The organism is Candidatus Zymogenaceae bacterium (genome assembly GCA_016931225.1).
Classification (GTDB): Bacteria; Desulfobacterota; Zymogenia; order Zymogenales; family Zymogenaceae; genus JAFGFE01.
Genome location: JAFGFE010000005.1, coordinates 115,343 through 173,013, shown reverse-complemented (window position 1 = coordinate 173,013; position 57,671 = coordinate 115,343). Strand labels below are relative to the sequence as shown.

Here is a 57,671-nt window from a genome sequence, read left to right as displayed (position 1 = left end):
GTGCCGGGGCGAGATCGATCTTCCCGAAGATGTAAAGAAAAAGATCGCCCTGTTCTGCAACGTGGAGGTGGCCTCGGTCATCTCGGCGATGGATGTGAAGTCCATCTACGAGGTGCCGATGATGTTCAACCGCCAGGGGCTGGACGACCGGATCGTCGAAAAACTGAATATGTGGACAAAGAAGCCGGATCTTACCGTGTGGGAGGATATCGCCCGGCGGATCAAGAATCCTGAAGGCGAGGTGACCATCGCCATTGTCGGGAAGTATGTGGACCTGGTGGAATCGTACAAGAGCCTCAACGAGGCGCTCGTCCACGGCGGCATCGCCAACGGCTGCCGGGTCAATTTGGACTACGTGGACGCGGAAGAGATCGAAAAGACAGGAGCGACGAAAATTCTCAGGAACGCCGACGGCGTCCTGGTCCCCGGTGGTTTCGGGTCCAGGGGCATTGAGGGGAAAATTCTTGCCGCAGGGTACGCCCGGGAGAAACCGGTTCCCTATTTCGGTATTTGCCTGGGGATGCAGCTTGCGGTGGCCGAGTTCATGCGAAACATCGTGGGATGTGCCGATGCCAACTCCACCGAGTTCAATCCTAACACCTCCTGTCCCGTCATCGATCTCATGCCTGAACAGGTGGATATCGAGCAGCTCGGCGGGACGATGCGGTTGGGTGCGTACCGGTGCGACATCGAGGACGGAAGCATTGCCAAAAAGGCCTACGGCAAGAAGACCATCGAGGAGCGACACAGGCATCGCTACGAATTCAACAATATATACCGTGATGAGGTGACGAGCCACGGCATAGTGATATCCGGAATCAATCCCCAGCGAGACTTGGTGGAGATTATCGAGATTCCCGATCACCCCTGGTTTTTGGGCTGTCAGTTCCACCCCGAGTTCAAATCCCGCCCCATAGACCCCCATCCACTCTTTGTTTCCTTTATTGCGGCGGCGCTGAAAAAATGACCAGAACCATATCCATAGGTGATATTGTCATCGGCGGCGGAAACCCGCTGGTGCTCATCGCGGGACCCTGCGTGATCGAGGGCGAACAGATGGCCCAACAGACGGCCCATGACCTCAAGGAGATCACCGATCGGCTGGGGATACCCTTTATATATAAATCCTCCTATGATAAGGCCAATCGTACGAGTATCGACTCCCCTCGGGGGCCGGGCCTGGATGAGGGTTTAAAAATACTGGAACGGGTGAAACTGTCGATCGGTGTGCCGGTTACCTCCGACGTTCACACACCCCAGGAGGTGAGCGCCGCCGCCCAGGTGCTGGACGTGCTTCAGGTGCCGGCGTTTTTGTGCCGCCAGACGGATCTCCTGGTGGCCTGTGGAGAAACGGGGAAACCGGTCAATGTCAAGAAGGGGCAGTTTTTATCACCGCGGGATGTGTCGGCCATCGTCAAAAAAGTGGAAACCACCGGCAACAAAGACGTCATGATCACCGAGCGGGGCACGACCTTTGGGTACCAGAATCTGGTGGTGGATTTTCGCGCGTTTCCGATTATGCGTTCGCACCTTGCCGGCGATAACAACAAATCCCCCCTCCCTCCTCACGAACACCCGGCGGTGATCTTCGACGCCACCCACAGCGTACAGCTTCCCGGCGCCGGCGGCGGCATAACCGGCGGTGAGCGCCAGTTTATCCCGTACCTGACCAGGGCGGCCGTTTCCGTCGGTACGGACGGGCTCTTTATGGAGGTTCACCCCGATCCCCCCAAAGCCCTGTGCGATGCCGCAAACCAGTGGCGCCAATCGGACCTGGAATCGATCTTGAGAAAAGTTCTTGCCCTCGACGCCCTCGTCAAGGAGTGGGAGCGAGAGACAGAGCCGACCCGTTCGGGCCAGTGATGGGATACATGCACATCCCTCTCATGGAAAGGGCTTTCGGGGATATATCGTGCCCCGTTGGATATCGGCGGATCGTCAGAACGGAAAACGCTATGGAGAGACAAAGGCACGACACCTCCTCTTGACGGTCGGTCGATCGGCGCGTTTTCCCACACAGGTCTCGTGTTGCCGAAGCGAATCTATAGGGGATATGGGGGGCGATTTCGTGAAAAGCGCTCGCACCCCGGACACACGTGTGCCGTACGACGAGGTCTCAGATGTTTAAAGATATTTCCATCAAATCGGTTCCCACGTCGTTTACAACCCTCCCCGCCGGAGTGCCGGCGGACCACATTCGATTCTATGTGCTGACCAATTATTTCTATCCCGCAGCCATCCTCGTGCACCTGGCGTTTGTTCCGCTGTTCTGGTTTCTTGGGATGGAGCTTCTGTCCCTGTACAATGTCGTAAGCGTCGTGCTCTACGGGGCGTGTCTTTTTCTCAACCTGAACGGTCGCATCAAGGCGGCGACGCTGCTCTTGTTCATCGAGGCGTCCGTCTTCATCGTTCTCGCGACACTGGCGCTGGGCTGGGACAGTAATTTTCATTACTATCTCATCATGCTTGCCATGTTCATGTTTCTCACCCCCTGGCATGATTTTCTGAAAATTCTTTCCACCGCCCTGATCTTCTGTCTGTACGGCTGGCTGTATCTAAAGACCTCTCATGCACCTTTCGGGGCCGATCTGCCCCGGGGAGTTCTCACCGCGTTTTCCTATGCGAACATCATAGGGATATTCTCAGGTGTGTGTTTCGTGTCGTATTATTATCACGTGGCCGCGGCCCGAGCAGAGGAGTCGTTGAGTCGGGAGTATCAGCGCTCCGAGGACCTGCTCCACTCCATCCTGCCGGAGCCGATAGCTAGGCGCCTCAAGGAAACGCCCGGCACTATCGCCGATGGATTTCTCGAAGCCTCTATACTGTTCGCCGATATAGTGGATTTCACCCCCCTTTCCGAGAAACTTGACCCCAGTCGGCTCATAGAGCTATTGAATGATGTCTTCTCTCGGTTTGACGATCTGGCGGATCGGTACGATCTGGAGAAGATCAAGACCATCGGTGATGCATACATGGTGGTGTCCGGCATCCCCAGGACACGGGATGACCATGCCCAGGCGATCGCCCACATGGCGCTGGACATGATTGATATCATGGGAGAGTTTAACGGGTATCTGGAAAAGCCCCTGACACTCCGCATCGGCATACACTGCGGGCCGGTGGTGGCCGGGGTCATCGGGAAGAAGAAGTTCATTTACGATTTATGGGGAGACTCGGTAAATACCGCGGCGCGCATGGAGTCCCATGGGATCGGTGGTGAGATACAGGTGTCCGACCGCATGTACATGAGATTGAGAGATTCGTTCGTCCTTGAAGAGCGGGGAAACATCGATATCAAGGGGAAGGGATCGATTAAAACATACTTTCTGAAGGAAAGGAAAAGCTGACTTTTTACCCGATAGCGCCGTCGTGAAGGGAAAAACGTTATTAATATCTGTTGTTTTTCGTTGTTTTTCCTGAATAGTGCCGGAAATTGATTCTTTGTGAGTACAATATCTTGGGCTCTGAATACTGATAATACAACATGTTGAGTGTGTTTGTGTGCTCGGTAATGCGGTAATAATATTAAATTTTTTTAATCATACTCCATCTTTTCTATTGACAAAGAATTTACATTATAATAGTATTGTACTGGTTCAGTGTGGGGTTTTTTATTCTTTTTTTGAAGGCTTGAAAGAAGGGTAGCGCATCGAACAAATTTCCCGAAAGGAGGTGAAGAACCTAATGAGGAAAGTTTTGGTAGGTATTCTCGCTGCGGTATTGCTGGTATCGATGGTTGGATGTTGCTTCTTTGAGGCAAAAAGCACCATCGCCGCCGCCGACGCCGCTGTAGAGCAGGCGAAAGCGAAGGGAACCATCACCAACGCACCGTACGAAACGTGTAGTGCGGTGGCATATCTTGGTGGCGCCATGGAAGAGTATGGTAACTGTGATTGGTGTCAGGCTCTTGAATGGGCGAATAAATCCAAGAGCATGGCCGACGCAGCGCTGGCCGCTCCTCCGCGGGCGGTTTCTCCTTGTCTGTCCATGATGTTCTAATCTATGGAGGTAACAATAAAAATGAAGGCTAAAGTCCTTGTAGCTATCATGGCTGTTGCTGCAATGGGGCTTCTGGTCGGGTGTGGAGTTACCTCCGGACCTAGCTATGATGCCTTGAATGCAGCGAAAGCCGATTTCGAAAAAGCTACGGCGATGGGCATGAAGGATTGTACTCCCTGCGAGTACGCTATTGCCGAGGCGGAATTGGAATTCGCCGAGCATAATCTAAATGAGCTGAAGATCGATCGCTTCAGAGAGCATCTCGCGATTGCTAACGAGAAGATCGCCGAAGGCGTCGATAAGCTCAAACTCTGCAAAGTTATTTATTTTGATTTCGACAAATATTACATCCGTCCCGAGTTCTATCCGATCCTGTACCACATGGCGGATACGATGCTCACATATGAGGATGTAAATGTCGAAGTTCAGGGTCATACCTGCGATATCGGTACGGAAAAGTACAACTGCTGGCTCGGCCAGAAGCGTGCCGACAGCGTGAAGGACGCCCTGATGCTTTATGAGGTACCCGAAGAGAGATTGACGACCGTCAGCTGGGGCGAGTATATGCCCGCCGAGAGCAATGCTACTGAAGAAGGTCGCATCAAGAACAGAAGGGTCGAGTTCGAGATTATCTATAAATAGAATAAAGAGAATCTCGTTCTTCAGGGGAGTGAGAGTCGCATGACTCCACTCCCTTTTTTATGTGTTCCGAACATCATCTGCGGTTGGGAAGGTTTTTTCACTTTTTACCTGCATGGATATATGATAATGTGATACCGAGACGAGGGAGGCATCATACGCCGAACTACGCCGATGTATCCCTGTGACAACAATGGAGGGTTCTCTCATGTATGGGGGAGTGGATAAAGAAAAACTGAATGCGTTGAAAAAGGAGATAGAAAGACTGGCCGAAACGGAAAAGACGCCTGATGGATCATCCGTGAAGGCGATCGATATCGCAGGGCTCGATCTGGCGGCGAAATCTCAGAATGTCACACGCCGCAGGGCGGAGATCGCCGCCCTCGACCTGGGCATCTATCCAGTACGCTATATGAGAAACATCGGAACACTGGGCAGAGAAGGCCAAAAAAAGCTTTTAAATTCAAGGGTTTCGATTGTGGGTGTCGGCGGTCTTGGGGGCACTGCGGCGATTGAGCTGGCCCGGGCAGGTGTGGGAGAGCTCGTTTTGATAGATGGAGATGTTTTTAGTGAAGACAATCTGAACCGCCAGGAGTTCAGCGACGAAAACGTGATACACGCCTCCAAGGTGAAGGTCGCCCAGAAAAGAATAGAGGAAGTGAACGGCGCTGTGGATGTGACGGTGGTGGAAAAAGTGGTGGATGAACTTGATCTGCGGGTCGTACTGACCGGCAGTGACGCGGTGCTGGACGCCCTCGATAACATCTCGGGCCGGTTCGCCCTCCAGCGGGCCGCACAAACCCACGGCATTCCCCTGGTACACGGCTCCGTGGCGGGTTTCATCGGTCAGGTTTCCACCATTTTATCCCGGGATCGGGGCCTTTCGGCCATATACGGTCCGGAGGAGGAAACGCCGGACAGGGGGATCGAGCTCGAGGTCGGAACGCCCCCCGGGGTGGTGGGCGCGGTGGCGAGCATACAAGTTATCGAGGTGCTCAAGATCCTGACCGGTATCGGAGAGCCCCTCCACAAAAGACTCCTCTTTATGGATTTTGAGAAGGCGATATTTAAAGAAATGACGTTGTGAGGTGTGTCGATGAAAACATGGTGCAGGATCGTTCTGTCCGTTCTCATGCTGTCCGGTCTGCTATATGGCTGTGTGTCCGTAAATCCCCAGGTAAAGGACGCCGAGGCGGCGGTGAACTCTGCGAAAAAGCTGATGTCCGAGGGGCACACCGAGGAGGCCGTGGCCGAATTTACCCGGGCCCGGGATCTCTTTATCGAAGCCGAGTACACCTATTCGGCGTACGAGACATATTCCCTCATCGCCCAGGCGTATTACCTGACGGGAGACGTTGACGCCGCCATAGAGACATACTTTTCTGCAATCGAATTCGCCATGAACAATCCCTGGTCAGTCAGCCTGAAGGACGTGGCGGATCAGATGCGGCAGCTGTCCGCGCTGCTCAGGAGTGAGGGGCGCATGGAAGAGGCGGAGTATCTGTTGGAAGACGCCCTGCTCCTCTATCAGCAGATCGAGGATGAGGAGGGGATCGATGCCGTGCGAAAGGAGATGAAGCTCTTGGAATAGCACGCTTTTTTTCGCGTGAGGTTATCGGGCGCACCTCGCCCGATTTTTTTGGCCGTGGTTATATATCACTGTATGAAAACTTGATGACCCTTTTGGGGGTCCAGTTGTAGCGAATACCGTGCTCCTCGTAGAATATCTCCGGCACCGCCTGCCAGGCGTCGTTCATGTGAGATACCATCTCGTCTGTCGGCGTTCCGACGACGAGGTCCGCCAGGAACGACTCGAAGATGGAGAAGTGCATCTCCAGAAAGCTTCCAGCCCCCGTGGTCAGGATCATCAGCGAGGGATTGCCGCTGCGCATGGCCAGAAGCTCTTTCATGAAGTGTTTTTCGCTGGTGCACGACAGCCCGATGATCATCTGAAAACCGGGATAGGGAACGACGCGATCCAGGTCTTCGGTGTTCGGCGCCAGGAAGTAGTGAGACGAGGACTCCCCCACGATCTCTCCCTGGTAGCCGTGAAGCTGTTTCTTCGGTATGGATATCGGGTCCGATTGCATCCGGAAGGGTTCATCCAGTCCGTCCTCGTGCAAGGCCCAGCCGTTTCCGTAGCGTGAGTGGGAATAGACGAAGATGACCTCCCGTTCTCCGAAGGCGGTGATCAGCTCCTCCTTATTGTTGACAATCGCCACATCGAGGGTGATCTCTTTCTCCCGAATCAATATCGTCGTTTCGTATTCTTCCACAAACACCCGCAGAAGGTCGCCGCCGCCGGTGGAATCGTAGAAATTGTTCACCAGGTCTTCGGTGCCGATGCACAGGGCGATTGTGATGCGACCGTCTGCGGTCAGAAGCTCCCAGTACGCGTCCGGGTCCCTGCTTTCATAGTCCTCGGGGAGGGTTTCCAGGGCTTCGGTGACGATGTGATCGGTGAAGATGCCGTATCCCGGCGAGTAGGGGGGGACGTAGGTATATTCGGTGGTGCCGGTTGTGGCGCAGCCTGTTACGGCGAGCGCCGCGAAGCATGCGAGTATCGTTCTGAAAACATTTTTTTTCCGGGCGATGTTCGGGGAGTGCGAACAGAGAGTCCCGGAATCTGAGAGATGCGTCATGGAATGCGTCCTCTTGAATCTGGAAACCGGTTGTTTCCGTCACGGGAATAGCTGATAACGGTCCCGATAAAAAAACGGCTTGTTTTTCCGGGATGATTTGTTATGATTTACAAACTATTGTAAGTTTCTGTTTGTTTCGTGTCAAGCGACATCGATATCGAGAAAGTGATTCCATGAAGAAAATCCGGACGATTCCGACGGCTTTGGGTGCGGCTGTGCTCCTGGTCGCAGCATTATATCTGTGTGTGGCCTCCTGCGGCCCCTTGAATCTCGGTCTCAGGCCCGAGCCGACCGACCAGCCGGAACCGGCCCAGGAAGAGGTGCGTATCACTCTTTTGGCGGTGGGGGACATCAACCTCGGCAGGAAGGCGGGGAAAATTATCCTCGACGGCGATATCGACTACGCCTTCGCGTTCGTTTCCGACATCATCAATGGCGCCGACATCGCATTCGGAAATCTTGAGAGCACCATATCCGAACAGAACGGCGAGACAAAAAGCGGCACCTGGCGTTTTACCGCGCCCCCGGACGCGGCGCTGACGCTTTCCCATGCGGGATTCGATATCCTGTCGCTCTCCAACAACCACGTATGGGACTACTGGGAGCGGGGGCTGCACGAAACCAGGGATCACCTCGATGCCGTGGGCATCGCCCACACCGGCACCGGCTCCGACCTAACCGAGGCCTACAGCCCCGCCATACTGGAGGTGGATGGGATACGGATCGCCTTCCTCGCCGTCGCCAACATATTCAATTACGGCACCTACCCGGATCACGAAGCGTTCGACTATACCGCCTGGGCGGACATGGAGTATCTGGCGCCGGCCATCAATTCTGCCCGGGAGGCGGCGGATCTGGTTGTGGTGAGCGCCCATTGGGACTGGGAATACAAGGACTATCCTTGTGATGTGACGGTTGAGCTGGCCCATGCCATCGCCGACGCCGGCGCGGATATCATTCTGGGGCATCATCCCCACGTCCCCCAGGGGATCGAGCTGTACAACGACACCTTCATCATCTATTCTCTGGGGAATTTCGCATTTCACCAGACGACGAAATACTCCATCTGGAAAAAAAGAAGCGTCATACTGCTGTTGACACTCAGCAGGGACGGCGTCGAGGAATACGAGCTGATCCCGGTGACGTGCGGATTTCAGCCCGCCGTCGCCGAGGGTGAGCTTGCCGATGAAATACTGGCCCACATGGAGGAGATATCCTTCACACCGCTGGTGACGAAGACGGATGCCCCAGCGGAAGGGGGAGAGGAGGCTGAGTGGGTTGAGGGGGCGGGGGTAGAAGACGGCGGTGACGCCGTCTTCTCCGGTGAGATTATCGAAACCGTACCGTAAAAAATTTTTTCATATATATGTGAGGGAAACAGTGGCTTCCAGCGGATTTTATCTCGGAAAGATATTCGACGAGAAGAAGGGCGCGCTCACAGACCAGCAGGTGCTGTACGACTCCCGAGACCTGACCACCCACGGAGTGATCATCGGGATGACCGGCAGCGGGAAGACGGGGCTTTCTGTGGGGCTGATCGAGGAGGCGGCGCTGAACGGAATCCCGGTGGTGATCATCGATCCGAAGGCGGAGATGACTAATCTCCTGCTCGCCTTCCCGGAGCTGTCAGCGGAAAAATTCGAGCCCTGGGTGGATCCGGGGGAGGCCGAGCGCAAGGGGAAGACGGTTGCCGAATACGCCGCGGACACGGCGGCGCTGTGGAAGAAGGGGCTTTCCGAATGGGGTATCGGGCCGGATCGCATCAAGCAATATCGAGACGGCTCCGATTTCGTCGTCTATACCCCCGGAAGCACCGCGGCGCTTCCCATCAACGTCATCAGCTCCTTTCAGGTTCCCAGTGGTGTAGAGCCGGGGAGCGAGGACTTCCTGGAGCTGATCTCGGGGTCGGTCACAGCACTCTTGGCCCTGGTCGGCGTCGAGGCGGACCCCATAACCAGCAGGGAGCATATCCTGCTGGCGAAGATCTGGGAGGACTCCTGGATGCGGGGACAGGACCTGAACCTGGAAAAGATCATCACCTTCATCATGGACCCGCCCCTTAAACGGGTGGGGGTGTTCGAGCTGGAGAGCTTCTATCCAAGGGACGACCGCATGAAGCTGGCGGTGATGCTCAATAACATCATCGCCTCCCCGTCGTTCGCCCCCTGGCGGGAGGGGCCGCCGCTTTCGGTGGAATCACTGGTGTCGCCCAACGGAAAGAAGCCGGGGGTGTCGATATTCTATATCTCCCACCTCTCCGAGGCCGAGCGGCAGTTTTTCATCTCCATGCTGTTGTGGCGGATCGTCTCCTGGATGCGGGGGCAGGAGGGGACGTCCAAGCTCAGGATGCTCATCTATATCGACGAGGCGGTGGGGCTCCTGCCGCCCTACCCCAAGGACCCGCCGTCGAAGAAGCCGATCCTGACCCTCCTCAAGCAGGCCCGGGCCTACGGCATCGGTATGCTGATGGCGACCCAGAACCCGGTGGATCTCGACTACAAGGCCCTGACCAACGCGGGGACCTGGTTCATCGGGAGGCTTCAGACCAAGCAGGACAAGGAGCGGCTCCTGGAAGGGCTGCAGTATGTCTCCGAGGGCGGCCCCACCAAAAAAGAGCTGGGGGACGTGATATCGTCGCTGGAGTCTCGGCAGTTTATCCTCCACAACATCCACGAGGACTCCCTGGTAACCTTCACAACCAGGTGGGTGATGTCGTATCTGCGGGGCCCCATCTCGAAAAACAGCCTCGCAAACCTTCCCGTCGATACGGTAAAGGCGGCGCCCGCCCCGAAGGAGAAGTCGGCGAAAGACGAAAAGGAAGAGGCCGGCACGCTTCTTCGGACGCCCGCGGAAACCGGGGAGAAAAATCTGTATCTTTCCCTCAAGAGCGACGCCTACCCGTATCTTGCCCGGTTCGCCTCCGCAGAAGACACAAAAGGCACAGAGGGGATGACCTTTCTTCCGGGTATCGTGGCCGTTGCGGACACCTCTTTTGACATCACGAAAAAAACAACCTCCCACTCCAGGACCATGACACGTGTGCTCTTCCCCTTGACGGACGAAACCATGCGGTGGGACGATTCCGTGCCGGTGCCGGGTGAGCCGACCTTCGAGACAACATCGCCGATTCAGGAAACGCAGGCGGCGGGGTACAGGCCGATTCCCCACTGGTGCATGGAGAAGGGGGCGCTCAAGAAGCTCTCCGGCGAGTTCGTCGACTACCTGTACGCCACGTCGAAGATGATTCTCTACTCGAATGCCGCCTTCAATGTCATATCGGATTTCGGAGAAGAACGGGAGGCGTTTATCGCCAGGGTGATGTCGTTGGCCGAGGAGGCGGCGGACAAGGAGGCGGAGAAGCTGACGACGGACCTCAAGAAAAAAGTTGAGGCGCTCCAGAAAAAAATAAAACAGGAAGAGCGCCAGCGATCTTTGAATGAGATGGAGCATGAGGAGCGGCGGCGGGACGAGCTTCTCTCCGCCGGTGAGACGATCGTCGGCCTGGTATTCGGCTCAAAAAGATCCGCGGGGCTTTCCAAGGCGGCCACAAAGCGCCGGATGACGAAACGCTACAAGATGAAGGTGGAGGATTCCGATGACGTCCTGGCGGATCTTCGGGAAGAGCTGAAGACGCTGACGGAATCGGCGGAGGATGAGGTCTTCCGCATCACGGAGGAAAAGAAAGAACAGGCCCGGGTCATTGAGGAGATGGAGGTGAAGCTGGAGAAGAACGATATCTACATGAAGGATTTCGGCGTTCTTTGGGTGCCGATGTAGGCAAAAATTCGCTTCTTTACGAAAAAAACACTTGCATTCCATACAAAATATGCTAATTTAGTTAATAAGTCTTCAACATATGGACGCCCGGCGGGAAGTGAAAACAGGCATATCGGAGTAGACAGCGCCGGGCTGGAAGGCGATGATAACTTGACCCTCCAGTGGACCGGAATCATTCAATCTCCAACGCTGTTATCCAAAAATAAGTATTGTCTTGCCCTTTTTTATCCCCGTCTTTGTTTCTTTTCATATGAGGGAACCCGTAGATGGACGAAATTGATGTCCTCTTGGATGCGGCACGGGATCTGATCGATCTCAATTATTATACCGAAGCCATGGCGATGCTGGCGGACGTGATCCGGCGATTCCCGGACGAACCGGACGCCTACTACCTGCTCGGATGTTCCGCCCTCAATCTTCGTATGGGGGCGGAAGCCTTCGGCTTTTTCTCCATGGCCAATGAACTGTGCCCCGATGAGTCGGATATCCTCTCCGGCATGGCGGACGCGTGCCTGACGATGGATCGCCTCGACCTTGCCGATACGTTTATCACCCGGGCGGAACAGGCGGAGGCCGGCAATATAAATGCGGCCATATCCCGGGGGCACTACCTGGAACGGATGGATCTCTATGAAGAGGCGGTGGAACACTACCGTACGATTATGAAGTCCGATTCCGGAAACGACTATCTGAACGCCCGAATGGGATACTGCCTGATGAACATGGGCATGTTCGAGGAGGCGGCGAAGGAGATAGCGGGATACCTGGCGGAAAATCCAACCGACAGCGAGTGGCATTTCCAGCTCGGTCTCTGCTATGGCAACATGGGTATGCTCGACGAGGCGATCTCCACCTTCAACTACCTGGTTCGCACAAGCCCCGACGATCCGATGGCCCGGGCTTATTTGGCCCTGGCGATGGCCGATAAGGGCTGGATCACGGAGGCCCAGCAGGAGATCACCCGGGCCCTGCGCATGGACCCGGACAACCCGAGGGTCCAGGAGATATACGACGACATCATGGGCCGGGACGAGGGCGGGGCATCTTCCGGGAATCCGGGGGATTTGGCGGGACTTTTCGCCCTTCTGTTGATTCTCAAGACCATTTCCGACAGAAGTGAGCGGTTTCGACGGACGTAATGGAGCTGAGCCGGCGGGTTCTGCGTTACAAAGACACGGACGAAGCGATCATGAATAAGAAGCCCCCCGTATGAATCATACGGGGGGCTCTTCTCTTTTTTATTTGCTCCGGGATGTGAACTTTTGGGCGCGTCTCGGAGAAGGTTTTTAAGAGGGGAACATGTCCGAGAAAAATTGTCCAACCAATCGTGCCATCTGTCCCTCGTATCCCATATAGAAGTGATCGGCGCCGGGGACCACCTCGAGCCGTTTCTGGCCGAGCAATTCCTCGAACATATTCCTGAGAGATTCCAGGTCGCAGAAATCGTCCCGATCCCCCGATACGAAACAGACCGGCACACCCGGATCGGTCAGGTAGGAAAAATCGAACATGGAGACCGGGGGCGACACCGCGGCCCAGGCCAGGATGTCCCGATCGTCCAGGGCGTGGCGAATGCCCACCCATGCGCCGTAGGAATAGCCGGCCATGAGAAGCGGTCGGCCCTTTGTTGATTCGTGGTGCTTTAAAAATCTCGCCGCCGCCGACACGTCGCGGTAATCGTCCAGCCCACCGATGGACGCCCCGCCGCTTTTCCCGATGCCCCGGAAGTTGAACCGGAGTACGGAAAATCCCCGGGATGACAGCTCATCCCTCAGCGCCTCGACGACGTTGTTATACATGCTGCCGCCGTAGTGCGGGTGGGGGTGGCAGGCGATGACGACGGGCGCCGCGTTTCCGGTAATCGTCAGGGCCCCTTCCAGCGTTACATCTCCCGACGGGATGCTCACGAATTGTTCCATCAGTCAATTATCTCCAGTCAATATCAAATTGCTCGCCGCTTTCTTCGAGGAATCGTTCGGGATTCGGATCGTCAAGATCGGTGATGCGAAAGACGCACCGGTCGCCTTCGGAGACGGCGGTGTATGCAAGCGTTTCGCCGTCCGGCGACCAGACCGGACCGAAGAGAAAGCTCTTATGTGAAAGGATCGTCTCCGAAAAGTCGCCTGTGGGGGAAAGGAAAAGAAGGTTCGATGAAACCGGTCGTGCGTTCTCCTCGTCCATCGTCCAGGTGAAAAGGGCGATGGTATCACCATTGGGGGACGAGGCGCCCCTGCCCACGTTTGTTACCGGGTCGATGGAATCGACCAGTACAATTTCTCCGGTGACCGGGTCGGCGGTGGCGAATGTATATTCGAAAGACGTACCGGAACCCGGTTCCACATGATAGGCAAGCATGAGGCCGCCGCCGGGCAGCCAGCCGATCATCCGGGTGGTGAAGCCGGGTCGGAGGGTCTTTACCGACCCGGTCTCCAGGTCTATGACGCCCACGGAGATCGATTCATCCCCCTGCTCGTCCACAAAGCCCTGGGTGGCGTGGTAGGAGAGAAACCGCCTGTCTGGAGAGAGCGAGAGATCGGTGATGAGCCTTTTTTCGACCTCGTGGATGACCTCGCCCACTCCCCGCTTGAGATTATAGAGAAAGATCTTTGCGGGGATCTGCGAGGACGGGGGGATAGAGACGTAGGCCAGCACCGTGGGGGTGATCCAGATGTGCCCCGCGATCTCCAGGGACGAGGGGATAACGAATGCTTCGGATGAGGCGGAGCGGGGAGCGACGATGATATCGCCCCCCAGCTCGTCGGATTCTCTGATGATGAAGGCGACATAGGAACCGTCGGGCGATATCCTGGGTCGGCAGAGGACTTTTCCCGTCTCGTCGGTCGAATATACCGTGACGGGATCCGTACCGGACGTAAGGGACAACACCTCAAACAGCACCGTCTCTTCTCTTTCGTTGGTCGATTCCTCCGGCGCCTCGGATGCAACGATCCTGCGGCCGATATACACCATGCCGCCGTCGGCGGCGGCATGGGTGTCGAAATCCATCCCGGGGGCGGACTCCCGCACGATCGGCACGAGGATCGTCTCGACAAAAGACGTCACCCACATCCCCTCGTATCCCGGAACATCGGTATCCGCAACGAAGATATCTGCCGCATCCCGCTCGGTGTCTTTCCCGATGCCCACCTTGTAGGGGAGGGAGGGCGCGTCCGGCACCTCGAAGACGAACGCGTCGTAGCCCAGGGAGATCAGCTCGTCCGCCGCGATCTCCGCGTTTTCCCGGGTGGAGAACGCCCCCATCTGGACGGTGAAGTAGGTGGTGGATTCCTCCACGAGATCCGCCTCCGCTGTCGGCGGGACGTCGCCCGTGGGGCCGTCGTCTGCGATGATGTCCGCCGGCGTCAGTGTCTCTTCAAGGGGAATGATCGGCGGCGGCTTAGGCGTTGATTCCGTCTTCGAGCAGGCGAGCGGTGCCGTGAGGATGATGAACACCGCCAACATGATGATCGGTCGGAATCCCACGACTCCTCGATACTTTTTTCTCATCAATGCGCCTCACTCCAGTTTGTGCCGGTATGAATGTCCACCACGATCGGAACGGAGAGTTCCAGCGCCCCCTCCATCTCCTCCCGGACGGTCGATACGGTTTTTTCCACCCGCTCTTCCGGGACCTCCAAGACCAGCTCGTCGTGGACCTGTATGATCATGCGGGAGTCGGGGAGTTCGTTTGTGAGGCGCCGGTCGAGGGTGATCATGGCGCGCTTGATGAGGTCGGCGGCGCTCCCCTGGACGGGGGTGTTGATGGCCATCCGCTCCGCGAAGGACCTGACGTTGCGGTCGGAGCTTTTCAGCTCCGGCAGGTATCGCCTCCGGTCCATGATCGTGGTGACGTATCCATCGTGTCTTGCCTGTTCTATCACGCCGTCCATGTACTGTTTGACGTGTGAGAATTTCTCGAAGTAGGAATCGATGAACGCCGCAGCCTCGTCCCGGCCGATGCCGAGTTGCTGGGAGAGGCCGAAGGCGGAGATGCCGTAGATAATGCCGAAGTTGATGGTCTTCGCCTTCCTGCGCATATCTGAGGTGATGTCCTTCGGATCGACGCCGAATATCAGCGAGGCGGTGCTGGCGTGCACGTCCTCGCCTTTGAGGAAGGCGTCGGTGAGGCCTGAGTCCTTGGAGAAGTGGGCCAAGAGCCTGAGCTCTATCTGGGAGTAGTCTGCGCTGAGGAGGACGAAGCCCTCCTTCGGCACGAAGGCCTCCCGGATGCGACGTCCCTCTGCGGTACGGATCGGAATATTCTGGAGGTTCGGGTCCGAGGAGGAGAGCCTTCCGGTGGCGGCCACCGTCTGGTTGTAGGAGGTGTGAATGCGTCCCGTGTCGGGATTGATCAATTCAGCCAGCGCGTCCACGTAGGTGGATTTCAGCTTGGCCAGGCTTCGGTACTGGAGGATGTCTTCGGCGATTGGATGTTGGGCAGACAGTACCGTCAGGACGTCGTTATCCGTCGAATAGCCTGTTTTCGTCTTTTTCACAGGGGTGATGCCCATCTTCTCGAAGAGGATCGTCGCGAGCTGTTTCGTGGAGTTGACGTTGAACGGCTCTCCCGCCTGATCGATGATTTTCCCCTCCAGGGTTGCAATGTCTTTTGAAAATGCGACCGAGAGGGCGCCCAGGATATCCCGGTCCACCCGGACACCGGCCATCTCCATCCGGGCGAGAACCGTCAAAAGCGGCATCTCGAGGTCTCTGAAGAGCGACCGCACCGACCTCGCCTCCATGAGGTCTGTCAATATCGGCACCAGCCGGTACACGAGATAGGCGTCCTCGGCGGCGTATTCCGACGCCGTCTCGATCTCCACCTGGTCGAAGGTCAGCTGATGTTTCCCGCTGCCGGCGACGTCTTTATAGCCGATTGGACGATGCTGCAGGTATTCGAGGGAGATGGCGTCCAGGCTGTGGCCCCGTCGGGAGGGATTGATGAGGTAGGACGCAACCATGGTGTCGAAGGCGATCGGGTTGATGTGGATGCCGTAGCGGGCGAGGACGATGTAGTCGTACTTGATGTTCTGTCCCGCCTTCGGGACCCGCGGGTTTTCTAAAAGCGGCTTGAGGATCGAGAGCGCCGTATCCCGGTCGATCTGTTTGGGCACGCCGAGATAACGGTGCGCCAGGGGGATGTAATACGAAGATGCGTCGTCGAAACAGAGGGATACCCCCACAAGCTCCGCCTGCATGGGCACGGTGGAGGTGGTTTCCGTATCCACCGAGAGCAGCGGGGCTTTGGATGCCTGTTCAACAATGTCCGAGAGCCTCTTTTCATCCAGCACCGTCTCGAAGGGGATGGAAAGCCCCCCGCCCGTATCCTCCAGCTTCTTTAAAAGCGTGTGAAAATCAAGCTCCCGAAAGAGATTCGCAAGACGCTCCGTGTCCGGACTTATGCGTTTTGCAGCATCGATGTTGAACGTGATGGGCACATCCTTCTTGATGGTGAAGAGCTTCTTGGAGAGCGCCGCCTGATCCCGAAATTGCTCCAGGTTTTCGCGGCGCTTTCCTGAAAAATCGTCGATATGGGAGAAGATCTCCTCGATGCTGCCGTATTTTTTAATGAGATCCACGGCGGTCTTCTCGCCGATGCCCGGCACCCCGGGGATATTGTCGGACGTGTCCCCGGAGAGGCCGAAGACCTCCAAAAGCCCGTCGCCGGTTACGCCGTATTTTTGTTGTACGGCGTCGAGGTCTGTGGACGTGTCCTTCATGGTGTCCAGAAGCCTGATCCGATCGCTCACGAGCTGGGCCATGTCCTTGTCGCCGGTGATGATGATCGCATCGCAATCGGGGGGGAGGTCGGCGACGACGGTGCCGATGATGTCGTCGGCCTCGTATCCCTCCAATTCGAAATGGGTGATGTTGTATGCGTCCAACAGCTCCTTGATCTTCGGTATCTGGGGTTTGAGGTCATCCGGCATCTCCGGGCGGTTCGCCTTGTAGTCGTCGTAGATCTCTTTTCGAAACGTGGGGCCCTTTGCGTCGAAGGCGACGGCCACGTAGTCGGGGTTGAGGTCGTCCAGGACCTTGGTGAGCATATTGTTGAAGCCGAAAATCGCCCCGGTGGGGAATCCGCCGGAAGTCGCCAGACCCCGGATGGCGTAAAACGCCCGATAGATATAGGAGCTGCCGTCTATGAGGGCGATGGTTTTTCGTGACATGGCATAAAACACGCGAAAATGATTGTCGGGGATGGTTATAGTAATAAACTTAAGTAAAAAGATTATACTATTTTCGGGGAGAAATAAAAAGGGTTAATAGATAAATAAAAAATTTTAGTGTGTGTCAATAAATAAACTGAAACAGCAAAGGACTATCTGAATATGTAATGATTTCCGCCTTTTTGGGAGTAATCCTTTATCCAAAAACCTCCAAAAAGCATGGAGGACATCGCGCCGAAGCTACAAAAACCTGTTCAAATAACGACCAGAGGGGAAGGCCCAATGATATCGACGGGATGAATCCTTTTTAACATCCCAAGACTTGGCAGGGCGACATTCGCCCGTTAAAAAACGGTCCTGTATGACTCTCTCGCCCTCCTCAGGAATCTATCAAACGCCGTGTGGCGTGTCAATCTTTTTACATCTTGACATGGCGCATATACATGTGAGAACATCACAAAGGGAGAAGTGCACGGGACCGAGCTCCCGTGTAATTATTTAAAACTCCGCCCGTCCGGATTGTGGATGGGCGGTGACAATGTGCGATCGGGATGCGAGATGGAGGATAACAAAAACCGGGGCGGCAGCCTGGACTTCATACGGCGGTTGATCACCGCTCGGCAATCATTGATCTATGTGGTGACCTGGGAAGAGGGACGACTGCAGAAGCTTTTGGAAAAGCTGGCGGCGTCCATGTTTTCTCACCCGGTGAAGTTCTTCGTTTGGGAAAACACCGTGGGTCTGACCCTGGAGGGCCGAAGTATCGAGGAGACAAAAAACCCCCTGGCGGCCATTGACTACGCCATGACCCTCAAGGAGAACGCCTTTTTTCTCCTCAAGGACCTTCACCGGGAAATGCGGAACAACCCGGAACTGGTTCGAAAACTCAGGGACGCATACGACACCCTGAGTGCCTCGTACACGGCGCTGTTCATCGTATCTCCGGTGCTGGAGCTCCCTTTCGAGCTGACCAAGGAGATGACGGTGGTGGATCTGGAGCTTCCCACCCTCGAGGAGATGGCCGCACTCTTTGATTCAATGGCGAATTCCTATGCGAAATCGAGGGGGATGAAGGTCGCCCTCTCCGCCAATGAGCGAGACGCATTCATCCAGGGTGTCGTGGGGCTGACCCAGGATGAGGCCAGAAACGCCCTGACCAAGGCCATGCTGGGACGCCAAACCCTGGACCTCTCCGCCCTGGATATCGTCCTGGAGGAGAAGCGCCAGCTCATCCGAAAAAGCGGCATCTTGGAATTCATCACCAAGAAGCCGAATATTGAGGACATTGGGGGCCTCGAAAACCTGAAAACCTGGCTCAACGCCAGGACCAAGAGCCTCTCGCCCGATGCGAAAAAATACGGGCTGGAGCCGCCCAAGGGATTTCTTATGACCGGGATCTCCGGCTGCGGCAAGAGCCTGACCGTCCAGGCCGTCTCGTCGTTCTGGAACATCCCCCTCATCCGCCTGGACATGAACCGAATATACAGCGGCGTGATGGGATCTCCGGAGGAAACCCTCAACACCGCCCTCAGGACCGTGGAGGCCATGGCCCCCTGCGTTCTCTGGATCGACGAGATCGAGAAGGGCATCGGCTCCTACAGCGGCGAAAGCCGGGACATGATCGTCGGCCGGATATTCGCCATGTTCCTCACCTGGATGCAGGAAAAAGAGAAATTCGTATTCGTGGCGGCCACCGCAAATGAGATCGACATGCTCCCGCCGGAAATCCTCCGGAAGGGGCGGTTCGACGAGATATTTTTCGTGGACCTGCCGGGCATCTCGGAGCGCGCCCAGATATTCTCGGTGCACCTGAAGAAGAGAAACCAGGACCCCCTCAATTTCAACGTGATGGATTTCGCCAAGGCCACGGAGGGATATAACGGATCGGAAATCGAACAATGCGTCATCTCCGCGCTCTTCCAGGCGTTTGAAGAAAACCGCGCCCTTTCCGCCGACGATATCATGAGGGGCATCGGCCGGATGGTTCCCCTCTCCAAGACGATGATAGAGGACATCAAGCGGATCAAGCGGTGGGCCTTCAACCGGGCGGTGCTGGCCAGCAAGCCGGAAAAGCCTGGGGCAACAACGTCCAGCACTCCCCCCAGACGGGATCAGCAGAAGGCGCCCCAGGAAGATATTATAAAGACGTCGTTTTCCTGATGCATATTCGCACACGGAGGCTCACACACCGGGTACACCCCTGATGAACGAAGACAGTCAAAACGACCCCCTGAAACAACGGACCATATCCCTCGTCGCCGTAAGAGCCGTCCCACGGCAATTGTGTGCTTCGACCGGCCGGGTCCGATCGCATGACTTCCTTTACTCCCCCCGGTCCTATTTTCCACGATGGAATCGGTGTCGCCGGAGTGTCGATCCCAGGGATCTCTCACACCGGGTGATCGGCATGTTTTTATTTTCTTTACTCTCTGGTACGTAATCCCATGGAATCGTTTCTACTCCAGGTTATATTGATATTCTTTTTAATCCTGGCCAATGGTTTTTTCGCAGGCTCCGAGCTCGCCATAATCAGCACCCGCAAGCGGCGCGTTAAAGCGCTGGCCGAGGGGGAAGATAAACCGTCCGCAAAGGCGCTGTTGGAGCTGAAAAACGACCCCGACCGCTTTCTCTCCACCATCCAGGTGGGCATTACCGTCATCGGCTCCCTGGCCTCCGCGGTGGGGGGCGCCGCGGCGGTGAAGATCATCGAGCCGGTGATCTCGAAGCTCTCCATCCCGTATCTTGCCGATATGGCCCAACCGATCGCCATTATCCTGGTCGTGGCGATCATCTCCTACTTCACGCTGATCCTGGGGGAACTGGTCCCGAAATCGGTGGCGATCAGGTTTTCGGAAAAAATCGCCCTTGCCGTCGCGGGGCCCATCCGGTTTATATCCCGGGTGACAAGTCCGGTGGTGAAGATACTCACCGCGTCGAACCATTTTGTGCTCAAGCTCCTCAAGATCAGCACCGGCACCGATTCATCCTTTCTGACCGAGGAGGAGATTCTTTCCATCCTCAAGGAGGGAGAGGAGAAGGGACTCATCGACGAGACGGAACATGAGTTGATTCACTCCATCTTCGAATTCGCCGATAGACAGGCGAGCGACGTCATGGTGCCGCACCCGAAAATCAAGGCGGTGGACATATCGTGGTCGAAGGATCGGATCCTTACATTTATCGTCGAGACCGGCCTTACCAGGTACCCGGTGTATGAGGTGGATCTGGATAACGTCCTGGGATTTATCAAGAACAAGGATGTGCTGGAGATGCTGGTCACCACGGAATCGTTTGATATCGAAAAAATCATTCACAAGCCCTATTTCGTGCCGGAATCGAAACTTATCAGCGATCTGCTCCGGGAGATGCAGAATGAGCGGGTGCAGCTCGCAATGGTGGTGGACGAATACGGGGATATCGCGGGGCTCGTGACCATGGAGGACCTCCTGGAGGAGATTGTGGGGGAGATCGAGGACGAGCACGACGATCTTGCCAACAGGTTGGTGAAAAAATACAAGGACGGCACGATGATCATCGACGGATCCACCTCCATTCGTGATCTCATCAACCTGCACGGCATGAAGCTCTCCGAGTCGGATGATTTCGAGACCATTGCGGGGCTGATTCTCTCCCGCCTGCAATCCATACCGAAAGGGGGAGAGGTGATTCGTCACGACGGGTATAAATTCACCGTGGTGAACGTGGAGAAGAATCGAATCGACAAGGTGCGGGCCGAAAAAGAAAAGAAGTCGGAGAGAATCCTCACACACGTCACCCAGACTTCGATACCCGATGATTCCGCCTAGTGGATCACGGGAACCGTTTCCCCTTTTCCCGTTGACAAAGAGACACGCCCTCTATACTATGCTGTGGGGGGCGTTTTTTATCCTTCCGACGGGACATCCGGGTGGAAGTCATACAGGCGAGGCCCCCCACCGGTATCCATGTTCGATAGGACGGCTCTTATGGACGATATCGACCGCAGGATACTCGCCGTTATACAGGAGGATTTTCCCCTGACGCCCGATCCCTGGGAGCGGGTGGCAAAGACGGCGATGGCTGACTCTCCTGATGTTCTGACCCTCACCGGTGATGAGGTGCGCCGTCGTGTTGCGCGCATGCAAAAAGGCGGCGTCATCCGGCGCATCGGCGCGGTGCTGAACCCCCGCTCCCTCGGGATCGTTACCATGCTGGTCGCAGCCAAAGTCCCCGAAGATCGTATCGACGAATTTGCACAAACAGTGAATGAAAATCCGAGGGTGACCCATAACTATCAGCGGCCGGGGCCCTACACCGTCTGGTTCACCCTCTGGGGGAAGAGTAGGGGTGAGATCGAGGAAACGGTGGATGAGATCGGGCGCCGGACCGGCATCGACGAGATTTCCCTCTTTCCGGCGGTGAAGACGTACAAAATTCGGGCGGTGTTCGACGTCAAGAGCAAAAAAGGCGACGCATCCACGGGCGACTCTTCCTGAAGACGATTCCATTCCTTATGATGCGAGGATGCCCGAGATAATCGAAAGATCATGACCCAGAGACCTGCGCTCATATACAAGGTGGTTGAGACATCGGTGGTCACCGACGAATCGCTGGAGAGGATCATCAACGAATACGTCGCGTCGGGCTGGGTGTTCGATGGGATTCAGTTCGCCATCCGGGACGCCAGTAAGCGGCCGGCGATGGCTTTTATCATTTTTACCAGAAACGATACCGAGGAGAACGATGTCGAGCAAGGCTGACGTGCTGCACAGACTGCTGGCCAAGCTCATCGACGCCCTGTTGGTGGGGGCCGCGTGTCTGGTGCTGTATCCGGTGGGCGTAATGATCGGCGCCACCTATATCATCATCGCCGACGGCCTGTTTGAGGGACGAAGCATCGGGAAATACATCATCGGCCTGAGGGTGATCAGAGAGGAGGACGGGGAGGAGGCCACCTTCACCGACTCTTTTATCAGAAACGCCCTGTTCGGGCTGATCGTCCTGTTCGGCGTGGTGCCGTTTCTCCGCTGGCTGTTGATTCTCTCGGTGGGGCTTCTGATCGTTCTCTTCGAGACCTATTATGTGGTCGCAACGGCGGACGGGCGCAGGGTGGGGGACCTGGCGGCGGGAACGCTGGTGGTGGACGCTCCCCGAAAGAAAAGGGAGACCGGGAAGGAAGAAACGCCGCCGCCCGCGAAGCGGGCTCAAAAGCCGCCCGGTGGCCCCGGGAAAAAGACGTCGAAGTCCGCATAGGGGGGGTGAGGATGTATCCATGCGGCGGGTTGACGGGTTCCGGAGAGATCCACATGCGGATTTTTTCTGAGTGACCAATAGGGAAAGGCGGGATCGCGGGTGCGGGTTGTTCCCGAATAGGGACTTTTTCGGATATCCGATGAAGAGACGCCCTTCGGACGCTTGAACTATAACACACGCCTTAATGAATATATGGATGCGCCCATGACACTCATCCCACTGCCGACATCGTCTCCGCCGACACAGGAAGAGCTTCAGGCCAGGATCGCGCGGGTACAGGAAAAAATCACCTCCGGAGGATATGACTGTTACATATCGTTTGATCCGGTCAACATCTACTACCTCACCAACTTCGCCAATTATGTCCACGAGCGGCCCTTTATCCTCATTATCCCCTCCCGGGGAACGCCGACGATGCTGGCCCCCGTCCTTGAGTTGACCCACGTCAAGACGAAGGCTCGCTGTCCCCTGGAGTATCTGACCTACTATGAATTCCCCGCACCGGAGGGAGAAAACTGGCAGGATATCTACCCCACGGTCTTTCCAAAAGATCCGATAGTGGGCATCGAGGGGGCGCTGCCGTCGGCCATTCGGGAGGCGACCCCGGGGAAGACGGTCATCGACGACCTCATCGACGATGTCCGCTTGATCAAGACCGATTACGAGATAGCCAGGACCGTGCACGCGTGCAACATCCTCAACGAGGCCCATCGAAAGCTCCTTGAGATCTGCCGCCCCGAGGTTCTGGAGGTGACCATCTTCAGCGAGGTGACAGCCCTTATGATGGGACGGATCATCACCGACATGCCGGACGCCAATTATATCGTCACAAAGCCGCTGGCCGGCGTCGCCCCCCCCTCCACGTCCCACGACCCCCACTTCGTCCTGACTCCGTTCATTGAGATGGAAACGGGCGGTCCCCACGTTTCCGGCGTGGGGGGGCAGATAGACGGGTATGGTGCGGAGATAGAGCGGTCGTTTTTCCTCGATACGGTGCCGGACGCCGCCCGTCGTCCCTTCGAGGTGATGATGGAGGCAAGGGGGCGGGCGTTCGAGCTGTGTGTTCCCGGTTCGGTGTTTTCGGATATAGACAGGGAAGCCCGCAGGATCATCTGTGACGCCGGATTCGGAGATCATATCCTTCACCGCACCGGTCACGGCCTGGGCATCACCGGGCATGAGGCGCCCTATATCGCCCTGGGGGACGATCGGGAGGTGGAGCCGGGAATGATCGTCAGCATCGAGCCGGGCATCTACATCGAGGGACTGGGCGGATTTCGACACTCGGATACGGTATTGATCACGGAAAACGGCCCGGTCTCTCTCACCAAGGCGCCCGATCGGCTGGAGGACCTGGTGTTGTTGGATTGAGCCGTCCAGTGGGGGGCGTGGAGGGGACATGGGATGAGAGACAGTGAAAATCCGTATCGCCTTTTCGGGAGCGGATTCGGAGATTATTTTCATTCTTCTCATTGATACAGAGAGGTACTCATGAGCGCAAGACCGAAACCGATTACCGATCCGCCGTCCGCGAGTGAGCTGGGCGAAAGGCTCGCTCGGGTCAGGAAGCTGATGGCCGAACACTCTCTCGACTATTACGTCTCCTTTGACCCGGTGAACATCTACTACCTAACGAACTTCGCCAACAACGTTCACGAGCGGCCCTTCATCCTGGTCATCCCGAAGGAGGGGACGATGAGGATGGTGAGCCCGCTCCTTGAGACGGTTCATGTCAAGACCCGGGCGCTGTGCGAGCTGGAGTACGTCACTTATTACGAGGTGCCGTCCCCGAAGGGAGAGAACTGGTACGATATCTACCCGAAGCTCATCGACACAAACGCCCGAGTGGGCGTGGAGGCGGCCATGCCCCTGGGTATCTCGAAGGCCACCCCCGGTGAGCAGGTGATGGTCGATATCATAGACGAGGTGCGCCTGGTCAAAACCGACTACGAGATCGGAAGAAGCGTCCATGCCTGCGACGTCGTCAAGGAGGGGCACCTGAAGCTCATGGAGGTGTGCCGCCCCAACGCCGTTCTGGTGGCCATCTACGGCGAGGTGGTCAGACATATGATGGGCAAGGTCCTGACCGATATTCCCAACGCGAACCTCATCGTCAGCAAATTCGTGGGCGCCGTGTGGCCCCCGTCCATATCCCACGATCCGCACCTTGTCCCGACCCCGTATCAGTTGATGGAGGAGGCCGGCCCCCACGTCTCCATCGTCACCGCCCAGGCGGACGGCTATGGGATGGAGGTGGAGCGCACCTTCTTTCTGGGCTCCATGCCCGACAAGTGCAAAAAGCCCTTCGAGGTGGTCATGGAGGCGCGGGCGAAGGCCTATGAATTGGCCAAGCCCGGGGCGGTGCTCTCGGACATCGATCGGGCCGCCAGAAAGATCATCTGTGATGCCGGCTATGAGGATCACATCCTCCACCGCACCGGCCACGGCCTGGGCATCACCGGGCACGAGGCGCCCTATGTCGCCGTGGGGGACGATAGGAAGCTGGTGCCGGGGATGATCATCAGCATCGAGCCGGGCATCTATAAGAAGGGGGAGGGGGGCTTTCGCCATTCGGATTCGGTGCTGATCACAGAAAGCGGGAACATCAACCTCACCGACGTTCCCGACACCCTCGATGACCTGATTATACCTTTGTAATGATTCCCGTATATGAGTATGCCGGGCCGTCGTGGGAGAAACGACGGCCCGTCCGCACATTGTTTCTCTCATCATTCAAAAAGGATTTTTCTCATGTCCGAACGCACACGCAATACGTCGGAGTTTGTCGAAGGCGGCTCGTCTGCAGTGTATACGATGGTGATCGTGGCGTTTCTGTATCTCATCAACTATATGGATCGCATGGTGCTGTCGGCCACGCTTCCCTTAATTAAGGAAGACCTGATGCTCACAGACGCCCTGTGCGGCTGGCTTGGCACGATTTATTTCATCGTCGTGGCGATATTGACGGTGCCGGCGGCCATCCTCTGCGACCGCTGGAGCCGGAAAAAGGCGTTGTCCGTCATGGCCGTTGTTTGGAGCATCGCCACGTTTCTCTCCGGCGTCGGCGCGAAGTTCTCCCACGTTTTTCTTGCCCGGGGGGGTGTGGGTGTCGGCGAAGCCGGCTTCGCGCCCGGAGGCGTCGCCTATGTATCCGGCTCCTTTCCCGAAAAAAACAGAAGCAAGGTGGTGGGGGTGTTCAACCTGGGCGCTCCCCTGGGCACCATTGCGGGACTGGTGATCGCGGGATACGTCGCCGAGGCGGATCTCTGGGGCCTGGGGTGGCGGGCGCCGTTTTACCTGTTCGCCGTTCCGGGAATTATCCTGGGGATACTGGTGCTCTTTACCCGGGATTACCCCACCGATTCCCGGAAAACCTACCGGATAGACGGACAGGACAGGGGCGTCACAGGCGCCATCCTCTGGATGCTCAGGACGCCGACGCTGTTGTTTTCCTACCTGGGGGTGGCGGCCATGAGCTTTGTGGGCGCGGCCCTGGGTCACTGGCTCCCCACCTATTTCGTCCGCAGCCGCGGCATAGAGGTGGGTGCGGCGTCACTTTTGATGGGCGGCATCATCGCCGCGTCGGTGTTCGGGCCGATTCTGGGCGGCGCCGTAGCCGATCGGTGGAGACAAAAGAAATCCACGGCGCGCCCCCTGACCGCCGGCATCATCGCGCTGCTTTCGGGCATACTGATTTACGTCAGCTTCTTCATTGATATCGCGGGCCTCAATAAGGTGGCCTACGGTATCTTCATCGCCGTGGGGGTGACGTTGTTCGCCTACGCGCCGCCCGCCTATTCCATCAGCCAGGACCTGGTGCCGAGAGGCTTACGGAGCATCAGCATGGGAACGCTGGTACTGGTCACCTACGGGACCCTGGCGGCCTACGCCCCGGTGGTGGTGGGGTGGCTGTCGGACCTCTTCGGCGCCCCGGGTGAGCCGAACCTCGTGATGGGATTCATGGTTGTGCCGCTGGTGGCGTTTTTCGGCGCGTTCTTTTTTTATATGTCACACCGATATCATGATCGGGACATGAAGCGGTTCCACTCGTGATCGGGTGACGTGCACACGTTGCGAAAAAGGGGGCGATGGGCATGAAGCTCGCGAAACTTCACACGGAAGGCTTGTGGTTCGCGGACGAATGGGGCCGGAAGGTCATCCTTCGGGGCGTGAACCTGGGCGGGGACTGCAAGGTGCCCTACCCGGACGGGGGGACCAACATCCCGTCTGATTTTTCCGATCACCGGGAGGTATCGTTTACAGGAAGGCCCTTTCCCATAGATGAGGCGAAGGAGCATCTCACACGTCTCAAGTCCTGGGGCGTAAATGTGCTCAGACTTCTCACCACCTGGGAGGCGGTGGAGCACCGGGGTCCGGGGGAGTACGACACCGAATACCTGGATTATTATGCCGAGGTGTGTCGGCTGGCGGGCGAATACGGGATGTATGTCTTCGTGGATTTTCACCAGGACGTCTGGAGTCGGATGAGCGGAGGTGACGGGGCGCCGGCGTGGCTGTTTGAGACGGTGGGCCTTGATTTTACGAAATTCCATCGTGCCGACGCCGCCATCGTGATGCAACACGCCTATGATTATGACGACCCCCGACCCCGCCAGGAGGACAACTACCCCATCATGTGCTGGGGCAGTAACATGAATTACCCGGTCAACGGCATCATGTGGACCCTCTTTTTCGCAGGCACGGATTTCGCCCCACAGTTCACCGTCGAGGGGAAAAATATTCAGGACTACATGCAGGAACACTATCTCGGGTGCCTCCGGGAGGTGGGAAAAAGGGTGGCCGATATGCCCCATGTCCTGGGGTTCGACACCCTCAACGAGCCGAATCCGGGCTGGGTCGGGAAATTCCTGGATGCCACCTATATTAAATTGGATCGGGAGCGGGATATCGTGGGAGTGGTGTGGGAGCCCATCAGTTGTCTCTTTTCGTCTCACGGCAACCCGGTGACCCTGCCGTTCACGAAGGTCCGCTACTTCCCCCCCGGCTTGGCGACAAGCGGGATGCAGGAGGTAAATAAAGACGGCGTTTCTATTTGGCTTGACGGGCGTACCGATCCGTTTCAAGAGGCCGGCGCCTGGCGGATGACAGACGACGGCTACGAGATCATAAAAAATGATTTTTTCAGAACCGCAGGCGGTCGGGATGTGGATTTCGGCCGTGACTATCTGACCCCCTTTTTCCACAGGGTCGCAGAGACCGTCCGGGAGATACGGCCGGACTGGATGCTGTTTGTGGAACGTCCGCCGGAAGACCTGTTTTACCGGCAGGGTCTCCCCGAGGATATCCCGGAAAACTCCGTGAACGCCACCCACTGGTACGACATGGCGACACTGGTGCTCAAGCGATTTATACGGTGGGTTACCCTCGATTACTTTTTTAAAAGGCTGGTCCTGGGGCTTAAGGGCATAGAACGGATGTATCGCCGCCAGCTCGGCCTCATCGGGGATTCGTCGAATAATATCCCCGGAGGCGTTCCGTCTCTCGTCGGCGAGTTCGGAATCCACTTCGATCTCGCCGGCGGTAAGGCCTACCGCAGGTGGGCGAAGGGAAAGCGGGGGCCGGGGATATGGAAGGACCACATCACGGCGCTGGACGCCATGTACAACGCCCTCGACGCCCTGATGTTCAATGCCACTCTCTGGAACTATACCGCATCGAACAGCAATGATCTTACAATCGGCGACGGCTGGAATCAGGAGGACCTGAGCGTCTATTCCAGAGATCAAAAGGACAATCCCGACGACATCAACAGCGGCGGACGGGCGCTTGAAGGTTTTGTTCGGCCCTATCCGCAATACGTTCAGGGGACGCCGAAGAAGATCGAATTTAGAAGAAAGATGGGTCTCTTTACCCTGGTGTTTGACGCGGATCCGAAGATCGATGCGCCCACGGAAATTTTCGTGCCGAACATCCAGTATCCAAACGGCTTTCGCGTGGAGGCGGGGGGCCTTTTCGTGGAGGAGGAGAGGGCACACCAGCTTGTTCGCATCCGGGCGGCGGAGCCGGGCGAGGTCACGGTGAAGATATCCCCCGGTTAGAATGGGGGATGTGGTTAACTATATAACAAGACGAGGACCGCATGCGATACACCCCGGGTGCTTCCCCGGGGGACGACACGGGTGGAAGAAAGGGAAGAAACCATGACACTGAAAAAACTTCTAATCCTGCAGGTCATCTATGCCGTGCTGGGTGTGGGATACAATGTGATCAGTTACCTGATCGTCTCCGCTGGGGGTGAGGCGTTGTCGTCCACCGTTCCCGTGGTCGGCGGGGCGTACATGCTCGGCTACGGCGTCTGTCTGATTCCCGGTTTCTTCAAAAAGGTCGTGCCGTACCGGGTGCTGATGGGTGCGGCGATCTTCATCTTCGGTTACGGCGGCGTCGTGAAGCATATCCTGAACGCCGCCGGTGGGCACACCGACCTCTACAGCTCGAAGATCGCCTTCATCCTGGCGGTGGGCATCAATGTGTTCGGCTTGGTGTGGAACATCTGGGCCGCCACCGGGAGGTTCTCCGTCGACGAGAGGGCATAAGAACAATCCCATGAAGTGGAAAGTATTTTTTTGAGAGCATCAACACGATTGGACCGACATAATGGATGAGACATCGATAGAGAAAAAACTTCATTTTCCCGCCGAGCGGCACAGGGATGTCGTCAAGAGGGTGACGATTATCGGCATGGTGGTGAACGTGGCCCTTACCGCCCTGAAATTCGCGGGCGGCATCATCGGGGGAAGCCAGGCGGTGGTGGCCGACGCGGTGCACAGCCTGTCCGACATGTCCACCGATGTGGCGATCCTCGTGGGGGTGGGTATCTGGGAGAAACCGGCCGACAACTCCCATCCCTACGGGCATCGCCGTGTGGAGTCCATGGTCACCCTCGGCATCGGAATCCTGCTCGCTGCAGTGGCCGCGGGCATATTCTATAACGCCGTGTCGACCATTATGGAGCCTCATGCAAAGGGCCCCGAGTGGATCGCGTTCTGGGCGGCGATCGTCTCCATCGTATCCAAGGAGGTGCTTTATCGCTGGACGGCGGCGGCGGGCAAAAAGATACGATCGGTGGCCCTCACCGCCAACGCCTGGCACCACCGCACCGACGCCCTGAGCTCCATACCCGCGGCCCTTGCGGTGGCCGGAGCGCTCATTGCGCCGTCCTGGGCGGTGTTGGATCATATCGGTGCGATTGTCGTCTCCATTTTCATCTTCAAGGCATCCTACGACATCGCCCGCCCCGCATTCGACACCCTGATTGATCGGGGCGCGCCGGATGACGTCATCGGGGAGATCGAGCGCATCGCAATGGAGACCAAGGGCGTGGAATCGGTGCACAAGATCCGGACGCGCTACATCGGTGGGGAGTCGATAACGGCGGACCTGCACATTACGGTTGATGAGGATTTGTCCGTCCGGGAAGGTCATGACATATCCGAAGAGGTCAAGAGGAGGCTCATTGAACTGGCTCCCGATGTCATCGACGTGGTGGTGCATCTCGAGCCGCACGGGGAGCCGTGACGGGATCGGTGGGCATTCCGCCCGGCGCGCCCGGAAACCGGCATATAATTCGATATCACGTTTGAACGCGTACCGATGACTTATTCCCCTCTTTATACGCCGGGCCGAACGACACGTGATATCGGGCGTCGCCGACCCGATATTTTATAAATTCATTCGATACTCCCCGGATACAACGTTTCCTCTTCCTATACATTTTCCGGCGCGACATCCGTGATGTCCGCCGAAGGATCGGCGCCGATGTATCTGTTCACGATACCGTAATATATCGGTACTCTCACCGGGAGACGTCCGTCTCCGATACATCCCGCCGTAATGCGGTGCGGGAGATATCCGATCTCCAAAACGTCCACGGACACGCCCGTTTCTCATCAGTGTATCAAGTGAGCCCGTTGTTCTTTCATTCACACTTCTGTGTTTAGGCTTGACTTGCATGGGTCGATGGGATAACGTATTTGTTTATGGTATAAAAAAGGGGGCGGCCGGCTGTGCATCCCCTCCCGTTCCCGTGGAGAATAGATGTGACACAGGACAAGAAGAAGAAAGAGAATCAAGAAGCGGCGACACAGGATCAATCCGTCGAGTCCTACGAGGGCGACCTAATCCAGATCAGAAGGGAAAAGCGGGACGAGATCAGAGCGACCGGAAGGACGGCCTATCCAAACGACTTTCGGCCCAAAAACTCCGCCCGTCAGGTCATCGATGAATGCGGTGCGTTGTCTAAGGAAGAGCTGGAAGAGCATCCCCGGACCTATGCGCTCGCCGGGCGCATCATGTCGAAGCGGGATTTCGGCAAGGCGGCCTTCGCACACATTACCGACGATGGGAATCGCATACAGGTCTTCTTCCAGAAAGATAGGCTGGGCGAGGTCTTCGCCGATACCAAGAAGCTGGATATTGGGGACATCATCGCGGTCGAGGGGGAGGCCTTTCGCACGAAGACCGATGAGCTGACGATCAGCGTCGGCTCCGTCAGGCTTCTCGTCAAGGGGCTTCGGCCCCTTCCGGAAAAGTGGCACGGATTGACGGACGTGGAGACCCGGTACCGGCGGCGCTACGTGGACCTTATGGTCAATCCGGACGTGCGAAGCGTCTTCGAGACCCGTTCCCGGGTCATCACCGCCGTAAGGACCTTCTTCACCGAGAGGGGCTTCATCGAGGTGGAGACGCCGATGCTGCACCAGATCGTGGGGGGCGCTACGGCTCGTCCGTTCATCACCCATCACAACACCCTCGATATGGACCTCTTCCTCCGCATCGCCCCGGAGCTCTACCTCAAGCGGCTCCTGGTGGGGGGCATGAACCGGGTGTTCGAGATAAACAAGAACTTCAGAAACGAGGGCATTTCCACCCAGCACAATCCGGAATTTACGATGCTCGAGTTCTACCAGGCCTATGCGGCGTTCGAAGACCTGATGAGCCTCACCGAAGAGCTCTTCGTCTCCGTCGCCCGGGAGGTCACCGGACGCCACATTGTGGAATACCAGGGGAAGACCATCGATTTTTCGCCCCCCTGGGAGAGAATCACCATGTTTGATGCGACGATCAGATACGGCGGCATCGACGAGGCGATCCTCACTGACGAAAAAAAGATGCGGGCAAAGCTTTCCGCCCTCGGAGTGGAGCCGGATCCGAAGTGGGGATGGGGGAAGCTCCTGGTGGAGCTGTTTGAAAAGAGCGCCGAGGACAACCTTTTAGGTCCCGTCTTCATCACCCGGTTTCCCACCGAGGTCTCACCCCTCTCGCGTCTCTCCGACGACGATCCGTCGTTCGTGGATCGGTTCGAGCTGTATCTCTCGGCGATGGAGGTGGCAAACGGCTTTTCGGAGCTGAACGACCCCGAGGACCAGGAAGCCCGGTTCCTCAAGCAGCTTGAGGACGGGGATTTCGGCGAGGGGGTCCGGGAATACGATCGGGACTACATTCGCGCCCTTGAATACGGCATGCCCCCCGCCGCGGGCGAGGGCATCGGGATAGACAGGATGATCATGCTCCTTACCGATTCCCCCTCTATACGGGACGTTATCCTCTTTCCCCAGTTACGCGAAAAGGACTCTGAATGAATTACGAGCTGCTCATCAGCAGGCGTTATCTCAGGGCGAATCGAAAGAACGCCTTTTTAAACATCGTCACCATCATCTCCGTCGGCAGCGTGGCCCTGGGGGTTGCGGCGCTGATCGTGGTGATGGGCGTGATGACCGGCTACCGGGAGGATTTGCAGAAGCGGATTCTCGGGGTGTACTCGGATATCATCATCTATGCCGATGTATACGCCCAGAGATACCTGGACGACGTCCCCTCCTACCGGGAGGTGATGGAAAAGGTGGAGAAGATACCGGACGTGGTGGCGACGACGCCGTTCACCTACAGTCAGGTGATGCTCAGCACCTCCGATGGCGGAGTCTCAGGTGCCATTCTCCGCGGTATAGAGGTGGAGACGGCGCCCGACGTGTTGGATATCGAGGACTATATCGTCACCGGAAGCCTGGAGGAGATCACAAGGGCGGATGGGGAATACCCGGGGATCATCCTCGGCAGTGTGCTGGCCGAAACACTTGAGACCGGGTACGGCGACGTGATCTTCATGCTCTCCCCGGGAGAATCGTACACGTCGTTGGGATTCTCCCCGAAGATGCGGCGGTTTCGGGTGGTGGGGATCTTCGACTCCGGGATGTACGATTTCGACTACTCGTTCGCGTTCATCGACCTGGCCGCCGCCCAGGATTTCTTCGACATGGGGGATACGGTCTACGGCATCGAGGTCAAGGTTCAGGACATATACGACGCGTGGAACGTCAGTAGAAAAATAGAGACCGTACTGGACATGCCATTTTTTTGGCCCCTGGATTGGATGAAGATGAACGTGGACCTGTTAGAAGCCCTGCAGATGCAGAAGGAGGTCCTCTCCATTATCCTCATCATGATCGTGCTGGTGGCCGCGTTCAACATCGTCTCCACGCTCATCATGATGGTGATGGAGAAACAGAAGGAGATCGCCATTCTCAAGTCCATCGGGGTGTCAAACGGCGGTATCATGCGTATTTTCATATACGAGGGATTGATCATCGGCGTGCTCGGGACGCTCATAGGCGTTTTGAGCGGTTTGGGCCTCTCCTTTATATTGGGACGCTCTAAGATCATCAGCCTCGATCCGAGTATCTATTATCTCTCCTCGCTGCCGGTCAAAATCGTCGGCACGGACCTTTTGATCATCGTCCTGACGTCCATCTTTCTCTGTTTCCTGGCGACTCTGTATCCCGCGTGGCGGGCCTCCCGGATGGACCCGGTTGAGGCGATGCGATATGAATAAATCCGCATGGTTTCGGCGTTCGGTCGAATCGGTTCGAAGCGGAACGTATCGTCCCCTCTCACGTCGTGAGTTTCTCTATCGACATGCGGGGACGGGAATGATATGATTATTTAGCGACGCAGCCATGAACTATGAACTTCTCATCGGTCTCAGATACCTGAAGGCCAAGCGCAAGCAGACCTTCATCTCCATTATCAGCGTCATCTCCGTCGGCGGGGTGGCCCTGGGGGTGGCGGCGCTGATCGTGGTGATATCGGTGATGTCCGGTTTCAAGGAAGATCTGCAGCGAAAGATCCTCGGCGCCTACCCCCACCTGATTGTCGAGTACGACCGGGAGGCAATGGATGCGGGCGGGCAGCCTGCGTACCCGGAACTGATAGCCCTCATCGAGGAAGTCCCCGGCGCCGTCGCCGCGTCTCCATATGTAAAGGGCCAGATCATGCTCACCGGGGAGTTCGGCGGCGCGTCCGGGGCGGTCATCCGGGGTATCGACGTGGAGACCGCCCACGAAGTGCTCGGCCTGAGCGAATACGTCTCCCCGGAGGATCTTGCGCGTCTCCCCGAGGGGGAGGAGGAACTCCCCGGCATCATTATGGGAGAGGGACTGGCCAGGAACATGGCGGTCATCGAGGGAGACGAAGTCCTGATGCTTTCGCCCGAGGGCGCCATCTCTCCCCTGGGGCTGGTGCCCCTGACGATGCGGTTTCGCGTCGTGAAGCTGTTCAACGCCGGGCTCTATGAGTTTGACGCCACGTCCGCCTTTATCGCCCTGGAATCCGCCCAGGAGTTCTTCAACATGGGAGAGGAGGTGACCGGTGTCGAGGTGAAGGTGGAGAATGTCTACCGGGTCGATCGGGTTACCGCCGTACTTGAAGAAGAACTTGATAGGGGTTTCGTCATCAAGGACTGGCGGGAGATGAACCAGAACCTGTTCGCCGCCTTGAAGCTCGAAAAGCTGGCCATGTTCATCATTCTCGTGATGATCGTGTTCGTGGCGACCTGCAATATCGTCTCCACCCTCATTATGATGGTCATGGAAAAGAATCGGGATATCGCCATACTCAAATCGATGGGCGCGAACGACCGGAGCATCATGAAAATATTCATGTATGAGGGGTGTATTATCGGAATATTCGGGACGATCCTGGGGTTGATCACAGGACTCTTGATCTGCGGGGCGCTGAAGCGTTTTGAATTCATCAAGCTCGACCCGAGCCAGTTTTACATGACCACCCTGCCGGTGAAAATCGACGTCAGCGATATTTGTATCATCACCATCGCGTCATGTATCCTGTGTTTTGTTGCCACGTTGTATCCTGCCTGGCGCGCGTCACGGCTCGATCCGGTGGAAGCGATTCGTTATGAATAGCCCAGATGGGATGAAGGGGGATTCATATGGTTGATATAAACAAATTGAAGCAAACGGGCATCCAGCTGATTGCGAAGGGAAACTGGAAAAAGGCCCTGAGTGAATTCGAGAAGGTGCTCGAAGCGGCTCCCAATGATACCTATGCCCTGCTCAAGGCGGGGGATTGTTATCACAAGCTGGGCAACGATGACGACGCCCTCAAGCGGTATGACCGGGCCGTCAGGATTCACACAAACGACGGAGACGTGGTAAAGGCCATCGCCATCAACAAGCTGATGCTCAAGGTGAATCCGGATATTCCTCAGATCAACGCGAGGCTCATGCAGCTGTATAATGAAAAAGTTGCGATGGATGAGGAACGATTTCAGCCGGCGCCTGCGGCGGGAGAGACTACTTCCGTCGAGGACACCGATGTCGAGGGGTTGGCGTTCGAGAGCACCCGTTACGAGCTCCCGGAAGACGACGCGGCGGTCTCCAATGAAGAGATTATGGGCCTCATCGAGCCGTCGTCTCCCTCTCAGAAGTCGGAATTCTCCCTGGCGAGGAAGCGCGCCGGTGAAACGGCCGGGGGTGGTGCGGATTCATCGGGGGACAGCATGCTGGACCTCATCGAGCCGTCGTCTCCCTCGCAGAACTCCGAGCTTTCACTGAAGAGAAAGGGTGCACGACCGGAGCCCGTTATGACCGAGGCATGGGAGGAGGTACAACCGAAAAAGAGGATCAAAGCGCCCCGGACCGAGCTTTTTTCCGAGCTTTCCCAACAGGAATTCCTGGATGTGGTGGAGCGTATCAATCACATCGAGTTTCCCGCCGGGAGCCTGATTATCAGGGAGGGTGAACTGGGAGACTCCATTTTCATCATAGCATCGGGCGAGGTCAGCATCTTCCGCAATGACAGGTTGGGCAACGAGATGTGGATTACCAATCTGGAGGAGGGGAGCTTCTTCGGCGAGTTCGGATTCTTTGCGGAATCCAGGCGTCACGCCTCCGTCCGGGCGGTGACGGATACGGTACTCCTTGAGCTGACCACGAAAGATATAGCGATCATCGTTGACAAACACCCTCGGGTGACACAGATAATGTTTGAATTCTACAAGCGGCGGGTACTCGACAACCTGGTCGCCATCTCTCCCATGTTCTCCGTGCTGAACCGGGAGGAACGCCTGGAACTGGTTGGTACCTTTGTCCCCAGATCATTCAAACAGGGCACGATTATCATGAAGGAGGGCCATCCCGGGGACGACATGTACTTCATCCAGAAGGGGCAGGTAAAGGCTTCCGTGATGCGGGACGGCAAGGAGATATTGATCGCCACACTGGCGGCGGGTGATTTCTTCGGGGAGTATGCAACGATTACCGGCAAAAACAGGATTGCCACTGTTGAAGCCCTCACCGATGTTAACCTCGCAAGGCTTCACCGGGAAACGGTTAAAAAGATTGTAACCGTACATCCGGAGATTAAGGACGTTCTTCGAAAATATATCAAAGAGCGGGTACAGATGGTTCTCTCGACCATCGCCCAATACAAACACAGAAAGGACGAGTCCGGAATGATTTAGACGACGTCGGGTGTGGGCATGCCCAAAAAAACCGGGAGACCGACGTCGACGCCCGGCCTGGCGGCGATCAATGGATGATCCCCGGAATCAGACGTGTCGATCTATTCGTTTGACTGACGAGGTAAAGGAGTCGTTGTTATGAACGGCAATAGAAAAAAAATCACGGCGCTCAAGGATCAGGCGTCTTCGTATCTGACCAAGGGAAATGTGGAAAAGGCCATCAAGACGTACACGGAGGTGTTGCAGCTTTCTCCCAAAGAGCCCCATGTGATCATGAAGATCGGCGATTGCCATATCAAGCTGAAGGATAAAAATGGGGCGATAAAATATTACAGCCGCGCCGCTGACATTTATGAAAAAGAGGGATTCGTCGTCAAGGCCATCGCTGTAATCAAGCTGATGCTCAAGCATGTCCCGGACTCCCCGGAGCTGATGTATCGACTCAGCTCTCTCTATGAAGATCGGATCAATGTTCAGAAGCCCGAGCTGAAGATTCGTGAATTCGATGCTGAGGTCATAGAGGACGCCGAGGTGGTGGAAGAGGAAAAGCCGGTCGCTCGTATCGCGCTGTTTTCCGATTTCAACCAGACGGAGTTTATGGCGGTGATGGAAAAGCTTCGTCATATTGATGTCGGGCCGGATGAAAGTATCATCAATCAGGATGACTCAGGGAAATCGATATTCGTGATCGCCTCGGGCGAGGTCGGGGTATATCGAGAGGACGAGGGGGGGAACGAAATATGGGTGACGAATCTGCATGACGGGGATTTCTTCGGTGAATTCGGCTTTTTCTCTGAATCGAAGCGAACCGCGACCGTGAAGTCTATCAAGGAGACGACGCTTCTGGAACTGACCAAGGAGGATGTGGACCTCCTCATAAACGATCATCCCCACATCAGGGAGGTTCTCTTCCGGTTTTACAAGGAACGGGTTCTGGACACCCTGCTTGCGGTATCACCGCTGTTTTCCGTGCTTCCTCCGGAGAAGCGCAGAGAACTGGCGGGGAAATTTTCTCCCAGCTTCCTGAGAAAGGGGGAGATCATCGTCACCGAGGGTGAGGTCGGCGACCAGATGTATATTATACAGACCGGTGAAGTTCAGATGGTTACGGAACGGGAGGGGGAAAAAATCGTTCTGGCACGTCTGAAGGCGGGGGATTTTTTCGGGGAGGTCTCGGTATTGACGGGAAAACCTCGGACCGCCACCGCCGTGGCCGCAAGCGACGTGAGGATCGCATCCATCGGCAGGGAGAATATTCGCGGAGTCGTCAAGGAATACCCGGAGATCCTGGAAACTATAAAGAAACATGTAAAGATGAGGATGGAAGATACCATATCCACCATCATGGAATACAAGAATCGCCGGGATGAAACCGATCTCGTATAAACCCGATATATTGAGCGAACAGACGGCAATCACATACCCCGTGATTGATCGACGGTGCACAGATCCTTACGGGACGTTTTTGGAGTATGCCCAGTGAGCGGGAAAAAGGACATGGCGGCATCGCTCAAGGCCGAGGCCGAAAAACATATGGCCAAAGGGCGGTGGGAAAAGGCGCTGGACGGGTACCTTTGCGTCGTAAAACTCGTTCCCGATGACGTCCGTTCTCTTTTTAAGGCGGGAGATTGCGCCAGGAAGATGAACCGAAAGGCCGACGCCCTCAACTACTATGACAAGGCCGCGAAACTCTATGAGGCCGAGGGATTCGTCGTCAAGGCCATCGCCGTCAACAAGCTGATGCTTGATTTGGAACCCGAACTCGATCATGTCCAGGAGCGCCTGTCGAAACTGTACGAGGCGCGGATAAAGGATGCACCGGTTTCCGGAAAACTCGGTGTTTCGTCCGGGGGAGGTGCGAGCGAGCCCTATCCCCGCTCCGAGCTCTTTTCGGGATTATCTCACGATGAGTTCATGGCGGTGGTGAAAAAGATGGAACCCATAGAGGTCCCGCCTGATACGCTCATTCTGTCCGAGGGAGATCCCGGGGATTCTCTGTATATCATCGCGTCGGGGGAGGTGAAAATCTACCGGGAGGACCATGCGGGGGGGGAGATCTGGATTGCAAACCTGGGGGAGGGCGAGTTTTTCGGAGAATTCGGATTTTTCTCCGGGGCCAAACGGTCGGCGTCGGTCAGGTCCCAGGAAGAGACGACGCTTCTGGAGCTTTCGAAAGAGCGTATGAACTCCATCATCTCGGAGAGGCCCCGGGTAAAAGAGGTCCTGTTTCGATTTTACAAGAGTCGTATCCTCGATTCACTCCTGGCCATTTCACCGATATTCTCATCGCTGCCGAGAGAGAAAAGAAGATTCCTGGTTGAGGCATTTACCTATACAGAACAGAAAGCGGGCGCCGTCATCGTCTCGGAAGGAGACGTGGGCGATCGTATGTATTTTCTCCAATCGGGACAGGTGCAGGTATATACGGAAAAAGAAGGAGAAAGGATCCACCTGGCGGGTCTTGCCGAGGGCGATTTCTTCGGCGAGGTATCCGTTATCGCCGGAAAGCCGAGAACGGCGACGGTGGCGGCGATTACGGACGTCCAGCTTGCCGAGATAGTCCGAGACAGCCTTATGGATATTATTGAAGGGCATCCTGAGATTATTGAGGCCATCAATCGTTTCATCCAAATGCGGGTTGAAAACACCATATCGGCGATTATGGAATACAAAAACAGAAAAAGCGAAAGCGGGTTGATTTGACGTCATGACACTCATGCAGGCTATCGATATTTACAAGACTTATGCCAGTGACGGCAAGCGTGTTGAAGTTCTCAAGGGACTGGACCTGACGATTGAGAAGGGTGAGGTGGTCAATATTCTTGGCGCCTCGGGAGTCGGAAAATCGACTCTGCTGCACATCCTCGGCGCACTGGATCGTCCATCCAAGGGAAGGATCATTCACGGCGGTGTGGACGTGTTCAGCCTCACCGATCGAGATCTCGCGGCGTTTCGAAACAGGAAGATCGGATTCGTCTTTCAGTTTCATCACCTGCTCCCGGAATTTACCGCCCTGGAAAACGTGATGATGCCGTGCCTGGTGGCCGGATGGCAAAAAGCGAAGGCCATATCCGCCGCCCAGGAGGTACTGGGAAACCTTGGGCTCGGTCATCGACTGCTTCACAAACCTGGAGAACTGTCCGGGGGAGAACAACAGCGGGTGGCGGTCGCCCGAGCCATTGTTTTGAGTCCGGACCTGGTTCTGGCCGATGAACCCACCGGCAATCTCGATACGAAAACGAGTGAGGAAGTTCATCACATGCTGATGGAACTGAATAAAGAGAGAGAGATCACCATGATCATCGTGACCCACAACCTCACCATGGCGAATCTCAAGGGCAGAAATTTGAAGCTCATCAACGGGGCGTTGATCGATGCCTGAAACCTATTCTTCAAAAAGACGCCCGGTTTTTTTCCTTTACATACGGAAACCGTTTTACTATAATAGGCGGACCGTTTATGGTGACCGATATCTTGTGCCATATATATGGAGGACATAATGGCGAAAAGAGTCCTTATTTATTTAATAATAGCATCTTTGACGGCGGTGTTCTTTTGCACTCCGGCATTCGCCGCCCAAAAAGGTGTAAAAATCGCGGTGCTTCCTTTTTCAATATATTCCGCCGAGGATCTCTCTGATTATGAGACCGACGTGGCGGATGTTTTACTGTCCGCACTTGCGTATCATGAGGATATCGTTCCCATCGATGCGCTGAAAGTGGCGGATGCAGTGGGCGACGTCCGTCCCGACGAGATGGACGAAGACTTTGCCCGGAGCGTCGGCAGAAAGGTCGGAGCCCGTTACGTGGTGCTGGGGAGCATGACGAAGGTGGGAGAGACCATCAGTCTTGACGCCCGATTGATTGATGTTTCCTCAAAAGCGGAGCCGGAGCGTTTTTATATTGAAACCTACGGCATCTCCACCGTTCTCGATCGGGTCGCCGAACTGGCAAAACGTATCAACGAGGAGATCTTCGCCGATCAGATTATCGTAAAGGTAACCATCCGGGGAAACAACCGCCTGGCCGATGAAGACATCATCGGCACCATCCAGAGCCGTGAAGGGACGCTTCCCTATGAGCGTTTTCTGGCCGAAGACGTAAAGGCCATCACTCAGATGGGATATTTTAAAAGCGTTGAGGTTGAGACGTTCCCGGTAACCGGCGGTACAGAGGTGGTGTTTACGGTGGATGAACGTGAGTTGGTTCGGGAGATTCGGATAAACGGTGCGGACAAGGTTGATGTGGAGGATATTTTCGAGGCCATCTCAATTTCGCCCCCCGAAGTCCTCAGCACCCGGGAACTCAAGGAAAGCATCGAGGCGATCAAAGATCTGTATGCCGAAGAACAGTATCATGCGGCCGAAGTGGATTACGCTATTGAAAATATTACCGAAGATGAGATCCTCCTTGATTTTACCATCGTCGAAGGAAGAAAGATGATGGTGAAAAAGGTTGAATTTATCGGCAATGACAAGATTCCCGACAGAGTCTTGATGGCCGGCCTCGGAAACAAGGCAAAGGGCTGGATATGGTGGTTTACCGATCGCGGTAAGTACAACAAGGATGAAATAGACAATGATGTCGATCGTGTGACCGCTGTCTACTATGACAACGGGTATCTCGAGGCGACGGTGGAACCGGCGGACGTCGAGATGAGGGAAAACGGCATCTACATCACCTATCGCATCAGCGAGGGTGAAAAATATGAAGTCAGCTCCGTGGACATTTCAGGCGACCTGATTGTGGCCAAGGAAGACCTGATGAAAAACCTGGGAGTTCGCTCCGGCAAGACCTTCTCCCGGGAACTTGTGGTGATGGACCTGGAATATATGACACGGGAGTATGAAAACGAAGGCTACGCGCTTGTGGATATTCAGCCGCAGACGGATCTTGACACGGTCAACCATACCGTTTCGCTGAACTATTTCATCATTAAGGGTAAGAAGACCTACTTCGAGCGGATAAATATTTCCGGAAACACCAAGACCCTCGATAAGGTCATCCGTCGTGAACTGAGATTCTCGGAAGGCGATCTTTTTAACGGCGATGATCTGGAGCGCAGCCAGGAACGTGTACAAAACCTGGGTTACTTCGAGGAGGTCAACTTCGCCACGGAGCGGGGAAGCGCGGACGATCGAGTAGTGGTGAACGTGGATGTGATAGAGCAGCCCACAGGCCTCATCTCAGCCGGTCTCGGTTATTCCAGCATCGTGGAGGTGACCGGTATGGTTCGCCTTCAGGAGAGAAATCTGTTCGGCAGGGGATACAAGGTTTCGGTGGCGGCGGAATTCAGCAAGGTCAGTGCATACTACAACATATCCGCCGAGGACCCCTATTTTCTGGATACGAATCTGTCCGTGGCGGTGCGCGCCTACAATAACGCCCGTGAATACGACACGTATGACATGGAGACGATGGGGTTCGAACTCGGTTTTGGATATCCGATCGCCGATGATTTCCGGATATTCGTGAACTATATATACTACGATGCGAATGTCAATAATATCGATTATGACGCGGACGAAGATGTGTGGGATGTGGCGGGACATAACGTCACCAGTGGTGTGGAGACGATGGTAGTCAGGGATACTCGAAACAACATCTACAATCCGTCGAAGGGCTCTATGAACAGCCTGTCTGTTTTCGTGGCGGGTATCGGCGGCGATGAAAAATACTATAAAATGGTGTTCGAGAGCAGCTGGTACTTCCCGGTGGTTTGGGAACTGGTGTTTCACCCGAGACTCCTGGTCGGATATATGGACGAACTGGGAAGTGATGACATCCCGATCTACGCCCGGTTCTTCGCCGGCGGCCTGAATTCTCTCCGGGGCTTCGAACCGTACAGCGTGGGGCCGAGGGACCCGGATACCGGCGAATATCTGGGCGGGTATTCAGAGCTTGTGTTAAACCTGGAGATGATCTTCCCGATCGTGGAAGATGCGGACATCAACGGTGTTGTCTTTTTCGACATGGGTAACGTGTGGGGTGAGGGCGACGACTATGATGTCGATGATCTTCGCTACTCGGTGGGAGCCGGTATTCGATGGCTGTCCCCGATGGGTCCGATCCGGGTTGAATGGGGCTACAACCTCGATCCCAAGGATGACGAGGACGATTACGAATGGAACTTCTCGGTTGGAACCAGCTTCTAACATTTTAACCGATACACGAAAAGTGGGGGGGATGAATGCGATCTCCCCCTCTTTTATGTCATGTCGTATGTTCAGTGTGTAAATAGATGAAACGACTTTTTTCGTTGATATTGGCTTCTGTGATGCTTCTTGCGGTTCCATCGCTTGTGTGTGCCGAGGACGTTCGTTTCGGCGTGATTGACATGGTACGGGTGCTGGAGTTTTCAGACGCGGGGAAAAAGGCGAAAGAAGAATTGACGGGAAAGATAGACGCCGCGGAGAGTGACATCGTTAAAAGGCAGGAGGAGTTGCTTGCTCTCAAAGAGGAGATAGAAAAACAGGCCATGATGTTGTCCGCGGATGCCCTGGCGAAAAAAGAACGGGAATATCAGGACAAATTACTCGAGTACCAGCGGAAAGTTCAGGACTACAATTATGAGATTCAGAATAGGCAATACGAGCTGATGGATGTGATCATCTCCGAGACCAACACGATAGTGCATGATATCGCCGTTGAGGGAGGATATACGTTCATCTTTGAGCGGACAAACTCGGGGGTCCTGTACTTCCAAGATGACATCGATTTGACCGAAGATGTTATAGAGGCACTTGACAAATAATCAAAAAGGCCGCCGGAAGCGAAGACAACGGCGGCCGTTTCTCAATACACATAAAGATCATCAGAATGAAATGGCGGATAGCGGACATAGCGGAATTTCTGCAAGGTGAAATCGTCGGCGATGCGGATACGGTGATTACCGGAATAAGCGGTATCACCGAAGCAAGGGAGGGGGATCTCAGCTTCATCGCCCAGCAGAAGTATGCCGAATATCTTTCCACCACAAAAGCCTCCGCCCTCATTGTCTCCAGGGAATTCGCCGAGGCGCACATCCCTCTCATCAGGGTGGACAATCCATATCTCGCCTTTGCGAAATTTCTCACACACGTCACACAATCGGAGAGGACGTATTCGGGGGTGGCCGAAGGAGCGTTCGTGCATGGTGATGCGGATGTGGCCGATGAAGTGATTGTTATGCCCCATGCATACGTGGGGCGGGGGGCGGTCATTAAACATCGGGCGGTTGTTCATCCCGGCGTGTATGTGGGAGACGGAGCGATCATCGGAGAGGGGACGGTTCTCTATCCGAACGTGACCGTTATGGAGCGGTGTATCATCGGCGATCGCGTTATCATCCATGCCGGAACGGTTATCGGCAGCGACGGTTTCGGATTCGCCCATGACGGCTCGCGGCCGGTGAAAATACCCCAGGTCGGTATCGTCAGGATAGACGATGATGTGGAAATCGGCTCCAACTGCTCCATCGACCGAGCCGCCCTCGGTGTGACGTGGATTAAGAGCGGGGTGGTCATGGACAACCTCGTACAGGTCGGGCACAATGTGGTGGTGGAGGAGAACAGTATCATCATCGCCCAGGTGGGAATTTCCGGCAGCACGTACATCGGGAAAAACGTCATCCTGACCGGACAGGCGGGTATCATGGGGCACTTGACTATAGGAGATGGCGCCGTGGTGACGCCTAAGGCCGGTGTATCAAAAAGTGTCGGTCCGGGGGAAGTGGTATCTTCCGGTCTTCCGCAGCTCCCTCACAAGACATGGCTGCGGGTGGTTCAGACGATCCCGAGGCTGCCTGAAATACGGAAAGAATTGAATCGACTGAAAAAGCGTGTCGAGGAACTGGAGAAAAAAGGGCCGGAAGACGATGAATCAGCCGGATGATTATATTTCTGTTGAACATCTCCTGCCCTCTCGATCCTCAACAGTGCTGATAACGGAGATCGTCTCGCATGATCCCGATCACGGCATAACGTGCGGACTTGAGCTTCGTGGGGACGAACACTATTTGAAAGGACATTTCCCCGGCGCACCGATGTTGCCGGGAGTTCTTGAGCTGGAAGCGATGTTTCAGGCCGCCTGCCTCTGGTATGCCCTGAAGTCGGAACAGGTCGAGGACGAAAACGACTCTCTGAGAAAAAGAGCGTCGGACCTTGTGCTCTCAAAAATCCGTTCGGCGCGCTTCCAGCATACAATTATCCCGCCTCAATCAGTGGAAATAACGTCACGAATTGAAAATCAAACGGGCGATGAAATTCTCTTTTCCGGTTCAATCACAAGTCGGAACGATGAGAATCCACAGACATTCGCCTCCGCATCATTTCTTACAGTATTAAGTGGATATTCCCATGACCAATGAGATTCATCACACTGCGATTGTATCGCCCGAGGCGAAGCTCGGAGACGGAGTGAAGATCGGCCCCTATGCCATTGTGGGGGAGGGAGTAACGTTGGGCGATCACGTCTCGATCGCAGCTCACGCGGTTGTCGAGGGGAATACCGAAATCGGCGACAATACCGCAATTTCCCCCTTCGCATCAGTCGGGTCTCCCCCCCAGGACTCGAAGGGTATGGGTGATAACGGAAGACTTGTCATCGGCAGCAACAACATCATTCGGGAAGCGGTTACCGTAAATACCGGCACGAAAAAGGGGGGCGGACTAACGATAATAGGCGACGGAAATATGTTAATGGCCTATTCACATGTCGCCCATGATTGTCATATCGGGAATAATAATACTTTTGCAAACGTGGTGACCCTTGCCGGTCATGTGGAGGTGGAGGATTTTGTGGTCATTGGGGGGCTCGTCGCCGTTCACCAGTTCGTCCGCATCGGGAGAAACTCCTTTATCGGCGGTGGTATCGTCACCCAGAAAGACATCCCTCCCTACATCCGCGTCATCCAGGCCAAGGAGCGCGGGGCGAGGCCGATGGGATTGAACACAATAGGGCTGAAGCGTCGTGGGTTTACGGAAGAGACGATGCTCGCCCTGAAGCGGGCGTACAAGATTGTGTGGCGATCGGGGTTGCGTGTGGGCGATGCCCTGCAAAAGATGGAGGAGACGCTGTTTCACATTGAAGAGGTGAAACGCTTTGCTGATTTCATCCGCGCTTCGGAGCGGGGAATTGTACGATAGCCGACGGATTCCTCTCACACACGTGATAAGGGAACAACGCACGGCGTTTGCGTGTGCCGCATGAAATGTTACGGGCGCGGTGCGTAAGGCGATATCGATTCGGGAAAGGCGTGTATAATATGGCTTCTGAAAACAATAAACTCAAGGTCGGTATTATCGGTATCGGGTATCTGGGGAGGCTGCACCTGGAGAAATACCTGTCCTTCGAGGATGTGCAGGTGGTGGGAATTGCCGATGCAAACGCGGTCGTGATAGAACAGATGCAACAAAAGCACGACATAGAATGCAGTACGGATTATCGAACGCTTCTGGGCAAGGTTGATGCGGTCAGCGTTGTCGTCCCCACCTCACTTCATTTTGATATAGCGATGGATTTTTTTAAATCCGGGGCCGATGTGTTCGTGGAAAAACCGATTACCACGACGTTGGATCAGGCGAAGCGGTTGACAGAAACGGCGGAATCGAAAAACCTGCTGCTTCAGGTGGGTCACCTGGAGCGATTCAATCCGGCGATACTCGCACTGGACGGGACCCTTAAGGAGCCGCTCTTTATCGAGTCGCATCGGCTCTCACCGTTCCCGGACAGGAGTACCGATGTGGATGTGGTGCTTGACGTGATGATTCACGATATCGACATCATCCTGAACTTCGTGAAATCACCCCTGGTGCACGTGGACGCCGTGGGCGCTCCCATTATCACACCACAGATGGATATCGTCAACGCCCGCCTCAATTTTGAAAGCGGGTGCGTGGCAAACGTCACCGCCAGCCGGGTGAGCGCGGGGAAAATGAGGAAAATCCGTGTATTTCAGCACGATGCCTATATTTCCATCGACTTCGCCGCCCAGAATATCGATCTCTTTCGTCGGAACAGGGACGAAAACGGCCGGTTCACCATCGACATGGAGCACAGGGACATCACTTCCCGGGATTATCTCAAAGACGAGATTCGATCGTTTGTCGATGCCGTGAAGCATCGCTCAACCCCCCTGGTGACCGGACATGACGGCATCCGCGCCCTGGAAGTCGCATTTATGATCCAGGAGAGGCTCGAAGACACCATGGAAAAGATGAGGGAGCGGGGCCTCCTGGACGACGGACCCGCATCGTGATGACGGAATCTGATACAGCGCGTATACTCCAAGCGGAGAAGAGGGTTCTGATCGTCTCCGGGGAGGCGTCCGGGGATACATACGGCGCAGAGCTGATCAAACACATCAAAAGCATGAAGCCGGGAACGGAGTTCTTCGGAGTCGGCGGCCAAAAGATGAGGGATGCGGGGCTAGTGGCCCTTTCCCGCGCCGAGGATGTATCCGTCGTTGGATTTGTTGAGATATTCAAACAGCTCAGACCGATACTGAAGGCGCTTTCATCATTGAAGCGCTCGGTAAGAGAATTGACGCCCGACCTGGTTATTCTGATCGATTTTCCGGATTTTAATTTCAGGATCGCCCGGGCCGCAAAAAGAGCCGGTGTGCCGGTCTTTTATTATGTCAGCCCCCAGGTATGGGCGTGGCGGCGGGGGCGGGTGAAGACCATTAAAAAGAATGTGGATCGGATGATCGTGATCTTTCCCTTCGAGGTGGATTTCTACCGGGAGGCGGGGGTTTCCGTCGAGTTTTACGGTCATCCGATCATGGACGTCATCGGTGAAGGGAACGGGGACGATCGCTTGTTCGATCGAAAAAGGCCTCAGGTTGCGCTTTTGCCCGGGAGCAGGCACGGAGAAGTGGAGCGTCACATGGATGTGCTCCTTCGGGCCGGTCGCCTCATCATGGAGGAGATTCCCGGGGCGAAGTTTCGTATTCCCCTGGCGCCCACGCTGACCGAGGATCTGATTTCACCGTATCTGGAGCGGACTCCGCTGCCGGTAGAGATCGTGCATGGTGATTTTCACCGGGTTGTTGGTGCGAGTGATGTGGCGATCGCCTGTTCCGGGACCGCGACTCTGGAAACGGCGCTTCTCGGAACACCGATGGTCGTCTACTATCGGCTTAATCCGATGACGTACTTTCTGGGGCGCATGCTGATACAGGTCGATTATATTTCGATAATCAACTTGATTGCCCGGGAGTCGGTGGTCCCAGAGCTCATTCAGGACGACGCGAATCCAGAAAATATCGCGCGGGAGACGCTCAGATTGCTGACCGATGACGCCGCCAGGGGCGGGATGATCGAAAAACTGAAGGATGTCAAAAAAGCCGTGGGACTTCCCGGTGCGTCTCGGCGGATCGCCGCGCGGGTGGCGGACTTTCTGTATGGAGAGAATTCCTTTGATTGATGTGCGCGGGGTGTGAGGCGGCCTTTTGGGAGTGCCTTAAGAGTGAATACTTATCTGTTGTAGAATGAACCGCACGTGGATTGGAACAGTACATGCGGCAGGAAAGGGTATAAAGACATATGTCCAAATCTCGTGAAGAGTTGCCATCGGGCAAACAATTATTGAAGCTGTATCGACGGCTGCTGAAATTCGTCTGGCCGTATCGATATCGCTTCTCCTTTGCGGTCTTGATGAACCTGGCGTTCGCCGGGACGACCACGGCCATCGCGTATCTGATAGACCCCCTGGTGGACAACTTAATCTCGTTCAAGGACCTGGGCCAGTTAAAGGTGTTGACGATCGCGGTGGTCATCGTCAGCGTGTTTCGCGGCCTGTCGAATTTCCTGGGTACCTACAATATGCGGTTTGTCGGTTTGAGGGTCGTCAAGGACATCAGGGATTTGCTCTATTCGCATATCCAGAGACTGTCGCTCAAGTTCTTTTCGGGCACGCATTCGGGGGTGCTCATCTCCCGGATTAATAACGACGTGAATCTGGTGACCATTGCCGTGACCGATGCCGTGGAGGTGGGGGTCAAGGAATTTCTGACGATGATCTTCTTGATCGGTTTCTGCTTTTATCAGGACTGGTTGCTTTCGCTCCTGGCGTTTGTGGTGTTTCCCCTGATGATCTTTCCGATCGTCAGAATTTCCCGGGCGGTGAGGAAGATATCCACCAAGGGCCAGGTAAAGATGGCGGATTTGACAACCGTCATGATGGAGGCGTTTACCGGCGCCCGTATCGTCAAGGCCTTCGGAATGGAGGATTACGAGTCGATGCGTTTTGAAAAGGAAAACTTTCGACTGTTTAAAAATTACTTGCGCATCGCCCGGGTAAAGGCGCTGACCGGCCCCCTGATGGAGGTCATTGGAACCGTCGGTTTCGCCCTGGTGCTCTGGTATGGAGGGCTTCTGGCCATTGAACAGCTCAACGCCGTTCATTTCGGAAAGGGCGCGATGTTCGTCAGCAATACCAGTTACCTGGGCAAGTACGCATCCATTATCGCGGCCCTGGTGCTCATATATCCCGGTGTACGGGCTCTCTCCCGGCTGAACAACGCAATCCAGGAGGCCATCGCCGCATCGATCCGTATCTTCAACGTACTGGATACAAAGCCCGACATCACCGACAAAAAGGGGGCCGTCGAGATGCCTCCGATATCCAAGCAGGTGGAGTTTAGAAACGTCTCTTTTAGATATGAAGACGAATATGTTCTCAAGAACATCAACATGACGGTACAGACCGGTGAAGTGGTGGCGTTCGTGGGGATGAGCGGCGGCGGAAAGACCACCCTGGTGAACCTCGTCCCCCGGTTTTACGACGTTACCGAGGGAGCGATCCTGATTGACGGTGTGGATATTCGGGATGTCACCCTGAAATCGCTCAGGGGACAGATCGGCATGGTCACCCAGCAGACGATACTCTTTTCGGATACCATCAGGAACAATATCGCTTATGGAAGGCCGGAAACATCGGATGAGGAAATTCTCAGAGTTTCTAAAGCCGCAAACGCCCACAAATTCATCGAGCGCCTTCCGGACGGATACGAAACGATGATAGGAGAACAGGGGATGCGGCTCTCGGGCGGCGAGCGGCAGCGACTGTCCATCGCCCGGGCGATTCTCAAGGACTCCCCCATCCTCATACTGGATGAGGCCACATCCTCACTCGATACCGAGAGCGAGCTCGAGGTACAGAAGGCCCTGGAGAATCTGATGAAGGGACGGACGACCTTCGTCATCGCCCATCGGCTCTCCACGATTCAGCATGCGAACAGGATTATGGTTGTCGTCAACGGCGAGATCGTGGAAGAGGGGAGGCACGACGAGCTCCTCAAGAAGGGGGGCGAGTACCGAAAACTGTACGAAATGCAATTTAGAGACCAGAACAACATGAAGGCGCCTGAAGATGATCAGGACGGGGCGAAGCTCGAGGTCTAACATGCGTACGATATCCCGTCTGCGATTGTGACGTCTGCCCTCCTCGGGACAAGGTAAACGGCATGCCGATATGAACCCTTCGGCCGTGATCCCGGGGGGGATGGTGCACATGACGACCGGATGCCGTGTGCCGTCGTGGCTGATACATGAGTCGTACTACAGAGAAAAAAGAAACGAAGTATTCCTCGGGCATGGGTGCGGGAGCGCAAAAAGGGCCGAGAGGGATCGTGTTCTTTTTGTATTCGCTGTTCTTCCTCGTCTTTTTCGGTGTCGCGCTGATATATTATTTCCCGAAGCTTTTCGGCGACCGGGAAAGCAGACGGGGCGCGAAAGAGCGGTTCGGCCTTCTTGATACGCTCCCGGATCATCCGATCTGGATACATGCCGCATCCTACGGGGAGATGCTCGCCGTCGTGATTCTCATCGGCGAGTTGAGAAAACGATGTCCACAAATCCCCGTGGTGGTTTCAACCAATACGATAACCGGGAAAAACGCGGCCCGGGAAAAGCTCCCCGGGGTGCCCTGTTTTTTCTTCCCCTTTGACTTCTTCGTGACAATGAAGCGGTCCGTCGATCACGTCAACCCCCGGCTGGTTCTGGTGATGGAGGCGGAAATATGGCCCGGGCTGCTTCGAATACTCTCAAAGAGAAATATCCCCTGCGCTTTGATAAACGCGCGCATGTCTCCCCGGAGCTTCGGTCGTATGAGAAAGGTGAGACGTGTGTTCGCCCCTATCCTCGATGGATTCGATCGAATCATCGCCCAGTCCGACGTGTATCGTGAGCGATACGTTGAACTCGGGTACGACAACTTGCGCATAGCGGTATCTGGCAACATCAAATACGACGCTCAGTACCGGGAGGCGTCCGCCCCACCCGAGCTGTGTGAACTGATCGCATCCTCCCGTCCCCTCTTCGTGGCGGGGAGCACACACCCCGGAGAGGAAGGGGTGATCCTTGATGCGTTCACGGCCGTTCGGAAAGAGGTGCCCGACGTTCTCTTGGTGCTGGCCCCTCGTCACCTGACGAGATCCGATGAGGTGGCGGCGCTTATCGGCCGGTATCCATATCGAATGACGAGGCGTACCGACGGTGATGTCGGGCGGAAGGCCCGCGGGGTTGATATCCTGCTCCTCGATAGTATGGGGGAGCTGACGGGGCTCATCGCCGCTTCAGACGCGGCGTTTCTGGGGGGGAGCCTCATTCCCGGCGTGGGAGGCCACAACGTCCTTGAGGCCGCGGCTCAGAGGAAGCCGGTGTTGTTCGGCCCGTACATGGAGAACTTTCCTGACATTTCCCAGGCTCTCGTCGATGCGGGGGGGGGATTCGTGGTACGGGACGCCCCGGAGATTGCGAAAATGACGATACGTATGTTTTCCGATAAAAAGATGCGGGAGGATGCGGGGCTTCGGGCGATGGAGGTTGTGGAGAGCAACAGGGGGGCCGCCGTGCGGACGCTGGACGCCGTTCTGCCCCTGATCGGAGAGTCGTGATGGTTCCCGGGGGTTGTGCCGAACGCTGTATCGGGTGGGTGGAGCGGCTCTACCAGGACAGGGCCTCAAGATACAGGGTGATGCTGCTCTTTTTCCCGGTCTATCTTGTCGGCCTGATCTACGGCCTTGTCATGAAGATCAGGGCGTTTCTCTACCGGGTGCGGTTGTTCGAAAGTTATTCCGTTTCCGCGTGTGTGGTGAGCGTTGGGAATATCAGCGTCGGCGGTCAGGGAAAGACCCCGGTGGTGATGCACCTTGCTCGGAGGCTGACGGAGCGGGGGATTTCCGTGTCGGTGGTCTCCCGGGGATATGGATTTGAGGTTGCCGGCGAGTACCTGGTGGTGTCGGATCGAAACGGCCCCGTATGTTCGCCGGGCGACGCCCCGGACGAGGCGCTGCTGACAGCTTGGAGGAATCCGGGCGTATCGGTGGTCGTCAGCCCGAACAGGGTCGCCGCCGCCCGTGCCGCTGTTTCCCGGTTTGGGGCGCAGGTGGTGCTGATAGACGACGGATTCCAGCATCTCAGATTGCACCGGGACCTGGATGTTCTGGTGGCGGATCGGGTGAACCAGGTCGGAAACAGCTTGGTGTTTCCCGCGGGTCCCCTCCGCGAGCCGCTCTCCGCCGCGCGGCGGGGGGATGTCCTGTGGCTATCGGAAGCCGCGGTCGAGAGTACATCACATGAAGACGGGCCGGGCCCGATCGAGCGGGTGTGCGGCACGATTCCCCGGGTCTATTCCGTTCCCGTGCCTCTGGCCCTCGTTGACGGAGACGGGACGGAGTACCCTGCTCGGGCCCTCGAAAAAAAGAAGGCGCTGGCGTTTTGCGGAATCGCCAGGCCCCAGCGGTTTTTTGATACACTGGAAGACATCGGCGTCATCGTGGTCTACACGCTCCCCTTTCGGGATCATCACCGCTTTTCGGAAAACGATTACGCGGCGATAAACCACGTGGCCGCCCGTTTCGGGGCGGAGGTTATCGTGACGACGGAAAAGGATCTGATGCGAATCGGAGACCATACGCTCTCCCATCGGCTCCTTGCGGTGCGGATGGGACTGAGGGTACAGGAGGACGAGGGCGTGATTGCAATGATCGAATCGTGTGTGCGGGCATACAATGAAGAAGGCTAAAAGAAGGGCGGTGTTTCTCGACCGGGACGGCACGATCAACGTCGAGGTGGGATACCTCAACGATCCCGAAGAGCTGGAGTTGATACCCGGCGCCGCACAGGCCGTCGCCCGTCTCAATGACGCGGGCTTTATTGTGGTGGTGGTCTCCAACCAGTCCGGGGTGGCGAGGGGATACTTTACCGAGGAGGATGTTCATGCCGTCAACCGGCGGATGGTTGAGGTTCTCGGGCGGGAGGGGGCGCGTATCGACGGGATTTATTACTGCCCGCATCACCCGGAGTTCGGCGACGGGGAATATCGGAAAGACTGCGGGTGCAGGAAGCCGAATACCGGCATGGTAAAGCGAGCGATAGATGATCTCGATATCGACATTTCCCGGTCGTATGTCGTCGGCGATCACCTGGGGGATGTACTGCTCGGCGTAAATGCGGGGGCGCGGTCCATCCACGTTCTGACCGGCCACGGTATAACCGAGAGGGAGAAGCTGATTGAACACGGCATTGCTACGGCATATCTCGCCCGGGACCTGGCGGACGCCGTGGAACATATTCTTTCCCATACTACGGAGGAATTGTGACATGAGTATTGACAGGGAGCTGCTTGATATTCTTGCCTGCCCGAAATGCAAGGGGGATGTCGTGCTCACAGAGGGCGGGGACGGGCTGGTGTGTCACGCCTGCAAGTTGCTGTATGAGATACAGGACGGCATCCCGGTGATGCTGATTGACGAAGCGAAAAAGATCGAGGACTAAGAACACCGTGAATCGGATCATCGTGAAGGGCACAAACTGGATCGGGGATGTTTGTCTCTCCCTTCCCGCCGTGTACGCCCTCAGGCACATGTACCCCAATGCCGTCATCGATATCGCACTCAAAAGGCCTCTGGGGGGAGTGCTTTCGGGACTGGATGTCATCGACGGTGTTGTGGAATATTCCCCGGGATTTCAGGGAGAGCGCGAGCTGGTATCGAGGCTGAGACGGGATCGGTACGACCTGGGGGTCATCTTCCCCCGGTCCCTGCATGCTGCGGCGCTCATCTTCTTCGCCCGTGCCCGCCGCCGCCTGGGATACGCGGCGGACATGCGGTCTTTACTCCTGACCGATCGCGTCGAGCGGACGAAGGAGGTTACATCCCGGCATCAGAGCGAATATTATCGGCACCTGGTCTCGACGCTGGGAGACCCGGGGGAGCCGGTGATACCGAGGCTTTCCGTGTCCGACCGGGAGCGGGAAGAGGCGAAGGCGCTGCTCTATAAATGGGGGTGGCGGGGAAGAAGGCTCATCGGCGTCAATCCGGGTGCGGCCTACGGGGATGCGAAGCGATGGTACACCGATCGATTCGCCCAAGCCGCGGACATCATCACGGAAAAGCTTGACGCACAGGCGATTGTGTTCGGCGGTCCCCTGGAGGTGGACGTCGCGGAGGAGGTGTCCCGATACATGAAGAGAGCACCCGTCATTGCCGCGGGGAGGACGACGATCAGACAGCTTCTGGCCCTCATAGACTCGACCGATCTTTTTATCACGAACGATACCGGCCCCATGCATCTGGCGGCGGCCCTGAATGTGCCCCTCGTGGCGGTGTTCGGGTCCACGAATTCAACGACAACCTCCCCCATGGCCGAAACAGGGCGCTTCGCCCTGGTGCGTCATGAGGTGGAATGCTCCCCGTGTCTCGAGCGGTCATGTCCGTTGAAACATCACCGATGTATGGAGCTGGTAGAGGTGGGCGATGTTGTCGGCGCCGCCCTCTCTCTTGTGACATGACACAATACGATACACGGATCCGGGCATATTGCATAAGTAAAAGATATGCCGGCGGTATCACAAATACCTGGTAAATTGTGCGGATGTTGTTGATATGCTTGTTGTTTCTGGCTGCTTAATTATTAAGCAGATGCGGAAAAGTCTCGTAAAATCAAATGGTTCGATATCCGCGAGTCCCGCTTATCCACAAGTTATCCAGAACCCGAGCGCCCGATGAGGCTGCGCCTGTCGGAATTATGGAAACTCCCGCGAAAAATACGATGGTTGTTGAAAGCATCGAAGGCCGAAGCGGCACGCTGATGCTTCAAAAAAAAGTAACGACAGCCGGTGAGCGCTTTGAGCTGAGCGTGGGGGGCCATTACGTGATGAGCGCCGTCGACGGGCGCACGGAGCGGATGCTGGCAACACGGACCCTGGCGGACGTGGACTCACCCGGTCCCCTGACGGTGTGCGTGGGCGGCCTCGGCTTGGGACTGACTCTCGCACAGACCTTGTGTGACGATCGCATCAATGATGTGGTGGTGGCGGAGATAGAGGAGGCGATTGTCAGATGGAATAGGGTCTACCTGGCCCGTTTCAACGATCATGCCCTTTTCGATCGCCGGGTCACGGTACATACCGGCGATGTGATGGAGGTGATCAGGCGAAACAGGAGGCGATTCGACGCCATTGTTCTGGATGTGGACAACGGGCCGTCGTTTTTGGTGCGCGAGGAGAATGATCGGCTCTACGGCCGCTCGGGCCTGAAATCAATGAGACGTGCATTGAAGCCCGGCGGCGTCCTCGGCCTGTGGTCCCACCGCCCGGACCGGCGAATCCACCGGCTCCTGGATGATCTCTTCGATTCCATCCGCGTGACGCTCATCAAGGAAGATCTTTCCGATACGGATCTCTCAGATCGGGACTCCCCCGATCGGGATCTTCCGCCCACCGCGATCTACACGGCCAAACGCTCCCACAGGGCTCGTCGTACATGTATAAAAAAAGTATGAAAGAAGAGAGATGAATATTCTCGTCGTTCTCGCCCACCCGTCTCCCAAAAGCTTCAACCACGCCGTCGCCGATACCGTCGTCTCCACGGCCCGGGAAAACGGCCACACAGCGACACTCCTCGATCTGTATCGACACGGATTCGACTCCCACCTCCCCGAGCGGGAGATACCCACAAAAGGCGATGTCTCCCCGGAGGTAGAAGAGATGTGCCGGGAGCTTGCGAATGCCGACGGCATTGTCATCGTGCATCCGAACTGGTGGGGCCAGCCCCCGGCGATCCTCAAGGGCTGGGTGGACCGGGTCTTTCGTCCGGGGATTGCCTATCGGTTCCTGGAGGGAGACGATGGAGGGGGGGTGCCCGAGGGATTGCTCACAGCACAGGCCGCGTTGGTGTTCAATACCTCAAACACCCAGGAAAAAAGGGAGCGGTCGATGTTCGGCGATCCGCTGGAGCTCATATGGAAAAACTGTATATTCGACCTGTGCGGCGTCGATACGTTCTATCGGCGGATGTTCTCCGTGGTGGTCGACAGCACGGAAGAGGAGCGGAAGCGCTGGCTCGACGAGGTGCGGGACACCGTTCGCGCGTACTTCCCCCCGGACGGATAGACCTGTTCGGGGAGGGGAGAGCTGACGGGTTGGAGCGGGGTGCGTCCGGATCTTTCCGTCGAGCGACGCTGTTTACTTCTCCCCCCTCCGATACAGAAGGTCGTCCAGGGCCCACCCGATGCGGGCTCTCACGATGAGGGGAAAGAAGTCCGTCGTCTTCGAGATCAGCCTTCCTTTCAGTTTTTCGTCTCCGTCCACGTACCCTTTGAGTAGTTCACGGAAACGATCATCGGAAAACCATCCCTTTGGCGCGTTGTGATGGAGCCGGGCGAGCTTTCTTCCGGACCTGAGCAGACGCCGCAGGTTTGCGATGCGGCCCCGCATGCCGAGGGCCTTTCGCAACCGCGCCCGATCGAAATCTATAATGAAAATCCCGTCGTTTTCGTCCACCAGGATGTTGTGCATGTTCAGGTCGTGATGAAAGATTCCTGTGTTGTGCAGGGCGCGGACGGTTTTTCCGACGGAGAAGAGGAGGGAAGAGGTGTCCCGTCCCCGGTCGGTTTTCTCCCAGAGCGCCGTCACAAGCGATGCGGTGCGGGGTATTTCCGCGGTGACGATGCGGGCGCGGTATCCCTGAAGGAATCCGCATCTCTCCCGGGCGGAGGCGAGGGGATCGGGCACCGGGAGGCCCGCGACCCGGGCCGCCTGGAGAACGCGAAGCTCCCGTGTCTCTCTTCCGGGGACGAAAAAGCGTCCGCCCAAAAGGGCCCGCAAGAGCCCGCCGTGTCGGTAATCCCGGACGAATGCCGCTCCGATCCCGGGGATATCCACCCGGGCGACAGCCCCCCTGCCGCCTTCGATGTGTGTATCATGACGGGAGATGAGACGCTCGATCGGCTCGGTCAGGACTGAATCGGAGATGATGCTCTCGATATACTCTGTGTGGACGGTGAAGACGAATCGTCCCCGCCTGATGGTCACGAAGCCCTCCTCCCGTGCGGCTTTCTGTGTCGTTGCCGCGGTGAACGGAAGGAGGGACGGGGAGAGGATCATCATACTCCCTTCCCGTCATCGATATAGACCCGGGGGACACGCTTGGAGATCGCGCAGGTGACCTCATAGTTGATCGTCCCGAGAAGCCCTGCCATCTCGTCGGCTGTGATCTCATCGTTCTCTTGGGGGCCTATGAGCACCGCCTCGTCGCCCACGGCGACACCCTCGATATCCGTCACGTCGATCATCGTCATGTCCATACATATCCGGCCTGTGATCGGCGCCCGCATCCCCCGTACCAAAACACTCCCCCTGTTCGAGAGCAGCCGATTGTAGCCGTCGGCGTATCCCACCGGCAGTGTGGCGATGACGCTGGGGCGGGACGTCACGAATGTGCGGCCATAGCTGATGGGAGTACCCGCAGGCACCCGCTTGAGGTACCTGACGGCGCTTACCAGACGGAGCGCCGGGGTAAGCGGGATGGATTTTTCCACCTCGCTCGACGGATAGAGGCCGTAGAGCATGATCCCCGGACGGACCATGTTTATGTATGCATTCCGTAAGGCAAGTATACCCGCGCTGTTCGCCATGTGTTTGAAGGGGATGTTGATGCCGCTTCCCTCGAGGGTTTGTATGAGGTCCTTAAATATGGTGATCTGTTTGCTCGTAAACGAGAGATCAGCCTCGTCGGCGGACGGAAAGTGCGTAAATATTCCCTCGATGACGATGCCGGGGATGGTCTTCAGAAATTCAATATAGGAGAGCACATCCTCCGGGGGGATGCCGATGCGGCCCATCCCGGTATCCACCTTGATATGCACGGGGACTGGGCGGTCTGCCGACGCCGATGCGCCCAGGGTGAGGGGCGCGTCGGTATCCGCTACGGTCTGGGCCGCGCCGGTCTTGACGATGATGTCCACGACGTCGGGATTGCCTGCGGGGAGAAGCCCCATCACCAGGGTGTGTGCGTCGATGCCGGCCGTGCGGAGCTCCAGTACCTCCTGGGGATAGGCCACGGCGAGGGACGAGGCCCCGGAGGAAAGAGCGGCGTTTGCGATCTGCACCGCGCCGTGGCCGTATCCGTCGGCCTTGACGACGGCCATGACGACGGAAACCCCATTGCCCGCGG

The 57,671-nt window shown here is 56.3% G+C and carries 49 protein-coding genes (2 of these 49 running past the window's edge); 43 read left to right on the top strand and 6 right to left on the bottom strand.

Going from position 1 to position 57,671, the window contains the following annotated elements; genetic code table 11:
* The 7 genes from JW885_02080 to JW885_02050 all read left to right on the top strand — a co-directional run.
* Positions 1-967, top strand: partial view of a CTP synthase gene (locus tag JW885_02080; protein MBN1880937.1) — the 3' portion only. Its footprint begins 629 nt before the window's first position; 967 of the gene's 1,596 nt are visible here — the last part of the coding sequence; its start codon lies off the left edge, out of view; its stop codon occupies positions 965-967.
* Positions 964-1,863, top strand: a complete 900-nt coding sequence (kdsA, locus tag JW885_02075; protein ID MBN1880936.1) for a 3-deoxy-8-phosphooctulonate synthase — start codon at positions 964-966, stop codon at positions 1,861-1,863. Before JW885_02080 ends, kdsA begins: the two co-directional genes overlap by 4 nt.
* Before the next feature lie 257 nt (positions 1,864-2,120).
* Complete coding sequence (locus JW885_02070) at positions 2,121-3,347, top strand: adenylate/guanylate cyclase domain-containing protein (protein ID MBN1880935.1); 1,227 nt, start codon at positions 2,121-2,123, stop codon at positions 3,345-3,347.
* Between the two features lie 385 nt (positions 3,348-3,732).
* The gene (locus tag JW885_02065) at positions 3,733-3,999 is read left to right on the top strand and encodes a hypothetical protein (protein ID MBN1880934.1); all 267 of its coding nucleotides are present in this window, start codon (positions 3,733-3,735) and stop codon (positions 3,997-3,999) included.
* Positions 4,000-4,020: 21 nt separating this feature from the next.
* Complete coding sequence (locus JW885_02060) at positions 4,021-4,641, top strand: OmpA family protein (GenBank protein ID MBN1880933.1); 621 nt, start codon at positions 4,021-4,023, stop codon at positions 4,639-4,641.
* 205 nt (positions 4,642-4,846) lie between these two features.
* Positions 4,847-5,725 (top strand): HesA/MoeB/ThiF family protein, encoded by an 879-nt coding sequence (locus tag JW885_02055; GenBank protein MBN1880932.1) that lies wholly within the window; start codon positions 4,847-4,849, stop codon positions 5,723-5,725.
* 9 nt (positions 5,726-5,734) lie between these two features.
* Positions 5,735-6,229, top strand: a complete 495-nt coding sequence (locus tag JW885_02050; GenBank protein ID MBN1880931.1) for a hypothetical protein — start codon at positions 5,735-5,737, stop codon at positions 6,227-6,229.
* A 58-nt stretch (positions 6,230-6,287) separates the two neighbouring features.
* On the opposite strand, the gene JW885_02045 is transcribed toward JW885_02050, so the two are convergent.
* Positions 6,288-7,280 carry a hypothetical protein gene (locus tag JW885_02045; protein MBN1880930.1) on the bottom strand — a complete coding sequence of 331 codons (993 nt, stop codon included), beginning with the start codon at positions 7,278-7,280 and terminating at the stop codon, positions 6,288-6,290.
* 173 nt (positions 7,281-7,453) lie between these two features.
* Here JW885_02045 and JW885_02040 point away from each other — a divergent pair, with 173 nt between their 5' ends.
* The 3 genes from JW885_02040 to JW885_02030 all read left to right on the top strand — a co-directional run bounded on the left by JW885_02040 (position 7,454) and on the right by JW885_02030 (position 12,196).
* A complete protein-coding gene (locus JW885_02040; protein MBN1880929.1) occupies positions 7,454-8,629 on the top strand; it encodes a CapA family protein in 1,176 nt (391 codons plus the stop codon).
* A gap of 31 nt (positions 8,630-8,660) precedes the next feature.
* Complete coding sequence (locus JW885_02035) at positions 8,661-11,057, top strand: DUF87 domain-containing protein (protein ID MBN1880928.1); 2,397 nt, start codon at positions 8,661-8,663, stop codon at positions 11,055-11,057.
* A 266-nt stretch (positions 11,058-11,323) separates the two neighbouring features.
* Positions 11,324-12,196, top strand: a complete 873-nt coding sequence (locus JW885_02030) for a tetratricopeptide repeat protein (GenBank protein ID MBN1880927.1) — start codon at positions 11,324-11,326, stop codon at positions 12,194-12,196.
* Between the two features lie 147 nt (positions 12,197-12,343).
* On the opposite strand, the gene JW885_02025 is transcribed toward JW885_02030, so the two are convergent.
* From JW885_02025 to polA, 3 genes are read right to left on the bottom strand one after another with little or no spacing between them, the layout of a single operon-like run.
* Positions 12,344-12,976, bottom strand: a complete 633-nt coding sequence (locus JW885_02025) for an alpha/beta fold hydrolase (protein ID MBN1880926.1) — start codon at positions 12,974-12,976, stop codon at positions 12,344-12,346.
* A 7-nt stretch (positions 12,977-12,983) separates the two neighbouring features.
* The gene (locus JW885_02020) at positions 12,984-14,564 is read right to left on the bottom strand and encodes an SPOR domain-containing protein (protein MBN1880925.1); all 1,581 of its coding nucleotides are present in this window, start codon (positions 14,562-14,564) and stop codon (positions 12,984-12,986) included.
* Complete coding sequence (gene polA / locus JW885_02015; GenBank protein MBN1880924.1) at positions 14,564-17,227, bottom strand: DNA polymerase I; 2,664 nt, start codon at positions 17,225-17,227, stop codon at positions 14,564-14,566. The genes JW885_02020 and polA overlap by 1 nt, the downstream gene beginning before the upstream one ends.
* Positions 17,228-17,785: 558 nt before the next feature.
* Here polA and JW885_02010 point away from each other — a divergent pair.
* The 33 genes from JW885_02010 (at position 17,786) to JW885_01850 (ending at position 55,609) form a co-directional block, all read left to right on the top strand.
* Positions 17,786-19,387, top strand: a complete 1,602-nt coding sequence (locus JW885_02010; GenBank protein MBN1880923.1) for an AAA family ATPase — start codon at positions 17,786-17,788, stop codon at positions 19,385-19,387.
* Positions 19,388-19,671: 284 nt separating this feature from the next.
* Positions 19,672-21,033: an HlyC/CorC family transporter gene (locus JW885_02005; protein ID MBN1880922.1), complete on the top strand. Its 1,362-nt coding sequence runs from the start codon at positions 19,672-19,674 to the stop codon at positions 21,031-21,033.
* Between the two features lie 159 nt (positions 21,034-21,192).
* On the top strand, positions 21,193-21,702 hold the full coding sequence (locus tag JW885_02000; GenBank protein ID MBN1880921.1) for an AsnC family transcriptional regulator: 510 nt from the start codon (positions 21,193-21,195) through the stop codon (positions 21,700-21,702).
* A gap of 51 nt (positions 21,703-21,753) precedes the next feature.
* On the top strand, positions 21,754-21,966 hold the full coding sequence (locus JW885_01995; protein MBN1880920.1) for a DUF4177 domain-containing protein: 213 nt from the start codon (positions 21,754-21,756) through the stop codon (positions 21,964-21,966).
* Positions 21,950-22,459 carry an RDD family protein gene (locus JW885_01990; protein ID MBN1880919.1) on the top strand — a complete coding sequence of 170 codons (510 nt, stop codon included), beginning with the start codon at positions 21,950-21,952 and terminating at the stop codon, positions 22,457-22,459. Before JW885_01995 ends, JW885_01990 begins: the two co-directional genes overlap by 17 nt.
* 204 nt (positions 22,460-22,663) lie before the next feature.
* The gene (locus JW885_01985) at positions 22,664-23,830 is read left to right on the top strand and encodes an aminopeptidase P family protein (protein MBN1880918.1); all 1,167 of its coding nucleotides are present in this window, start codon (positions 22,664-22,666) and stop codon (positions 23,828-23,830) included.
* Between the two features lie 120 nt (positions 23,831-23,950).
* Positions 23,951-25,117, top strand: coding sequence for an aminopeptidase P family protein (locus JW885_01980; GenBank protein MBN1880917.1), 1,167 nt, complete (start codon positions 23,951-23,953; stop codon positions 25,115-25,117).
* 93 nt (positions 25,118-25,210) lie between these two features.
* Positions 25,211-26,512 (top strand): MFS transporter, encoded by a 1,302-nt coding sequence (locus tag JW885_01975; GenBank protein MBN1880916.1) that lies wholly within the window; start codon positions 25,211-25,213, stop codon positions 26,510-26,512.
* 41 nt (positions 26,513-26,553) lie between these two features.
* Positions 26,554-28,518, top strand: a complete 1,965-nt coding sequence (locus JW885_01970; GenBank protein MBN1880915.1) for a cellulase family glycosylhydrolase — start codon at positions 26,554-26,556, stop codon at positions 28,516-28,518.
* A gap of 102 nt (positions 28,519-28,620) precedes the next feature.
* Positions 28,621-29,013 (top strand): hypothetical protein, encoded by a 393-nt coding sequence (locus tag JW885_01965; GenBank protein MBN1880914.1) that lies wholly within the window; start codon positions 28,621-28,623, stop codon positions 29,011-29,013.
* A gap of 61 nt (positions 29,014-29,074) precedes the next feature.
* Complete coding sequence (locus JW885_01960; GenBank protein ID MBN1880913.1) at positions 29,075-29,995, top strand: cation transporter; 921 nt, start codon at positions 29,075-29,077, stop codon at positions 29,993-29,995.
* A 521-nt stretch (positions 29,996-30,516) separates the two neighbouring features.
* Entirely contained in the window at positions 30,517-32,058 is a 1,542-nt protein-coding gene (gene lysS, locus JW885_01955; protein ID MBN1880912.1) for a lysine--tRNA ligase, read from the top strand.
* Positions 32,055-33,305, top strand: a complete 1,251-nt coding sequence (locus JW885_01950; GenBank protein MBN1880911.1) for a lipoprotein-releasing ABC transporter permease subunit — start codon at positions 32,055-32,057, stop codon at positions 33,303-33,305. Before lysS ends, JW885_01950 begins: the two co-directional genes overlap by 4 nt.
* A 124-nt stretch (positions 33,306-33,429) precedes the next feature.
* On the top strand, positions 33,430-34,674 hold the full coding sequence (locus tag JW885_01945; GenBank protein MBN1880910.1) for a lipoprotein-releasing ABC transporter permease subunit: 1,245 nt from the start codon (positions 33,430-33,432) through the stop codon (positions 34,672-34,674).
* 26 nt (positions 34,675-34,700) lie between these two features.
* Entirely contained in the window at positions 34,701-36,233 is a 1,533-nt protein-coding gene (locus JW885_01940; protein ID MBN1880909.1) for a cyclic nucleotide-binding domain-containing protein, read from the top strand.
* A 138-nt stretch (positions 36,234-36,371) separates the two neighbouring features.
* Positions 36,372-37,619 carry a cyclic nucleotide-binding domain-containing protein gene (locus JW885_01935; protein MBN1880908.1) on the top strand — a complete coding sequence of 416 codons (1,248 nt, stop codon included), beginning with the start codon at positions 36,372-36,374 and terminating at the stop codon, positions 37,617-37,619.
* Between the two features lie 93 nt (positions 37,620-37,712).
* Complete coding sequence (locus JW885_01930) at positions 37,713-38,936, top strand: cyclic nucleotide-binding domain-containing protein (GenBank protein ID MBN1880907.1); 1,224 nt, start codon at positions 37,713-37,715, stop codon at positions 38,934-38,936.
* 4 nt (positions 38,937-38,940) lie between these two features.
* Positions 38,941-39,615 (top strand): ABC transporter ATP-binding protein, encoded by a 675-nt coding sequence (locus tag JW885_01925; GenBank protein MBN1880906.1) that lies wholly within the window; start codon positions 38,941-38,943, stop codon positions 39,613-39,615.
* A 117-nt stretch (positions 39,616-39,732) separates the two neighbouring features.
* Positions 39,733-42,387: an outer membrane protein assembly factor BamA gene (bamA, locus tag JW885_01920; protein MBN1880905.1), complete on the top strand. Its 2,655-nt coding sequence runs from the start codon at positions 39,733-39,735 to the stop codon at positions 42,385-42,387.
* A gap of 86 nt (positions 42,388-42,473) precedes the next feature.
* Entirely contained in the window at positions 42,474-42,986 is a 513-nt protein-coding gene (locus JW885_01915) for an OmpH family outer membrane protein (GenBank protein ID MBN1880904.1), read from the top strand.
* A gap of 65 nt (positions 42,987-43,051) precedes the next feature.
* Positions 43,052-44,104 (top strand): UDP-3-O-(3-hydroxymyristoyl)glucosamine N-acyltransferase, encoded by a 1,053-nt coding sequence (gene lpxD, locus JW885_01910; GenBank protein ID MBN1880903.1) that lies wholly within the window; start codon positions 43,052-43,054, stop codon positions 44,102-44,104.
* Positions 44,088-44,579: a hypothetical protein gene (locus tag JW885_01905; GenBank protein MBN1880902.1), complete on the top strand. Its 492-nt coding sequence runs from the start codon at positions 44,088-44,090 to the stop codon at positions 44,577-44,579. Before lpxD ends, JW885_01905 begins: the two co-directional genes overlap by 17 nt.
* Positions 44,569-45,357 (top strand): acyl-ACP--UDP-N-acetylglucosamine O-acyltransferase, encoded by a 789-nt coding sequence (gene lpxA, locus JW885_01900; protein ID MBN1880901.1) that lies wholly within the window; start codon positions 44,569-44,571, stop codon positions 45,355-45,357. The genes JW885_01905 and lpxA overlap by 11 nt, the downstream gene beginning before the upstream one ends.
* Positions 45,358-45,476: 119 nt before the next feature.
* On the top strand, positions 45,477-46,469 hold the full coding sequence (locus JW885_01895; protein MBN1880900.1) for a Gfo/Idh/MocA family oxidoreductase: 993 nt from the start codon (positions 45,477-45,479) through the stop codon (positions 46,467-46,469).
* Entirely contained in the window at positions 46,469-47,638 is a 1,170-nt protein-coding gene (gene lpxB / locus JW885_01890) for a lipid-A-disaccharide synthase (protein MBN1880899.1), read from the top strand. The genes JW885_01895 and lpxB overlap by 1 nt, the downstream gene beginning before the upstream one ends.
* A gap of 119 nt (positions 47,639-47,757) precedes the next feature.
* On the top strand, positions 47,758-49,617 hold the full coding sequence (locus tag JW885_01885; protein MBN1880898.1) for an ATP-binding cassette domain-containing protein: 1,860 nt from the start codon (positions 47,758-47,760) through the stop codon (positions 49,615-49,617).
* Between the two features lie 227 nt (positions 49,618-49,844).
* Positions 49,845-51,110: a 3-deoxy-D-manno-octulosonic acid transferase gene (locus JW885_01880; protein MBN1880897.1), complete on the top strand. Its 1,266-nt coding sequence runs from the start codon at positions 49,845-49,847 to the stop codon at positions 51,108-51,110.
* Complete coding sequence (gene lpxK / locus JW885_01875) at positions 51,110-52,240, top strand: tetraacyldisaccharide 4'-kinase (GenBank protein ID MBN1880896.1); 1,131 nt, start codon at positions 51,110-51,112, stop codon at positions 52,238-52,240. The genes JW885_01880 and lpxK overlap by 1 nt, the downstream gene beginning before the upstream one ends.
* Complete coding sequence (gene gmhB / locus JW885_01870) at positions 52,227-52,817, top strand: D-glycero-beta-D-manno-heptose 1,7-bisphosphate 7-phosphatase (protein MBN1880895.1); 591 nt, start codon at positions 52,227-52,229, stop codon at positions 52,815-52,817. Before lpxK ends, gmhB begins: the two co-directional genes overlap by 14 nt.
* Position 52,818: 1 nt before the next feature.
* Positions 52,819-52,992, top strand: coding sequence for a Trm112 family protein (locus JW885_01865; GenBank protein MBN1880894.1), 174 nt, complete (start codon positions 52,819-52,821; stop codon positions 52,990-52,992).
* Between the two features lie 7 nt (positions 52,993-52,999).
* The gene (gene waaF, locus JW885_01860) at positions 53,000-54,007 is read left to right on the top strand and encodes a lipopolysaccharide heptosyltransferase II (protein MBN1880893.1); all 1,008 of its coding nucleotides are present in this window, start codon (positions 53,000-53,002) and stop codon (positions 54,005-54,007) included.
* A gap of 260 nt (positions 54,008-54,267) precedes the next feature.
* On the top strand, positions 54,268-54,999 hold the full coding sequence (locus JW885_01855; protein MBN1880892.1) for a hypothetical protein: 732 nt from the start codon (positions 54,268-54,270) through the stop codon (positions 54,997-54,999).
* A gap of 10 nt (positions 55,000-55,009) precedes the next feature.
* Complete coding sequence (locus JW885_01850) at positions 55,010-55,609, top strand: NAD(P)H-dependent oxidoreductase (GenBank protein MBN1880891.1); 600 nt, start codon at positions 55,010-55,012, stop codon at positions 55,607-55,609.
* A gap of 72 nt (positions 55,610-55,681) precedes the next feature.
* Here the strand turns inward: JW885_01850 and JW885_01845 are convergent, their stop codons facing one another.
* Positions 55,682-56,605 (bottom strand): phosphotransferase, encoded by a 924-nt coding sequence (locus JW885_01845; GenBank protein MBN1880890.1) that lies wholly within the window; start codon positions 56,603-56,605, stop codon positions 55,682-55,684.
* A protein-coding gene (alr, locus tag JW885_01840; protein ID MBN1880889.1) for an alanine racemase crosses the window boundary here: on the bottom strand, positions 56,602-57,671 show its 3' portion. Its footprint extends 85 nt past the window's final position; only the last 1,070 of its 1,155 coding nucleotides appear in the window; its start codon lies off the right edge, out of view — the gene reads right to left on this strand; its stop codon occupies positions 56,602-56,604. Before alr ends, JW885_01845 begins: the two co-directional genes overlap by 4 nt.

Bases quoted from the DNA above. Each gene is read 5' to 3' on its own strand.
- kdsA (MBN1880936.1), top strand. From the start codon at position 964: ATGACCAGAACCATATCCATAGGTGATATTGTCATCGGCGGCGGAAAC.
- JW885_02070 (MBN1880935.1), top strand. From the start codon at position 2,121: ATGTTTAAAGATATTTCCATCAAATCGGTTCCCACGTCGTTTACAACC.
- JW885_02065 (MBN1880934.1), top strand. From the start codon at position 3,733: ATGGTTGGATGTTGCTTCTTTGAGGCAAAAAGCACCATCGCCGCCGCC.
- JW885_02060 (MBN1880933.1), top strand. From the start codon at position 4,021: ATGAAGGCTAAAGTCCTTGTAGCTATCATGGCTGTTGCTGCAATGGGG.
- JW885_02055 (MBN1880932.1), top strand. From the start codon at position 4,847: ATGTATGGGGGAGTGGATAAAGAAAAACTGAATGCGTTGAAAAAGGAG.
- JW885_02050 (MBN1880931.1), top strand. From the start codon at position 5,735: ATGAAAACATGGTGCAGGATCGTTCTGTCCGTTCTCATGCTGTCCGGT.
- JW885_02045 (MBN1880930.1), bottom strand. From the start codon at position 7,280: ATGACGCATCTCTCAGATTCCGGGACTCTCTGTTCGCACTCCCCGAAC.
- JW885_02040 (MBN1880929.1), top strand. From the start codon at position 7,454: ATGAAGAAAATCCGGACGATTCCGACGGCTTTGGGTGCGGCTGTGCTC.
- JW885_02030 (MBN1880927.1), top strand. From the start codon at position 11,324: ATGGACGAAATTGATGTCCTCTTGGATGCGGCACGGGATCTGATCGAT.
- JW885_02025 (MBN1880926.1), bottom strand. From the start codon at position 12,976: ATGGAACAATTCGTGAGCATCCCGTCGGGAGATGTAACGCTGGAAGGG.
- JW885_02020 (MBN1880925.1), bottom strand. From the start codon at position 14,564: ATGAGAAAAAAGTATCGAGGAGTCGTGGGATTCCGACCGATCATCATG.
- polA (MBN1880924.1), bottom strand. From the start codon at position 17,227: ATGTCACGAAAAACCATCGCCCTCATAGACGGCAGCTCCTATATCTAT.
- JW885_02010 (MBN1880923.1), top strand. From the start codon at position 17,786: ATGGAGGATAACAAAAACCGGGGCGGCAGCCTGGACTTCATACGGCGG.
- JW885_02005 (MBN1880922.1), top strand. From the start codon at position 19,672: ATGGAATCGTTTCTACTCCAGGTTATATTGATATTCTTTTTAATCCTG.
- JW885_02000 (MBN1880921.1), top strand. From the start codon at position 21,193: ATGGACGATATCGACCGCAGGATACTCGCCGTTATACAGGAGGATTTT.
- JW885_01995 (MBN1880920.1), top strand. From the start codon at position 21,754: ATGACCCAGAGACCTGCGCTCATATACAAGGTGGTTGAGACATCGGTG.
- JW885_01990 (MBN1880919.1), top strand. From the start codon at position 21,950: ATGTCGAGCAAGGCTGACGTGCTGCACAGACTGCTGGCCAAGCTCATC.
- JW885_01985 (MBN1880918.1), top strand. From the start codon at position 22,664: ATGACACTCATCCCACTGCCGACATCGTCTCCGCCGACACAGGAAGAG.
- JW885_01980 (MBN1880917.1), top strand. From the start codon at position 23,951: ATGAGCGCAAGACCGAAACCGATTACCGATCCGCCGTCCGCGAGTGAG.
- JW885_01975 (MBN1880916.1), top strand. From the start codon at position 25,211: ATGTCCGAACGCACACGCAATACGTCGGAGTTTGTCGAAGGCGGCTCG.
- JW885_01970 (MBN1880915.1), top strand. From the start codon at position 26,554: ATGAAGCTCGCGAAACTTCACACGGAAGGCTTGTGGTTCGCGGACGAA.
- JW885_01965 (MBN1880914.1), top strand. From the start codon at position 28,621: ATGACACTGAAAAAACTTCTAATCCTGCAGGTCATCTATGCCGTGCTG.
- JW885_01960 (MBN1880913.1), top strand. From the start codon at position 29,075: ATGGATGAGACATCGATAGAGAAAAAACTTCATTTTCCCGCCGAGCGG.
- JW885_01950 (MBN1880911.1), top strand. From the start codon at position 32,055: ATGAATTACGAGCTGCTCATCAGCAGGCGTTATCTCAGGGCGAATCGA.
- JW885_01945 (MBN1880910.1), top strand. From the start codon at position 33,430: ATGAACTATGAACTTCTCATCGGTCTCAGATACCTGAAGGCCAAGCGC.
- JW885_01940 (MBN1880909.1), top strand. From the start codon at position 34,701: ATGGTTGATATAAACAAATTGAAGCAAACGGGCATCCAGCTGATTGCG.
- JW885_01935 (MBN1880908.1), top strand. From the start codon at position 36,372: ATGAACGGCAATAGAAAAAAAATCACGGCGCTCAAGGATCAGGCGTCT.
- JW885_01925 (MBN1880906.1), top strand. From the start codon at position 38,941: ATGACACTCATGCAGGCTATCGATATTTACAAGACTTATGCCAGTGAC.
- bamA (MBN1880905.1), top strand. From the start codon at position 39,733: ATGGCGAAAAGAGTCCTTATTTATTTAATAATAGCATCTTTGACGGCG.
- JW885_01915 (MBN1880904.1), top strand. From the start codon at position 42,474: ATGAAACGACTTTTTTCGTTGATATTGGCTTCTGTGATGCTTCTTGCG.
- lpxD (MBN1880903.1), top strand. From the start codon at position 43,052: ATGAAATGGCGGATAGCGGACATAGCGGAATTTCTGCAAGGTGAAATC.
- JW885_01905 (MBN1880902.1), top strand. From the start codon at position 44,088: ATGAATCAGCCGGATGATTATATTTCTGTTGAACATCTCCTGCCCTCT.
- lpxA (MBN1880901.1), top strand. From the start codon at position 44,569: ATGACCAATGAGATTCATCACACTGCGATTGTATCGCCCGAGGCGAAG.
- JW885_01895 (MBN1880900.1), top strand. From the start codon at position 45,477: ATGGCTTCTGAAAACAATAAACTCAAGGTCGGTATTATCGGTATCGGG.
- lpxB (MBN1880899.1), top strand. From the start codon at position 46,469: ATGACGGAATCTGATACAGCGCGTATACTCCAAGCGGAGAAGAGGGTT.
- JW885_01885 (MBN1880898.1), top strand. From the start codon at position 47,758: ATGTCCAAATCTCGTGAAGAGTTGCCATCGGGCAAACAATTATTGAAG.
- lpxK (MBN1880896.1), top strand. From the start codon at position 51,110: ATGGTTCCCGGGGGTTGTGCCGAACGCTGTATCGGGTGGGTGGAGCGG.
- gmhB (MBN1880895.1), top strand. From the start codon at position 52,227: ATGAAGAAGGCTAAAAGAAGGGCGGTGTTTCTCGACCGGGACGGCACG.
- JW885_01865 (MBN1880894.1), top strand. From the start codon at position 52,819: ATGAGTATTGACAGGGAGCTGCTTGATATTCTTGCCTGCCCGAAATGC.
- JW885_01855 (MBN1880892.1), top strand. From the start codon at position 54,268: ATGGTTGTTGAAAGCATCGAAGGCCGAAGCGGCACGCTGATGCTTCAA.
- JW885_01850 (MBN1880891.1), top strand. From the start codon at position 55,010: ATGAATATTCTCGTCGTTCTCGCCCACCCGTCTCCCAAAAGCTTCAAC.
- JW885_01845 (MBN1880890.1), bottom strand. From the start codon at position 56,605: ATGATGATCCTCTCCCCGTCCCTCCTTCCGTTCACCGCGGCAACGACA.